Genomic DNA, 57,173 nt, shown 5'->3' on the forward strand with positions numbered 1-57,173 from the left:
TTTAATAATTTTATATTAAAAAAAGAAAATGCTTTATCGTCTAATTACATATTTAAAACTACAAGTAACTATATAGGTAAAATTTCAGGTTCAATTAATAAACGTGACGATATAGTAGATTTTAGTCTTAATATTGATAATAATGATTATGGTTTTAAGTTATCGCAAATTTACAAAGATTCTAAGCTTACTAGCGGTAGTGGTGAATATCAGATTAAAAATTTAGCATCGGTAATGTATAATATATTACCGGATTTACACCATCTTTTTAATAAATTTAATCAACATGAGGCAGTAAACGTTAAATTTAATATTTCAAATAATGAAGATGAAATAGAGCTAAAAGACATAGTAATAGCATCATCTTTTATTATTGGTCATGGATTTGTTAACATTGCTAAAAATGATAATATTACTACTAATGTAAAACTAGATTTTCCTAAAATAGATTTAAGTTCGTTAATTTCTCCAAATGCAGAGGTAACATTTAATACTTCTTCTTCAAATATTAGATTTATTTTTGCCAATAAATTACTTAAAACAGACTTGGTAATTAACGAAATAATTTTAAGTAATAATGAAAAACTAGAAAAAATAGTCTTTTCTTCTAACTTATCAAAGGGTACTTTAAAGATAAATGAATTTTCAGGTAATATTAAATCAGGTGGAGAATTTAAGCTTACAGGTAATGTAACACAGAATGCCGTTAGAAGTATGTTCGATGGACAGTTTTATTTAAAGCACAACGATATAAATTCGTTACTGAATATTTTAGGATTTAACGACGTTACTATTAAAGAAGCTATTCCTTTTAGCTTGTCATCGGATTTAAAACTCACTTTAATAGATTTATTTTTTAAAAATTTATTACTCAAAACAGATAATTTAAATTTATCAGGAAATTTTTCTAGTAAATTTATTGCTCAAACACCTCGGTTAGATGCTACGCTTAATATATCTTCGCTTGACTTAAGCAGTGGAACGTATCCAATAATTTCGCCGCTTATCGAATTTACAAAAAATTTAACTAAAGATATGAAAGCTCTAGATTATCCAAGTAAATTCATCCCTATTAGAACAATAGGATATTTAGCTAATTTAGATATTCTGATAGATAGCGTTAAGTATAACGATCATGTATTTGACAAAATGAATTTGCTTGCTAAAATCATACCAGCTAATATAAAAATTAGTAATTTAGATTTTAAAACTGCTAACAGCTATTTATCAACTAGCTGGAACTTAGATGCATCGAGTGTATTACCGTCTTTGACCGTAGAAATTAAGGACGGTAATCTTACTACTGATTTATTATCACCAGCAGGAATGCTTAATTTAAGAAATAAATTAATAAATGATTATAGTTTAGATAAAGCTACCTTACAAGTTTCCGGTACATTGTCGACATTATTACAAAATGATTTAATATTGAAAAATGTTAAATTTTATGTAGCAAATAATAATAATTTATTACAATTTAATAATATTGAAGCAGAATTATTAGGCGGTAACCTTCAAGGTAACGGCAATATTTTATTAGAACCTTATGCTATAAATTTCGTATATGCTTTAAATACAATAGATTTAAACAAAGTTTCAGCTCTTATGCCTAAAATATTTACTGCAAGTGGCGGAAAAATAAGTATAAGCGGTAGTTTAGAAACTAACGGTAACACTCTTCAAAGCCAGCTATATAACCTTACTACAAAATCACAATTTGCTATAAACAATATAGATGTTAATAATTTTGCAATTGATGCTTTTATAGAAAAAATTGATACAGCTGATTATAAGGTACAAAATTTAGATAAAGATATAAATAGTGCTATAACCACAGGACAAGAAAATATTAGAGGTATAAGCGGTGATATTGAACTACAAAAAGGTATTGTCCTTTTAAAGAAAGTAAAATTTACAACACAATATAGTAGCGGTGCAGCCTCTTTTGCAGTTAACATATATAATTTTGATATGGATGCATCTAGTATTTTATCATTTTACGTGCCGGCAAGGCTTGTTAAGTTAAATACCTCAAATACAAGTTCTGATAAAGATAGCTTGGCACATCTTAATATAAAAATGCAAGGGAGTATTTTTGCTCCTAAGAAAACTTTTGATAGTAGTGAGCTAAAAAAATTACTTATACCCCAAACAACTGAAGACACAATTACTACAGATAACCATTAAAAAATAAAAATAAATGACTAATACTAAAACTTTAGAAGCAAATATTAGCTTTGAAGAAGCTTTAAAAGAGCTTGAGGAAATTGTTAAAAAAATAGATAACGGACAAGAGAGTCTAGAGACGGCAGTTAATAGCTTTGAAAGAGGTATTTTACTTAAGAATCATTGTGAGAAAAAACTAAAAGAAGCTCGGTTAAAAATTGAAAAAATTACTAAACTTGCTGATTCTACAGTGGTCTTAGAAGAGATGGAAGTGTAGTGTGGACATAAAGCATACATTGTACTAATATCATAAGATGACAAAGAAATATAATTATAGCTTTTCGGCTGAAAAAAATTATAACTTAATAAGTGAGCGCAAGGTAAGTTTTGAAGAAATAATATCAGTTATAGAAAGTAATTGTTTATTGGATATAATAGAACATCCAAATCCTAATAAATATTCAGAGCAAAAAATTTATATAGTTAAATTTAATGAATACGCCTATTTAGTGCCTTTTATTATTGAAGTTGATGGAACAGTTTTTTTAAAGACTATTATTCCACGTCACAAAGCTACTCAGAAATATCTAAAAATAGGAAAAAGTAATGAGAAATAAAGAGAATATATCAAATATAATACTAGATGCTGAAGAAAACGCATTGCTGGAGTCTTTTGAAAATGATGAATGGCAAAGAATTAAAAATTTTGAACAAGAGAAACATATAGCACAAGTGGCAGCAGCTAATGATTTAAAAAAAGATACTCGAATAAATATTCGTATTTCTAGTAGTGATTTAATGAGAATAAAACAAAAAGCTGCTTATGAGGGATTACCTTATCAAATTCTATTACATAAATATTCAGCAGGACATGGTTAATAATACTATGTAATCATATAATTGACTTTATCTATACCGTGCCTAATATTGTTTTGATGGGTTTTTGTGCGGGATGTTTATATTTAACAAAATACATTATTCCTAATAATTTTCCAAAAGAAGAGCTTGGAAGTCTTGGCGGGTTTTTATCGGGTGTAGTCGGTAGTATGTATGCAGTATCAACCGGTTTTGTATTAATTTATTTACTCGGTAATTTTAATAAAGTACAAGAAGGGGTGGCAGCAGAATCTATAGTGTTGATGAGGCTTGCAGATAGTGTAGGTTGGCTTCCTCATGAAATGAGGCCTACAATTTATCTAGATATTAAAAATTATACCAAAGGTGTAATGCGGCGTGAATGGCAATTAATGAAAGACGGCAAGCCAATCGGTCATGAAGCTCTTAGTTTCCTCCAAGATATTAATAAGAGACTACAAGCTTATAAAACAAGCGAGCAAATGCAGCTATTGACTAAGCAGGACATCATTGAGGAGATAAAAGAGCTTTATACAGTAAGGTATAACAGGATTAAAATGTCCTATTTTCCTTAATTCAATATTGGATAGTTGTATGTATGAATGACTGCTATTAATTTAATTTTTGTCTGTATGCTTGGCACCAAGCTTTATTTACATAAGATTTCGGTTGGTTTAGTTTGTATCACTTCATCATCAATGCTTTTGTTATTATTTATATTAGACAAACCTTTTCAAGGTCCTTTTGCCGTAAATCAATATGACCTTATTAAGGCTGTACATTATATTGAGAGATTAAATTAGTGATATCTGTAACAACATAACGCCATAATTTATCCGTGCCTTTAGTAATACCTATACGAGCAGTAGTAGAGTAGGGTAGCTTTAAGCCGATATCGCCGACAAAAAATTCGTTGTTATTTATAAGATCGCATTTATTATGAGAAATGTTAATTCCTAAATATTTGCATAATTTACCCGGACCGTTGAGGTATAGATTTTCAGGCGAAATAACATGTACGCCTCTTATTAAGGTCGCAGCAGGGAAGCCTTTAGCTTCGGTTACGAAATTTAAACAATAATACATTCCGTAAATTAAATAGACATAGCTAAAGCCTGCAGGACCAAACATTATATCCGTTCTTTTTGTCCGCCCTCTTGCTGCATGGCAAGCAGGATCATTCTGCCCTATATAGCTTTCAGTTTCAGTAATGATAGCTGTTTTACCTTGGAAATAAAGAGCTTTACCGATTAACTCAGTGCTTACTACATTAGTATCTCTTGCAAAAAATTCACGAGGTAAAGGGATTAGTTTATTCATGTTTTTGAAAAAAAATATTTAAATTCTTATGCCATTTTGTAGGAGTGAAGTTAGTAATTTCATATTCAGCATAAATTTTTCAACAGAAGAAAGATCTAAGCCTAAGGTATATTTAAGGTTTACAATAAACATAATTTATATTTTTTTATTAAGTGGTTTAGAATTTTTTATAGAGATTGGAACGGTATCATATCCGCCGTCGCAAAACGGTTGACATTTGATGATTCTTTTAAAGGTAAGCCACAAGCCTTTTATGCTGCCGTGCATTGATATAGCTTCTTTGGCATATTCAGAACAAGTGGGGTGAAACCGGCAATTATTGCCAAGTAGTGGAGAAATGAAATATTGATAAAATCTAAGTAATAATAATAAGATTCTAGTCATTTTGAAGCTTGTCTATTATTTTCCCCATTTTTTCTTGAGTTAGATCTTCATAATAATCGTCATTAATTTGTACGACCGGAGCGTTAACGCATGCTCCCAAACATTCTATCTCGCTTAAAGTAAATTTTTGATCTTCAGTAGTTTCTTTGAGTTTTACACCTAATTTCTTTTCGCAAATTTTCATTATATCATCACTACCACGCAGCCAGCAAGGAGTAGTAGTACATACTTGGATATGATATTTACCAACTCGCTTTAAGTTAAACATAGTATAAAATGTTGCAACCTCATAAGCCCGTATATAAGGCATTGCTAACATATTTGCGACATATTCGATAGCAGGAACAGGTAGCCAGCCGCCGTTTTGACGTTGTGCTAGATCAAGCAGCGGAAGTATTGCACTTCTTTTTCCATGCGGTGGATATTTTTTTATAATCTCTTCTGCTAGATTTAAATTTTTCTTATCAAATGTAAAATTTGTAATTTTTGTATTCATATATTTTTAGTACGGTATAGTTTTATGTCATTTCTGTGCAAGCAGGAATCCGTAGAACTATTTAATTAAATCTTTCCATTCAGGATTAGTTTTTTCTATCAGTTCTATTTTCCAACTACGTTGCCATTTTTTCAAGTTTTTTCTCTTGTAAGCGCTTCTTGAATATCAGTAAATTCTTCTGTATAAACAAGCTTTATAATATTATATTTTGAGGTAAAACCTTTTATTATTTTTTGTTTATGTTCATAAGCACGACGTATTATATTATTAGTAATACCAATATATAAAGTACCATGCTTATTAGAGCATAATATATATACCCAATACATTTTTTGTTTTTTAGTTTTATTTTATGGATTCCTGTTTTCGCAGGAATGACAGAGCAACGTAAGTACAAGCCCACGGCATGACAAATATATTACCTATCTATCTCACCAAATACTATATCAAGCGTTGCAATAATAGTAATAACATCTGCCATTAAATGACCTTTAGACATAAAATCTAGTCCTTGCAAATGAGCAAAGCCGGGTGCTTTAATACGACATCTATAAGGTCTATTACCTCCTTGCGAGTATAAATATACACCAAATTCGCCTTTAGGGGCTTCTACGGCTTTATAGGTCTCGCCGGCTGGGACGTCATATCCTTCCGTATAGAGCTTAAAATGATGAATCATTGCTTCCATAGATTCTTTCATTTTGGCTCTTGTCGGTGGTGTTAATTTAGGATCATCGGTTTTAATTGCACCTTTCGGCATTTTTTCTATACATTGCTTGATTATCTTGATTGATTCGTACATTTCAAGCATACGAACGAAATATCTGTCGTAACAATCACCGTTTTTGCCGATTGGTACTTTAAAGTCCATTTCATCGTAAACGTCATAAGGGTTTGACTTGCGTAAATCCCAAGCTATACCCGAACCTCTAAGCATTGGTCCTGAAAACCCCCAGTCCATTGCCTCTTTTTGAGACGCAACGCCGATATCTACTAAACGTTGTTTCCATAATCTATTTTCATTTAGTAGACTTTCAATATCGTGAAGTTTAGGAGGAAACTGTTCTATAAACTTATCTATATCCTCAAGTAAACCTTCGGGTAAATCTGCTGCAACCCCGCCCGGTCTAAAGTAGTTTGAATGCATACGAGAGCCGGAAACATGCTCGTAAAATTCCATGATCTTTTCTCGCTCTTCAAAGAGCCATAATAAAGGAGTAGTAGCACCGATATCTAAAGCTTGGCTGCCAATATTCAAAGTATGGTTCAAAATTCTTGTTAGCTCTGAGAATAGTACCCTGATAAACTGAGCTCTTCGTGGGACTTCGCATTCTAATAACGACTCAACAGCTAAAGCAAATGCATGTTCCTGACACATCGGCGAAACATAATCAAGACGATCAAAATATGGTATAGCCTGCAAATATGTTTTATGCTCAATAAGCTTTTCCGTACCACGATGAAGTAACCCAATATGAGGGTCGGCATTATTTACTACTTCCCCGTCCATCTCAAGGATTAACCTTAAAACTCCGTGAGTTGCCGGATGCTGTGGACCAAGGTTTAGAGTTATAGTTTTGGTGTTGTTAGTCATAGTATTTTTCCTACTGTTACCTAGTTCGCTTGACCACGGGGTCCAGTCTTTTGTATTTTTTCTGGATCCCGCGATCAAGTCACAGGATGACATTCATTTTATTTCTGGATTCCTGCTTTCGCAGGAATGACATCGGTTGCCTTCTCATCACCTGGCAATACATAACTCGGGCTATGCCAGTGCGAGCTAAAATCAAACTCACGATATTCTATGTCTAAATCGACCGGTGCATAAGCTACTGTTTTTAGCTTCTCATCATATTTAACTTGTGTATAGCCTGTTAACGGGAAATCTTTACGTAATGGATGCCCCTCAAATTCGTAATCGGTTAGTATGCGTCTTTTATCGTCATTACCCTCGAAATTTACCCCGTACATATCATAAACTTCACGCTCATACCAACAAGCGGCACTAAATATATTCATTGCTGAAGGTATAGTTTCTTTTTCAGATATATATACTTTTATTATAAGACGCTTATTTAATTTTAAGCTTAATAAATTATATACTACTTCAAACCTTTTATAGTCAATTGATTTGGACTCGCCTACATTGTTGCTCGTCGTTCTCCTATTAGTTATAGGCTTTGCGCCTTGCTCCTTGTGGTCAAGCCCAACTGAATTGACTACGTTATTCTGAGGAAAATCAGCCCCAAATAAATCAGTAAGTAAAGTGAAGCGTAATTCTTCCGATTCTTTTAAAGCTTTTAAAAACGGCAATAAAAAATTCGGCTCGATTTTATAAGCTAGGTAATCTTTAACCGTGATCGGAGTGATTAAAATGCTAGATTTAGCTGCAAGTCTTTCAATGAGTTTGTCTAGCGTCATACTTAAAACCTGTAGTGCGTTTAATTTTTTTCTGTAACTGCATCAGCCCGTAAATTAATGCTTCGGCGGTAGGAGGGCAGCCAGGGACATATACGTCAACCGGTACGATTCTATCACAGCCACGCACTACCGAATAGGAAAAGTGGTAATAGCCGCCGCCATTGGCACAGCTACCCATTGAAAGCACCCATTTAGGTTCAGCCATCTGATCATATACTTTACGTAGAGCCGGTGCCATTTTGTTAGTAAGCGTTCCTGCAACTATCATAAGGTCGGACTGTCTTGGACTTGGTCTAAATAACATACCGAAGCGATCCATATCATATCTACTTGCTGCTGCCTGCATCATCTCAACAGCACAACAAGCAAGCCCAAAAGTCATAGGCCATAAGGAATTAGCTCTCGCCCAGCCTATAACGTTATCAACTTTAGTGAGTAAGAATCCTCTATTAGAAAGCTCATTACTTAATAATTCGTCTTCTTGATAAAAATTATTTTTCATATTACTACCAGTCTAAAGCTCCTTTCTTCCATTCATATATGAACCCGATAATAAGTACGAATAAGAAAAACATCATTGAGAAAAAGCCTATTTTACCTATCGTATTAAGACTAATAGCCCAAGGCACTAAAAATGCAATTTCAAGATCAAAGATAATAAATAAAATAGCAACTAAGTAAAAACATATGTCAAATTTTGATCTTGCATCGCTAAAAGGCTCAAAACCGCACTCATAAGGTTCTAGCTTATCTTGATTATATTTTTTTGTCGATAATAGGTTAGGTAGAATCATTATTAAACCGGAAACCAATACCGCAATACCGAAAAATATAGCAATCGGTAGATATTCTTGTAAAAGTGCTGAGTTTTGTAGCATATGTTTTTTATTATATTGTTCCGTCATTGCGAGAAGAATTGCACAGTAATGCGACGAAGCAATCTCAGGATATTTGATGAGATTGCCACGCAGCCTACGGCTGCTTGCAATGACGTAGATTTAATGACACTTAACTCTATATTTACCTCAAATAGCATCAATTATCAATGACAATATCAGGTTTAACTAGTAGCTTCATTAAAACTAGTACCCAAATACCGCTTGATATCCACCATATTTGCCAAATATTATATGAAATCATGCCGATAATATAGTAATTTATAAAACATGCATAGGCAATTGCCTTGAAATTTTTATTTTCGAGATTACTAATTTGTTTGAGATATTTATAAACTAAGCATAAAAATAATATTAAACCTATTATACCGAGTTCAAGAGTAATTTGTAATATATTATTATGAGGATGAAGCGGCAAAGGATGCCATTTTTCTCCGTTGTAATCGATCATTTCACTATCACCAGCTTCGATATATTTAGAAGAAGCTAAGCCATAGCCTAAAATCGGCTTTTCAATGATTTTGTTTGCGACGAAATGCCAAATAAATAAACGATGAGCAGCGGAAGGTTGTGTAGCTAAATATTTTTCAGATAAATCTTGTGGTTCTATTTGTTTAGCTATCACAGGAAATAGTAACGAGCCGGTAATTAAACTTATTGCGATTAATGTGAAAAATATCGGCTTCATAAATCTTGTTAAAATAAATATTACTCCTCCTATACTGAAACCTAAAAAACTTGCTAAACTATCGGAAATACTTAGTAAATAAAGTACTAATATATATAGCATTAAGGCATGTCGTTTGCCGTTAGAAAGTAAAATTATAATCGCTACCCAAGCGGTAATTGAAAGTAAAGCACAACCACGATCTAGCATATATAAGCCAAAACTAGTTTTGAATATTCTTGTTAAAAATCCATTAGAAGAATATTCGATGAAGAATAATAATATTGCTGTGAGAATTCCGAATATTAAGGCTTTTTTAAGCTGTAAGCGATTTTGAAAAGGAGCAGAATTACTAACTGCAAAGCCAAGAAATAATAGTATAAAAACTTGAGTAAAAGTAGCTAAGCTATTAATAAGATGAATTGCGAATAAACAAGATATAAAGCACCAAGCGGTGAATAACATTGTCATCCCGTGAGCTTGTAGTGGGATCCAGTCTTTTTTTATTTTTTGGATACCGTGGTCAAGCCACGGTATGACATTGTTACTGGATTGCCACGCTCCTTTCAGTCGCTCGCAATGACGATTAATACCTCGCAGGAATGATATAAGCAAAAAAATTGTAACAGTAGCTGCAGCGGATAAGCCCGCCAGCATCCCAAGGCTTGGAATTAAAAATATTAAACTTGAAATTAAATATTGCATCTAAAAACAATCTTTAGCAAAAATTTCGTAGATTGGGTGTTCAAACGTTGAAAGTGAAATGCTTGAAGAAATCATCCATCCTTGAAAGAGTAAATTAGGATCTTCGTCCATTTTATATTCCGTTATGGTCATCAACAAATAATTATCTTCATTATATGGATCAAGGTTTTTTATACATTTGTGCAATTTGATTTTTATATTACCGAAATATTTTTCTTCCCCGACTTTAAAATCTATCTCTTCAGAAGTAGCAGTAATGTTATTTAGAGCAATAATTTTGCCATTTGTATAATTCTTAAACTCAGAACTATCATTAATATTATCGTTTGGATTTAAAATAGGATGATTTTCATCAAGAGGGATAAATACGTCATTTTCAATATCTTCGGTTGTAGTAACCGACTCTAAATTTTCTGCGAATATAGGAAAATTAATGCATATAGTAATGATAAAAATAATTTTTAGTAATTTCATAGATAAATATATTATTTTTCAAAATTATATACTATCGGGGATTAATGGCAATGATAATTTATGATAAGGTTTTAAGGTCATTGCAAGTGATTTCAAGGAGCGTGGCAATCTTAGGAATCTTGCCGGAGATTGCTTAGTCAAAACTTACAATTTTTCCTCGCAATGACGATGTAGGTACAATATGCTCCACTCTAAAGAACTCTTAAATTCTATTTTACGACAGGATTTTCATAGTTTTATAATTAAGGTATTTAATACTATTAATCCTGGAGCGGAGTATTATCCAAGTAAGCATATAAGAATAATTACCGATTATTTAAATGCCGTGCAAAGCGGTGATATTAATCGTTTAATAATTAATATACCGCCAAGGAGCTTACTACAATCTATTTGTGTTAGCGTTGCTTAGCCTGCTTATTTATAGGGGTTCATCCTACCAAAAGGATTATGGTTGCCAGCTATTCTCAAATACTTAGTATTAAACACTCACTAGATTGTCAGTTCATTTTAAATTCTGATTGGTATAAAGAACTTTTCCCAAGTACTATCCTTAGTAAACCCCATAATCAAAAAAGTAAGTTTTTAACGACAGCTCATGGCTTTAGATTTGCAACATCGGTTGGGGGATCGGCAACAGGTGAGGGCGGTGATATCTTAATTATCGATGATCCTCATAACCCCACGCAAATTCATTCTTATAAAATACGTAAGAAAGTTATAGATTGGTTTGAGCAAACTTTTGTTAGCAGACTAAATAATCGTAATAAGGGAGCGATAGTTTTAGTTATGCAGCGTCTGCATACGGATAATTTATCCGGTTATCTACTTAATAATAGCAATTCATGGCATCATTTAAAAATTCCGGCGATTAGCATTCAAGATTACTCCTTTAAATTAATGAATAAAGAATATCAATATCTTAGTGGTAAAGTTATTAGACAGCTATAAGGTCATCGTTACTGAATATGGAAGATATTAGATTTTATGAAAATCTACCTTCAAGATTTGATTATTTTGTGCAAAGCTGGGATACGGCAATTAATTGTAATATATGGGGGATTCTTGAACAGAAATATTATCTAGTATCATTAGTACGGCAAAAATTAATTATCCTGAGCTTAAGAATTTGACGGAAAAATTAGCTAGAGAATATCAGTCAAAATTTATATTAATCGAAGATAAAGCAAGTGGTCAACAATTGATGCAAGATATAGGATTTTAGGTGGTAATATTAGAGTGATAGGGATTAAGCCAAGCTTTGATAAAGTTACAAGATTCGCCTCGGTAGTTCCTTTATTGCAATCAGATAGTGTTCTAATACCTAAACAATCAAGCATAATTTTAAAGGAATTACTGAATTTTCCCCATATTAAAAATGACGATATAGTAGATTCAGTTAGCCAGTTCTTGAATTGTATGAAGGATAAATCGTTTAAATATCCTGTAAGGATTAGGAGTTTAATATAAAAATAGTTGCTTTTTTGTATGGATGTTGGTAGTATTTATGTCATTCCCGCGAAAGCGGGAATCCAGTAAAAATACAATTATCCGTTTATGGATTCCTGCTTTCGCAGGAATGACATAGGATTGTGGTATGACACTGATTAGGCTGGGTAGCAAAGTGGTAATGCCGTGGACTGCAAATCCTCTATGCGTCGGTTCGATTCCGACCCTGGCCTCCATTATAGAAATTAAAACATCTTATGGAATTTATTGCGCAATTCCTAGAAATGCTTTTAGCCGAGAGAGCATTGTCAAAAAATTCTATACTTAGCTATAAGCGTGACTTATTCGATTTTCAAAATTATCTTGCTAAACAAAAATTATCCGAATTAAATATTACTACTGAGAATATTAGAGACTGGATTGAGTATCTAGCAAGTAATGATTTGCAAGCACGTTCAATCAACAGAAAAATCTCAACTATAAAAAGTTATTATGAATTTTTAATTAGCGAAAACCATACCGCGTTTAATCCGGTTCTTAACGTAGATTTGCCCAAATATCAAAATAAACTTCCCGAAATATTATCTATAGCTCAAATTAAATCGTTACTTGAACATTGCTCTCAAGATAATTCTCCTGAAGGTATCAGGCTTAATGCTATGATTCATTTGCTTTATGCTAGCGGTCTTAGAGTCTCGGAGCTTGTTAGTCTTAAGCTTGCTGATATTCTGACTAATAAAACGTCTAAAGGAGAAGTAAGAAAAATATTTTCGGTACTTGGTAAAGGTAATAAGGAAAGAGTCATAGTAATAAATGAACAGGCAGTTATCAGTATTGCTAAATATCTTGCAATTAGAGGTGTTTTTGTGAATAAAGCTAAACCAAGAAATCTAATTTATTTATTTCCCTCATCAGCTTTAGCGGGTTATATGACTAGGCAAAATTTTGCTATTCTGTTAAAATCTGCTGCCCTTTATGCAGGACTTAACCCTGAGTATATTTCTCCGCATATATTACGTCACAGTTTTGCAAGTCATTTGCTTGAGGGCGGAGCAGACTTAAGAGTAATTCAAGAGCTGCTTGGTCACGCTGATATATCTACTACCCAAATATATACTCATCTTCAAACTAATCATCTCAAAAAAGCATTGTTGCATCATCCTCTCAATAAAAATTAATTTATCTTAATCTTCTATCAAAGTACTTGTTAATATTTCTTAACTCAATATAATATTCCTTATTAAATGTAAGGAATAAATTATATGAAGCTAAAAGACATTATGAGCTCTTGTATTAGTAAACCTAGAGAAATTGAAAAAGAATATCCTGGATTAGCTCAAAAGCAAGAATCAGGATGCAATGTTTATGCCGGGTTAGGATGCAAAAATCAAGAAGTAAAATTTAGCAACTATCATGAGTTACTTAAAAAAATTCAACAAGGAGAAATAACTTTAGAAGTTCTAGAAAATTTAAGGAAATTAAAAATAGATGATAAAAAATCTTTTCTAGCATGTGCAGAAGAGGTGATATCTAACAATATGTTACATGAGCTTAATGTAACAATAATGAAACATGCTTTAGATTTAGTTGATTCTAAAGATGCAGCTTTTTTACTTCGTAGAACAAAAGAGGATAGTATATTTCGAGATCTAATATATTTAGAAGCAAAAGAAAACAGGTTTACTGTAGAAATTGATAAAAAAGGAACTTTGAAAATTAACTTTCCTAGTGGGATACTTGAGCTTTACAAGCTATTAATTGATAATTTCTATTTGAAAAAATTTGAGGAGGAGGCATTGCAGAAAAAATTATATCAAGAATTATTACCTGATTGCAACCTTCCTTTTGAAGAACTAATTGAAAAAAAGGAATTGCAGAAAAAATTATATCAAGAATTATTACCTGATTTCAACCTTCCTTTTGAAGAACTAAATTTTTTTGAAAATTTTATTGAATGCTTAAAAGGCTTTTATATTAAAAATAGTTTAGCACGAAGCATAATGAGTTTATTTGTAAGTAGAGATATTAAAGAACATGCTGTATGTGCAGAGTTACTTGAATTAGATACATTTAAAAAATTATTTGAGACAAAAATGTCATTATATGGCACTTCTGCTGATTCTAAATTATTAGTGGTTGATTATGTATTAAATGATGTAAAAGGTGTTTATATTAGCAATTTAACATGTTCAAATCTTTTAGATTTAGTAATGCATAGTCAATCGCATAATGACACAATAGAATCAATAGAAATTTTGGGTAATAGCTCAGAACCAGTATGACTTGCTAGATACTGTTTTAAAGTTTTGATTATAAATATAGTAAAAACATCTAGAAATTAATTTAATCTATCATTATTATTTAAATAATTATAAGTGAGATTAATACTAAATATGGCTACAAAAAATAAAAAAGAAACAGTAAATACTGAAACAAAAAATTTAGCAAATTTAGTTATCCAAGAAATAGGTAACAAAAATTTTGATTTTGTTGTTTTGCAAAAGATGCAGCAGGCTTTTAGTACTGCAAGTAAGCAAAAACAAAGAGAAGCTTTTATAAGTTTGTTAGATAAAAAACTTAATAAAGAGCAATTACATAAACTCAATCAAGTAATAATGGAAAATGCAAATGAATTAATGCCGGATAACGATCCTAATTTCGTTTGTCGTACTCCTAATAATAAAGTTTTTCAAGAAATATTATTATTGGAAGCCAAACGCTCAGGTATGAAAGCAAAATTTAATGATAAAGGAGAATTACAATCTCTTGATGTAAAAGATATAACACAGGGAATATTAGATCACTATCGTATTTTACAAGAAAAATTTTATCCCAAAAGAGATTCTAAAGATTTGATAGATAGTAGAATAGCTCAAAGTATTAATTTTTTATTATATGCTCCACTTTTTCGAGAATCAGATATATATACAAAATTAGGTTTAAAATCTGCTGAGATAGAGCGAGAAATACAAGATCCTAACGGTAAGTATGCTAAACAATTAGTAGATGCTAAAATAGGAACTAATATAAATTTTAATACCAAAGAAAATTTAGAAAATAAAGCACATGAAGGAAAAGAAACTAAGATATCTTCAATAATTGAAAAAGCAATAACAAAACTCAAGAAAGACAAAAAGGTAAATATTGAAGATAAGAGACAAGGAGAAATAAAAAGGCATTTATCTAAATCTTTAGAAGGAGCTTCTGATTATATATTAACATTCAAAAAAAATGATTTAGTAGATGTAATATATCAAGGATTAGATAAAGGACAAAATTGGTGGTCAAAGATTGTTAATTATATAGGTATAAAATCATATTCTATTTCTAAAGAAAATCTTGAGAAAATAGGCACTATAATAAATAGTGAAATGAAAAATTCTCATACTCCTTTAAAGATAGAAGTACAAGAACAGTTAAAACAAATCTCAAAAGAGTTAAATAGATTCAATAATCTGGCATTGCCGTTAGAGGCTAAAAAGGTTCAGGCAAAGTCTAAAAAACCGCCTGTTCCTCCAAAACCTGAACACCTCAAAAAAAGAAATCATGGATTGTGATGATTTTGTTGTGTGACTTGAAAAATACAGTTGTCATCCCGTGCTTTATTCACGGGATCTAGCTTAATATACTAATATTATTAGTATTTTTATTGTTTTTATGGACCCTGTGGTCAAGCCACGGGGTGACACAGATTTTATTGGTCTACACAAGCAAGGCTTTTGCGGGAATGACATTAATCCCTACAATAATTTATAATTTATTACTTCCCATAATATTATAACCGCAATCTACATAATGGATTTCACCGGTAACACCTTTAGATAATTCACTAAATAAATATACTGCTGCTCCTCCTACATCTTCTTGGGTAGTATTACGTTTTAACGGTGCGGTTGCAGCGTGAGATTTAAGCATAGTACTAAAATCACCTATTGCACTAGATGCTAAAGTTTTGATAGGTCCTGCCGAAATAGCATTTACCCTAATATTATTTTCTCCCATATCGTTTGCTAGATATTTTATACTAGCCTCAAGTGCAGCTTTGGCTACTCCCATAACGTTATAATTAGGTATAACTTTTTCAGCGCCGTAGTAAGTTAATGTCACAATGCTTCCGCCGTTATGCATTAAGGCTTCTGCGGACCTTGAGAGTTCTAAAAGAGAGTAACATGATATATGTAAAGAATTATGAAAATTTTCTAAGCTAGTATCAACATAACGTCCTTTTAATTCATTTTTATCGGCAAAAGCCATACCGTGAAGTAAGAAATCGAAGCTACCCCATTTCTCTTTTATATCATCAAATAAATTACTAATTGATTTTGGCTTCGTAACATCAAGTTCACTAACAAAATTACAACCTATTTCCTTAGCGAGTGGTTTAACTCGTTTTTCTAGTACTCCCGATTGATAAGTAAACCATAGCTCTGCTCCGTGTTTTTTAGCAAGCTGTGCAATCGTCCACGATATTGACATATTATTTGCAATACCTGTAATTAAGCCTTTTTTTCCTTGTAGTAATCCTGTAGTCATTTATTTACTCATTATATTAAAACTTGCTGAAATGATAGCATTATGTATTATTTTGTAAACAAATAATCGATAAAAATGTATAAACCTAAAATCGTATGTTTACTGCTAGGGATATTAAGCGGTTTAGTTTTTGCTCCGACTTTCTTTATACCGGCATTATTAACGTTATCTTACTTATGTTATATAGTTCAAAAATCCGAAAATTGGCAAGAAGCCACAAAATTTGGTTATTTATTCGGTTTTGGGCATTTTTTAAGTGGAATATATTGGATAAGTATCGGTGTTAGCGTTTATATTGCAGATTTTTGGTGGGCAATTCCTTTTGCGTTATTTGGACTACCTATAGTTTTAGCTTGCTTTATATCGGCAAGCTGCACGCTTAGTTTTTTTGCTAAAAATAATAAATATTACCAATTTATATTCTGTTTATGTTGGGTATTATTTGAGTGGGTACGTTCATGGATTTTTACCGGTCTTCCTTGGAATTTGATTGGTTATGCTTTTTCGTTTTCGGATATTTTAATACAGCCTTTAAGTATAATAGGGATATATGGCCTTAGTTTTATAGTTATATATATTTCTACATCAGCTTATCCTTTATTTAGCAAGCAATTTACTCAGTTAAAAATATTACTAGCTAGTTCAGTCCTAGTATTAACCATCATTGTCATTTATGGAGCAGTAAGGCTAAGTAATAACCATACAAATTTCACTGATATAAAAGTACGATTAGTGCAACCTTCAATACCTCAAACCGAAAAATGGAATGAAGAAGAATTTTGGCATAATTTAATGCTACATATTAATTTATCGGAAAATTTGGAACCTACCGATTTAATTATTTGGTCTGAGGCAGCATTAGTAGTACCTGATGATATACCGCAAGTTAAATCAAAATTATTAAAAATGCTAAATTCTACAAATGCTATTTTGATAACAGGAGGAATTGCGGATAATAAAAAACAAGGTGATGAGTTTGAACTTTACTCAGCTATGTATGCTCTTGATAAAAATAATCATAAATTATTTGAATACCATAAATCACATTTAGTACCTTTCGGTGAGTATATGCCCCTTAAAAAGATACTACCGTTTAAAAAATTAACTCATGGTTTAATTGATTATAAAGAAGGAAACGGAGGGCTTGTTTATCTTGAAAAATATAATCTTAAAATTAAACCTTTGATTTGTTATGAATCTATTTTTCCTGATTTTGTACGGACGAATAATGAAATAGCCGATGTAATAATTAATATTACAAATGATGCATGGTATGGTAAATCCAGCGGTCCATATCAGCATTTTCATATTAGTAGAAGTAGAGCCGTAGAGAACGGTTTACCTATGATTAGAGTAGCGAATAACGGTATTTCAGCTATAGTAGATCCTTTTGGCAGAACAATAAAAAAACTAAATCTAAATGAAATAAATGATACTCAAGGTTTAATTCCTAAAAAACTAATCTCTCCCACTATATTCTCGCAATTCGGTAATTTTACTATTTTATTACTCATCGTTTTTATACTTTTAATTAATTATTTATTAGCCTTGATTCTTGATAACCAAAGGGTTTTAGCATTATTATATTTAATTTTTAATAAAGTTGCTTGATTAAATATAAAGTAATATATACTGCATTAAAGTTGAATAGCCTTTATTAATAATTAATTTTTAATTAAAGCTTATTGTTAAAATGAATGATTCAATAAAACATCCAGACAAACTTGCAAGTGAACGTTTAAAAGAACGACGTCTTGCTGTAGGTATTAGCCAAAAGGAATTAGGGCAAGCTTTTTCGATATTAGTGTTCTCCAAGTTAAAAAATATGAAGAAGGTTTAAGTAATATACCTATAAGTAGGTTATGTGTTTTTGCAAAAGTTTTAAATACGCCTTTAAAATATTGCTTTAATAGTTCTGAAGAAGAAAAGTTAAAAGCTGACAATGAAAATACTCCTAATAATAAAATTGAATATCTATTCAAAGAAATAGCAAGTGATTTCTTAAATAATATTGCTGAAGCAGAAGGGCAATATGAACATGACGTCTCTTTTGATTATAAAGAATTATCAAGGACTATGGAAAGAGCACTTTTATCGTTAACTAGAGCATTTACTACAAATATTAGAAAAATAATCATTGAACGTGTCAGATCAGTATCGATACCTTGTGAATAATATTTAAATTTTCATTGACTTAGCATTACCAAAGTATTAATTTTTGTTAAGGTTTAGTAAATTCTGAACCGTCAACAATTATTAAATATATTGGAGGAAGGTTATGAGTAAAAGTAAGGCTATTGAAAATAACGGTATTAGTAATACCAATAGTCCAAATGGTAAATATATGGTCCCAAGACCGGAAGGAGTAAAACCTACCTGTGTAGTAATTACTTATTCTGTAAGCAAGGATATTAAGGCTGTTCGTGAAGTATTGGATGAGCGAGGTGCAAGTGTTCATTACATAATTGATAAGGATGGGACTCAAAAAGAATATCATAATGATTTAACAGATCAAGCTTTTTATGCAGGCAAGAGTAGTTGGAAAGGAGAAGTAGGTGTTAATAAGTTTGGTATTGGAGTCATGCTTATTAATGATGCAAAAAGTGATTTTCCTGAAGAGCAAATAGGGAAATTAAAAGAATTTCTTAAGGATGTAACAGAAAGATATCCAAATTTAGATTTAAAACATGATTTAGTCGGTCTTGGTGAAGTAACTGTAAACCGAGAAGGCAATGCTCATATAGCTCCTGGATCAAAATTTCCTTGGAAAGAATTAGCTGAAGCTGGTTTTGGTAGATATTTTGAGACTACGCAAGAGCAAAAGAGTAAATTATTATTAAGTCTTGATAGTACTGGAGAAAAAGTTAATACTTTACAGGAAAATTTAAAAGAATATGGTTATGGAGTAGAATCCACAAGTACATTTGATCAATTTACTCAGCAAGCAGTGAGAGTATTTAATGATCGTTATGGTACAGGTTTACCAAACGAAGAGCCACCTGTAAGTTGGACTGAAGCAGGTCAAGATGTTCTATCGCAATTACTAGGGCAAACGGTATTGGAACAAACAGAAAATGCATAGTTTAAGAAATGAATTCCTTTTTCATTTTGCAAGCCTTGCTGCATGGGTACTGAATCGTCATTAAGAGGATTAATGGCTTGTGTCGGTCATTCCTGTGTGGATCGATTCCACCCCTGTCATCCCGCGATTAAGTCGCGGGATCCAATTTAAAGTACTAAAAATTTAGTATTTTAAAGTTACTTTGGATGCCGTGGTCAAGCCACGGTATGATACCAAATACATTTTTCGATCCACGCAACAATGTTATGCGGGGATGACATCCAGTAGGTTGTTTGTAGCCGTGCAACAACTTTATGCAATAATAACGTTTCGTAAAAGCGGTCATGACATCGAAGTAGGCTAGCTCAAGTAATTCTTTTAGTACTATTTATTGGTTATTGACATAATCTAAAAATAGTGCTAAACATTAAAAATTAAGAGGCTATCTGTAAATAAGTTTTAATTGGTAATTAAAGAGCTTTTTTAGTGAAAATTGATAAGATTGTTGCAAGAATATTACTTTATATTGCAAACAAGTCTTACAATTTACAGTAAAAAATAATTTAATTAGCCTTAAAATTTATTTACAGATAGCCTCTAAGGTAGAGCTTTCTTGACTATTTAGCTTCTAGTCAAAGAAAGATAAGTTTTTTATCTTTACTTTATATTGCTACAGTTAAAAATATTTATGATATCTTTAAAGGTTAATAGTTTAATACAAAATTGGCGTTGGCGTAGATAATTTTTTGCGTTTATGTGTTTGCTATATGCAAATTTAAATTTTGATTATTAAATTATAACTTATAACAGGATATTAAAATGTTTATCTCTAATATTTTTCAAAAATTTTTTTCTTTTCTTTTTGTTTTATTCATCACAGCTGCAGTTTATGCGGGTCAAAAAAAAGTAGCAGTCATTGTTCCACTTGAACATGCCGCAATGACTGAGATTATATCAGGAATTAAAGAGTCGTTAAAAGATATAGATGCAGAAATTATAGTTAAAAATGCTCATGCTGATTCTAATATTTTACTTGCCATTATAAAGCAAATAACAGATCAGGATATTGATGTAATAATTCCAATAGGCACGACAGCCAGCCAAACTGTTATTTCTCATATAACAAATAAACCGATTGTTTGTGCTGCTGCTATGATTAATAGTAAAAATCTACCTTTAGTTACTGGTGTTAACGATGAGATAAAAATCGTTGACACCATTAGTAAATTACCTTTTTTACAGAATATCACTTTAATTTATAGCAGTAGCGAGAAAGTTATACCTGAAGTAGAAATGTTAAAATTATATGCTGGAAAAAACAATATTTCTCTGCACACGGTAATGATACAAAATTTCAATGATATGCCTGTGGCTGTAAAAAATGCTCCTGAAAATACGCAGAGTTTTATAATTTTGAAAGATCATTTAATAGTCAGTGGGATTAATATTTTAAAGCAAGAAGCATTTAAACGCCGTATTCCGATAATTGCTTCCGATGAAGGTTCGGTAATTAGCGGGGCAACTATTGCGGTAGGAGTACAAGAGAAGCAAATAGGCGTAGAAGCAGGTTTAATGGCAAAAAAAATCTTACAAGGAATAGAACCGAAAGATATTCCATTTGGGGATATGAAAGACTTAATTTTATTTATTAACCTTAAATCATTTGTTAAACAAGATATTCTTACTAAAGAAAATTTATCCGTACTTCCTTTCGTGCGTAAAGAACTTGAAGAGTAGTAACATGAACATTTTAGTTACTGCTCTTGAGCAATCCTTAATAATGCTGCCGCTTATTTTAGGGATGTATATAAGTTATCGGATTCTCAAAATTACCGATCTTACCGTAGACGGTACTTATGTACTTGGTGCGGCAGTGTTTGCCCGCAGCCTTTCATTTGGGTTATTTCCTGCATTAATATTTGCCGTAATAGCAGGCGGAATTATAGGCAGTATAGTTAGTGTTATGCAGAATAATAACCGCATTAACGGGCTTATAGCCGGAATACTTGCAAGTTTTATGCTTTATTCGGTTAACTTACAAATTATGCAGCGTCCTAATATATCGGTTCTTGGTATGCCGACTCTATTATCTATATTAGATCTCGAAAATTGGTTAATACCTTTAGTAATAATTAATTGTCTTATTATATGTTCAGTTATAATTTTATTAAAAGGTAAGCTCGGTTTATTTCTTCGTGCTTGTGGTTTTAATAAAGAGTTATTGATTAATTTAGGAAAACCTGCTGAGCTTTACCGTACTATCGGTTTTAGCATAAGTAATTGTTTGGCTGCTTTAACCGGTACTTTATCTGCACAAGTAAATGGTTTTGCCGATATTAATATGGGTTTCGGGGTGGCCCTAGTCGGTATTGGTGCAATTGTTATAGGGCATCATATTTTAATCCATGCTAATAATTTTAATGCGTTTAAAGAGATATTATCTTGTTTGATAGGTATATTATTTTACTTTATTGCTCTGGGTTTTTTACTCCGAATTGGAATCGATCCCATAAATCTTAAGCTTATTTTAGGTATAGTATTGTTTATTTCGTTGAGTTCTCTAAAAAGAGAGGCTTTATGAAACCTTATTTATATGCAGAAAATATACAGTTCAAAGTTAAAGAAAGAACCGAACCTATAATTGCTGAAACTACTTTAAATATTGCTAAAGAAGAGTTTGTTGTAATATTGGGTCATAACGGTAGCGGTAAGTCTACTTTAGCTAAAATACTTGCCGGCTATTTAAAACCTACTAGCGGGAAAGTGTGTCTAGATCAAGTCAGAATCGATAAAATACCTAAAGGACAAAAAGCTTCTACATTAGTTACATTAACACAAAAAGCTGAAGAGAGGCTATTTACCGAGCTAACCCTTGAAGAAAATATCATTTTGTGGGAAAGTAGATTCTCTAGTAATGAACGGTTAGCAAGTAGCGAGTTGTTAGAGCTTACAGGTGCGCCTAAACGCTTTTTGCCTTTACTTTCACAGCTATTAGGTAAATTTTCCGGTGGAGAAAAGCAGATTATACTGCTGGCACTTATCATAGCTCATCCACCTAAAATATTATTTCTAGACGAACATACGGCAAATTTAGATCCGAAAGCTGCTTTGGAAGTGATGAAAAAAACAGCAGAGCTTATAGAGAAACATAAGATCACTTCCGTTATGATCACGCATAATTTAGAATATGCCGTAAATTACGGCAAAAGGCTTATAGTCTTAGATAGTGGTAAGGTAGTACTAGACTACCTAAAACCACCGGGGTTTTCTTTAAAAGAACTTAAAGAGATTTTAAATTAGAATTGAATATCTGCACCTATCTGTCCGGCTAATTCAGTATCGAAAGAATATTCACATATATAATCTATTAACTCACTTTTTACATTCTCGTTAGTAGTCTGATAAAGAAGCACGAAATTAATAATATCATCCTTATTTTCCCTATTGTAAGGCGTGTCTTCACTTCAGCCGATAACTTTTCTTCTGTTGCAGTTGATGGAGCCGGTACTACTATAGGGGTTGCTACAGGAGTAACTAATGCTGGAGCTGCTACAGGATTATTATCATTAACATTATAATTTTAAACTTTTTCTATTAACTCTGTTCTTGTATCTTCATCAATACTAATCTCAATTAATGTATTAATAATGCCATCTTTATCTTCACCGTTTTTAAGACGTTGCATAACATCTTTTAATAATTTTTCGTGTGTATTTTGTGCAAACCCTTCTTCATCCGGTAAATCATAATTATAATCATTAACATCCATGTCTTTATAATTGTTAGCTGATTTTGCACCCAAGTATTTTGTATGGTGTAATTTTTAATTGCTCATTAATGTGAGAATTATATTTTTTAATGCATAAATTATCTTTTCTTTATCAACACCTATATCTTTACAAGTTCTGCTATACTGTGATCGAATGGATTATGCAATAGAACGCCTTATCGTCCTATATCAGCACCTTTAGATATTAACTTCTCAAGTAACCATTTATCTCTTGATGTTAGTGTGTGATTAAAAATTGACTCACCACACGCATTAATCTTAAGATTAACGTTATTATTTAAAAAGAAGTCCAGTAACGTTTTATTTTGACCTGATTCATGCTTTAGTAGCAAATAGAAAAAAGGTGTGCCGCCATAATTATCTACTATATCAATTTCACTGCCGGGTTGTAATAAAATTTGAGTTATTTCGTGTTGTTTAGAATAAGTTGCATAATGTATAGGTATACGTCCCTTTCTATCTTTGTATTAACATCCATATTTTTTTAAGTAAAAAGCTTCTTATTTCCTATTGTTGCCGCCTAATGTATAGGTGAGTATAGATATTTATGCTCAACTTCAAAACTTGTCCCTTTGTCTAATAAAATTTTAGCTATTTCTTTAGTGCTTGCATAAAATAATGCCGTATTTCCTTGTTCATCCTTAGTATTGACATCATGACCTTGCTCAATTAATTTTTGAACAATATTTGCATTTCCAGCTGAGGCTGCTATACTAAACAGTGTACGGTTGTCTTCAGCTTCAATTAAGGTGTCATATATTTCAGGGTTTGGTGCACGTACATTGTCCTCTGCTGCTATTTCTGTAGAAGTAGTGGTTGTTACTGGTGCCGGTGGCTGCTACCGGAGCTATTACTGGATTATTATCGTTAATATTATAATTAAAAAGTTTTTCTATTAATTTCTCTCTTGTAACATCATCTATATCTGAATAAAATTCAGGATTCATAATTAATCCGTTGATAATTTTATTTTTATTATCCTCATTTTTAATATTTTTCTTCATCTCAGCAAGCTTTTGTTCTGCTTTGAATGCAGGTAGTGCTGAGCGTGCATTAGCGGAATCAGTTAGTATTTCTTTAATTTCTGGTTTAGATGCATAATCTATAGTTTTGTTCCTTTAGCATCTAAAGCATTAACATCGGCACCTTGTGAAAGTAAAAGTCTAACATTATTTACATTCCCTATATGTTGCTGCATTATGTAAAACCGTACTACCGTCTGGAAGTCTGTAATTAGCATTATTTGTTGGTTGATTCATCATATAAATATTCCTTTATGTTTAAATATTATTTTGTCGTGCGAGCATTATACATAATATTTTGAATTTCTGCAATCTAATAGTTAATTTTTTAACTATTAGATTTTGGATAAAACCAAACGAGGAGTAAACAGATTAGAAGACCGATATTTAAGAGTAGATTATACTCTGTCATAGAAATACCAAAGATTTTGATGGCGGGTTTCATGCAGGACGTGATTGGCTGCGAGTAGAACATTTGTTTGATGTGTTGTATAGACAAGCCTTTCGGGATATGAAGCATTGATGAACAAAGAGCACTTGGTTGTACTATGCCTCTTTCTACGAAGCTATGATAGGTTGATAATATACAAGAGCTAAGGATAGTTAGGAGAATGAATATTAAAGTATACTTACTTAACTGTCGGATAATTAAAGCAGTTAAGCAAATTTTGATTAGGGTTAAATAGGGAAATCGTTCGTAAACGCATAAAGGACAGGGTGTATAATGGAATATATCTTCAGCAATATAAGCGGTAGAAAGTGCAATTATAGAAATTGCAATCAGTCCTAAATGTAGAACTTTATAGCTATCTTTTCTGATGTAATGTATAATAGTATTAAATGGCATGGTTTTTTTGTTCTTAATGTCATTGCGAGCGACTGCCAGGAGCGTGGCAAGCTCGGGAAGTTTGATGAGATTGCCACGTCGCTTCGCTCCTCGCAATGACGGCGTTTAATTTGATATTTTACAAATAAATAAATTTAGTATATTGTTACTGATTATTAATTAAAGTGCAAGAAAAATCAATGTCAGAAATTTGGGAAGATGCTATTAAGTCAAACGCGTGGCCTTTTGTTGAGGCTAAGAAGATATTAGATAGCTTAAACGGTCAAATTCCTGAGAAGGGGTATGTATTATTTGAAACGGGTTACGGTCCTTCAGGTTTACCTCATATCGGTACTTTTGGTGAAAATGCCCGTATGGTGATGGTACAGAAAGCATTTGAGCAATTATCCGATATTCCGACTAAACTAATTTGCTTTTCCGATGATATGGACGGGCTGCGTAAAGTACCTAGCAATATCCCAAATCCTGAAATGGTGGCACAGTATATGGATATGCCGCTTACTTCTATCCCTGATACATTCGGTGAATGTGAAAGTTATGGGCATTATATGAATTCAAAGCTTCGCTCATTCCTTGATAAATTCGGCTTTGAGTATGAATTTTATAGCAGTACTAACTGTTATAAAGCTGGTATGTTTGATAAGATGCTGATAATGGTGCTTGAGAAATATGACGAGATAATGGAGCTAATGCTACCGACTTTTAGAGAAGAGCGCAAGGCTACCTATTCACCTTTCATGCCTATATGTCCGAAAACAGGTAAGGTACTGCAAGTACCTATAGAGAAATGGGATGCTAAAGCAGGCACTGTAACATATAAAGACAAAGCCGGTAATTATATAGAAGTACCGGTAACGGGAGGGCATTGCAAATTACAGTGGAAGCCGGATTTTGGTATGCGTTGGGCTGCGCTTAAAGTCGATTATGAGATGTACGGCAAAGACCATTTGGCAAATGCTCGTCTTTATTCGGAAATTTGCCGAATCCTAGGAGGAAAGCCGCCGGTGCAGTTATGTTATGAGTTATTCTTAGATGAAAACGGTGAGAAAATATCAAAATCAAAAGGTAATAGTATTAGTATTGATGATTGGCTTAAATATGCTCCTGTTGAAAGTATGGCATTATTTATGTATCAAAATCCGACTAGAGCTAAGCGTTTGTTTTTTGATGTAATTCCTAAAAATGTTGATGAATATATTACTTTTAACCAGAAATATCATTTAGAAGAGGATAGGGCAAAGCGTTTTGCAAATCCCGTTCATCACATCCATCACGGAAATGTACCGAAAATTGAGACTTTTGGAATTACCTATTCGTTGCTTTTAAATCTTACTTCTGTGTGTAATCCTTCGGATAAATCGGTGCTTTGGGGATTTATTAGCAAATATGAGCCAAAAGCAACTCCAAATACTAACCCTTATCTTGACCATTTAGCAGAATTTGCTATAAGATATTATAATGACTTTATTAAAGCACATAAATTATATTTATCTCCTTCTGAAAAGCATAAGGTTATTTTGCAGGATATATTAGATATGTTATCTGATATAGCTGATCAAACCGAAGCTGAAGCAATTCAGAAAGCAATATATGATATAGGAATGAAAGCAGGATATGAAAATCTGCGTGATTACTTCAAAGATTTATATCAAATATTGCTTGGACAGAATGAAGGTCCAAGACTTGGGACTTTTATAAAGCTTTACGGGGTGCAGGAAATGAAAAAGCTGGTTGAAGGGCAGTTGTAGCCTATATATCATTCCCGCATGGGTATCTAAGCGTCATTGCGAACGAAGTGAGTGTGGCAATCTCAGGAAGTTGGACGAGATTGCCACGTTGCTTCGCTCCTCGCAATGACGTTAAAATAAAAACTATTAACAAATGAATGAAATTTTTTGTAGTACGTTACCTATTTTTTTAATTACGCTGCTTGGTAGTTTTATCAAAAATAAATGGTTAACTTCAGAAGAATTTTGGCGTGGTATTGAGAAATTATCGTATTTTGTACTATTTCCTGCCATGTTGTTTAGTTACGTATCTACTGCCGATTTAAGCATTGCATCCATAATTAAATTAGTAGTGGCGCTTATTATATCCACTATTCTTGTATCAATCGGTCTTATAATTTACCAAAAAAAATACAACATAGATAAAGTCCAATTTACTTCCATTTTTCAAGGATCGATTCGTTATAATAGTTACATTTTTTTTGGGGTAAGTAGCCCCTTGCTTGGTTCTAGCGGACTTTCAATCGTTGCCATTATTTCTTCTTATATGATTATTTTTACCAATATTTTATCGGTAATGATTTTCGCTTATTATATTCCTAATAAATCCGTTACTAATACTGTTAGCACTAGTTTTGTTTTAATGATAAAATTAATTGTGCGTAATCCGTTAATTATCGCAAGTTTAGTAGGATTCGTTTTTAATTACTCAAATCTTGAATTACATTTAGGGCTTAAGAAAACGTTAGATAGCCTTTCTAATGCCGCTTTAGCTATCGGTATGCTAAATGTTGGGGCAGGGCTTAATTTTACTATTAGACAAGAGCTTTTACATCATGTAATGCTTACAAGCTTTGTTAAATTAGTTGCATTTCCTCTAGTGAGTGTAGTAGTACTATGGTTAATGTCTATTGACGGATTAGATAGATCGGTAGGAATATTATATAGCTGCCTTCCATGTGCGAGTACGGCTTATGTTTTATCTCGTCAACTTGACGGTGATCCTGATTCTATGGCGTCGATTATAACATTTACTACTTTTTTCTCGGTAGTTACTATATCAATTATTATGTATATAATGGGGTGAATTTACCACTTCATTGCAAGCGACTGAAAGGACCGTGGCAATCTCAGGAATGTTGCCTGAGATTGCTTCGTCGATGCCTATTGCGTCTGCTCGCAATGACAAAAAACTAAAACAAACAAATAAAACAGGAATTTCTAAAATGGATGAAATGAATAAAATAAATTATGCTGAGGCCCTTGAATATCATGAAAAAGATAAGCCTGGTAAGATCGCTATTTCTGCAACAAAGTCTTTAGTTACTCAGCAAGATTTATCACTTGCTTATTCCCCAGGGGTTGCGGCTCCTTGCCTTGAAATTGCTAAAAATTTAGAGGATGTATATAAATATACTGCTCGCGGTAATTTAGTTGCCGTAATCTCTAACGGTACTGCCGTACTTGGGCTTGGTAATTTAGGAGCTGCAGCTTCAAAACCGGTGATGGAAGGTAAAGCGGTACTATTCAAAAAATTTGCTGATATTGATGCAATTGACTTGGAAGTGAATACGGAAGACCCTGAAGAATTTATTAATGCCGTGAAGTATCTCAGTTATAGTTTTGGGGGTATTAATCTTGAAGATATTAAAGCTCCGGAATGTTTTATTATAGAAGAAAAATTAAACTCTTTAATGGATATACCGGTCTTTCATGACGATCAGCATGGAACAGCGATTATTACCGCCGCAGGGCTAATAAATGCTGCGTATCTTACTAATCGCAAGCTTGAAGATTTAAAAATAGTAGTTAACGGAGCAGGTGCAGCAGCTATTGCTTGCATTGATTTATTAATTGCTCTTGGAGCTGATAAATCAAAGATTATTGTATGTGATACTAAAGGCATTGTTTACAAAGGACGCCTAGAAGGTATGAATAAATGGAAAGAGTTATATGCAAGTGATACCAAGTTTAGAACTTTAGCGGAAAGCTTAAATAACGCTGATGTATTTATAGGGTTATCGGTAAAAGGGGCAGTAACTAAAGATATGGTGAGTAGAATGGCAAGTAATCCGATTATTTTTGCTATGGCTAACCCTGATCCGGAAATTACTCCGGAAGATATAAAACTTGTACGCGATGATGCGATTATAGCAACAGGGCGATCTGATTATTATAATCAGATTAATAATGTTATGGGATTTCCTTATATTTTTAGAGGAGCATTAGATGTAAGAGCTAAGACTATTAATACGGAAATGAAAATAGCTGCAGCAAAAGCCATTGCAGATTTAGCCCGTAGACCTGTACCGGAAGAGGTGTATAAAGCTTATTCAGGGCGTAAGATGGTTTTTGGTAAGGAATATATCATTCCTGTACCGTTTGATCCTCGTTTAATTACCGTAGTAGCAGCGGCGGTTGCCGTTGCTGCAATAGAAAGCGGCGTTGCTAGGGTTAAAGATTTTAGTATAGGTAAATATAAGAAAGAATTAGGTAGCAGATTAAATCCTACTGCTCACTATATGAATTTCTTAGCTGAAAAAATTCATAATGCACCACTTAAACGGATTGTTTTTGCTGAAGGTGAAGCAGAAGAAGTAATTTCTGCCGCTCTTATGATGCGAGACAAGAAATACGGTCATCCGATTATAATTGGTCGTGTTGAACGAATTGAGGCTATGTTAAAAAAGATAGGCCAAGATATTAGCTTAGACGGAATTCAAATAATGAATGCGGCCTTAAGCGATAGTTTAGAGAAATATACTGATTATTTATATAAAAGACTTCAGAGAAAAGGTTATGTATACCGTGATTGTGCAAAGCTTGTTAAAACTGATAAGAATATTTTCGCTGCTTGTATGTTAGCATGCGGTGACGGTGATGCTCTTCTAACCGGTGTTACGCAAAGTTATATCGATAGTTTAGAAGATATCATGAAAGTCATTTCACCAAAAACTAATCGTAGAATCCTTGGCTATTCAATTATGATTGCTAAAGATAATAATATTATTATTGCCGATAATTGTATTACAGAATATCCAAACAGCTGGGAACTTGCACAAATAGCAACCCAAACTGCAGAAATTGCTAAAAATATGGGAATCACGCCTCGTGTTGCACTTCTTTCTTTTTCAACATTCGGTAATTCTTCTAAGGCAAAAACAGCTCGTATTCGTGAAGCAGTAAATATACTAGATAATTTTAGCAAGGACAAAGAAGAGCTGAGCGGCATGAAGGTAGATTTTGAATATGACGGAGAGATGTCGGTTAAAGTGGCTTTAGATTGTGATTTACGTAAATTATATAAATTTTGTAGATTATCAGGATCGGCAAATGTATTAATTATGCCTGGTTTAAATTCAGCTGCTATTTCTACTGAGTTGTTACAAGAATTTTCGTCAAACAGCTTTATAGGTCCTATAACAAATGGTTTTGAAAAACCCGTTCAAATACTTCAAGCTGCAGCAACAGCTAATGAAATACTAAAAATAGCAACTTTTGCTTGCGTTGAAGCTATAAAAGAGGTTTAATTACTATATCTTTAAAATCAATTAACTTGTGAGAGGTAAAGTGGTGTCGATTACAGAACTTCATAAAAATATACAAGAAATTACAAAAGATTTACGAAAACATGATCCTCAAATACCTGATACCAGTAAAAAACCGTTAGCTTCTAGAGAAAATTTTGACGATCTAATACATTCTGATTTAGGACAGCCTGTACGAAATAAACCGCTTTCTTTTGATGAAGAGTTAAAGAAAAAAGTTCAAAGCAGACAAGTACAGGATGCTTTCGGGCAGCAAACAAAGAGTACAGAAGAAAAAATAGATAATCATGCAAAACGTATAGAAGAATTAAAGCAAAAACAGAAAGAACTAGAAGAGAGGAAAAAGGGGCTTGAAGAAAAAAAAGCTAATTCTAATATTACTGGAGAAGAAAGATGGAAAATCGCTGCAGAATTAGAAGCTATTAATAATCAATTGAAGGCTATAGAAGAAGAACATAATACTATTAATAGTGCTTCCGATAGAGAACAAAAGTTTGATTATAAAAATAAACACTTAACTGCTACAAAAAGAGAGCCGATAGCTGCAGATTTATAGCAACAAGGAGCATTAGCAGCTATAAAATGTATGAAAGAAGAGAAGATAAAGCAGCAGCAAGCAGAAGCTGTTAATCAATCTTCAAAAAATACTCCAACTATGCCTAGCGGTACTATACCGATGCCGCCTCTAATGCCTGGAAGCGGTATTCCTATTCCCCCATCGCCTCCGCCACCACCTATATCGATTCCAAAAACTATAAAAAAAGAGGCAAAGGATGTTGGTAAACAAATGCCTCAAGGAGGAGATCAGCATAAAGAAGAACTAGCAAAGGCTATGAAAGCACGAAGAGCAAAAATAGAAAAGCAAAACTCAGGAAGAGGAAGGTAATTATTATAGTATCATAATGGCTCTTTTTTCAAATTTTATTATAAAATGAGCTGCTAGGCTCTATGAAGATTTCTAAGAAGATTTAATTTTGGTTATTTTTTGCTGCAAATTATAAGGTTTCTTTGAAATAGGAGTAGCTATTCTTTCAAAAATCTTATTAATTTTCGCTAAAAATACCTCAAAATAACAAATCAATTAGAAATCTTCGTAGAGCCTAGCGAATTAGAACGATTTTACAATTTAATTGCAGTTTAGCCCAAATTTTATCTGCAGTATATATAGGATAGCCTGTAATTAATCCTAGGCTAATGCAAGCTCTGTCACCAAGAGATAAGCCAAATTGTTCTGTTTCTTTCTTTAAGCGTCCAATTTCTATAGCTTGATCAAAATCTAAGGCTACAATTTTATTTATGGAAGCTGAGATCATTTCTTTACTTTGAATAAAAGATATGTTCAATTTTTTATCTAGTTCAGCTACTACTTCTGCTATATTTACTGTAGACATAATAGATAACGGTAATAATTCTTCGACCTTGTTACTACCACTTTCTAAGTTAAATAATGCAAGTAAAGCAGATGAATCTAAAATATATTTATTCATTATTAAATTCCTTTCTTCTTGATTCAATTAAAGAGTCAACTAATGATATATTATCTTTATTTCTAGATTTTACTAATGCTTGAAATTCTTTAATTTTATTTTTTAGAGGAATCAATGTTAATTCTTTATCAAGTATTAGCATTAACTGATCTCCTGAAGTAAGATGTAATTGATCACGAATTTTTGCAGGAATATTTATTCTGCCATTTTCAGATATAGTAACTTTATATTCTAAGTGCATATAAAACGGTTAAAAATGAATATATACCAAATATAAAATATTATAATTAAAACTACAATAGTAAAATAAATATAAAAGATTTCTATATTGAAATTATGCTGTAGTTGTTCCTATTTCAAAAAAATCTTATAATTTGTAGACACAAAGAGTTAAAATAGATTAAATTAATTTTCTTTCACACAGCCTAAATAGTTGGTATCATATGATGTTGCCACAAAAAGAAAAGATTATATGTCTAATTCAGCTTTTTTAGTTGCATTTTTTACAACGATTATCCGTTATTATGATTATGCTCTATTCGGTTTATCGGCTAGTATTCTTGCACAAAATTTCTTACCTAATATAGAGCAGGATAAACAACTACTTGGTTTTTTTGCTATTCTTAGTGCAGCCGTTATAGTACGACCTTTAGGGTCCTTAATTTTTGGATTTATCGGAGATAAATACGGGCGTACTAAATCTATCAAGATATCAATGTGCATGAGTAGCATTGCTACCGGATTAATTGCTATTACTCCTTCCTTTGAGATAATAGGTATTTTTGCTACGGTAATACTAACATTATGTCGAATGGTTTTTTTAGCAAGCCTTGCTGGAGAAGTTGACGGAATAAAGGTTTATGTAGCTGAAAAAACAGGAGATAATCAGAAAAATTTAAATATAGGAATAGTTTCATGCTGTAGCCAAATAGGTGCATTACTTGCGGCTATAGCTTATTATTACGCTAGTAATTCCGATATCCAATATTTATGGCGTTTTAATTTCTTTATTGGTGCAATATTTGGTTTATTTGCTATTTTGATGAGAAATTTTTTTAAAGAAAGTAGCGAGTTTTTAAGAACGTCATCAAAAAGTACCTTGCGGCAAATTATATGGAATAATAAACTATCCGTTATAATAGCATTACTAATAAACGGTGCTATTGGAGGAGTGTATCACTTTTTAGTAATTTTCTTAGGAGTTTTTTTAACAAAAATAGCTCTTATAAATCATCCTGAAATAAGATTTATGAATATAGCTCTTACTACTACCTATGGAATATCAGCTGTTTTTGCAGGGCTATGTGCCGATAAAATAAACCCTTTAAGACAGATTATATGGGCTTTATTTGTCAGCATTATTGTTGCATTAGGAATGCAAATAATGTTATACAAACAAATATTTAATATTCTCTGTCCCGTTATATTAATAGGACTTGCAGCATTTTATGCAGTACCGCTACAAATTATTGTTCAATCCTTATTTAAGACTAATGTTAAAATGAGGCTTTATAGTCTATCACATTCTTTTGGAGGTATTATTCTATCCTCAACTACTCCTTTCTTTAGTATGTTGTTATGGCAAAATTTTAAGTCACTATCTCTCACTTTAAGCTTTTTCATATTTTTGCTTATAATATTAATGAGTACAGTGTTGGTTTTACGTAGGATGTCATCCTCACAACAGTAAAGCCTTGTTGCATGGCGTGAAAAACCTACTCAATGTCATCCCCGCGAAAGCGGGGATCTAGAAAAATAACTTCAATATTGATATAGAATTTACATATTTGACAAAATAAACACATAAAAAACAAGTTTTTTATGTGTTTTACTGGAGTCCCGCCGCCGCGGAAATGACATAAACGCGCCATGCAACAAGACCCAAAAATAAGAATAACATCAATTGCCTTATTTCTTCTGTTTTTACTGCAACCTGTAGTTTTATGCTAGGACTACTTGAAGATTTGGAGCTTTGCTATGTTTGTGTCCCAATTTGCTTCGCTTCTTTTGCTAAGTTTTCAAATTTGTCTTTTAAGTTTTGTGTATTGCCTTTTAGCTTTAAATCGTGAGTTATTTAGTTAATATTCAATTTTCAGGAGTTGGATGATATATAGGCTCTTTAGATTGAGTATGTTTAGAATGTTCTATTGCAAATTTTGTACGAGGTCTTATTAGTTCATTCTCTTTTCCTATACCTTTCTGTTTTTCTTCCTCCCATTTATCCTATCCCGCCGGTGATGTCCAGTATCTTGTTGTTTTACTATCAAAGTCTTTTTCAAATTTGTTTATTAAATTTTTGGTACTATTCTCTTTAATTTCTTTACCTCGATTTTCAAACTCAAAATTTTTCTGAGGAGTTATATAGTCAGATTGAGTATTTTCATGTTGTTTTTCTACAGTCTGTTTCTTTTCTTCTGTCCAGTATTTTTTGATTTTGCTGTCAGAGTCTGCTTCAAATTTTGCTATTCTATCTTTTATACCGGTAACTGCTCCTGTAGATCTTTTAGGTTGATCTTGGGTTGATTGCTTAATATATTTCGGAGATGTATTTTTAGATAATTCATAAGTCAAAGATTCTAAATTAGATCAATTCTTTTGAATTTTTTCTATATTGGAATTTAAATATTCTATTTTGGGTTCTTTATATTCCATTATATTTTTTAATGTGGTATTAATTTCTACAAAAGATGCTTTAATCTCTTTATTAAATTTATCATCATTATTACTTATCTTACTACAATTAGTAGAAATTTTTTGAAGTTTATCTAATATATCATTAATTCTCTCATCTTGTTGAGAAGTCGATACCATACTTGCTAAAAATTCACTTCTTCCTAAATTTCTATTAACATTATTGCAATATAGAGGTATGGTAGAGGCTTTAGTATAAGCTTGTGGAAATTTATCGATCTCTTCTTTAAAGCTCTTTAAGAACTTTATTGTATCATCGAATATAGGATGAGTATTCCAGGAAAGAGCAGGAGGAGTCGGTATTGCTTCCTGCATTGGATTGCCTCAAATTGTTTCGGGGATGTATCTTTAGATAGCTTTGCATTTTGTAGCTCAGATATATAATCATCTACTGCTTCTTTTAATTTATCTGAAACGGCATTATTTTGGGCAGGAGGCAGTATTCCGGTGTCATCTCACTCTAAATCAGTATCAGTAGTTAGCATTCCAGTATCATCCTGCTCTAAAGCGATATTATCGCTTCTACGCTCCTCACGAGGATCAGTTAGCTTATAGTAATTTTTATTTAGTAAACGAGGAACACGTGCATTGTCGCTCTTTTCATATTCCTTAATTTCTTCAAATATACCTAGTGTCTTATAAATATTATCTATTTCTTCTTGAATAAGTCTTTCATTGCTTACTTCTTTTTGTTGGATAGATTTTTTTGTAGTTCTTTTGTTACCGTTAACTTATCTTTTGCTATATTTGAATTTGATAAAATTTTCGCTTGTACTAAATCAAGAGCTTCAATTAAATTAGTAGAGCTGCTTTTTCCAAATGTGGTAGATAATTCTTCTTGACTTGAGGCTATTCCTGAATCAATAGCAGAAGATCTAGAAACGGTATTAGATTGAGGATTAATATTTGCCTGTTGTACATAAGATTTGCCGGTATCTATTAATATTTTATCAGTGAATTGTGCTAGTTCATTGAATGAATTTTCTAGTTTTGCAAAAAGTTCTGTTGAGGAATGTACTATTGGTGATAACTTAGGTATAGAATCTTCAGGTATAGTTTCTAAAGAAGGAGAATATTTACCTGTTTCTTTTTGTAGTACCGATTCATTTTGCTTGATTAAATTTATTTGCTAATTCTTCAGATAATATATCAATCTTGTTATTACTTCTGGCATATAAGACTAGAGTCTCCTTTATATTTTGCGAGATATTATCTTAACAACATCTTATATTGTAAATCTAATCCGCTTGAATTATTAGTATTACGGAAGTAATTTTTATTTACTGATATACTTTTGCTGAGTATATTTTTAGAAGCTTCTATAAGTGCTTTTTCCCCTGTCTCTTCTTTATTTTTTAACTTCTCAAATAAATTTTGTAAACCATCTGAAAAATCTCAGGCATTATCAAGGTATAAAAATTCACTTCTTATAATCTCTTGCGCTTTTTGATTGGACACTTGTTGCACTTTTTGTTTCTCTTGCATTACTCCTAGAATGATATTTTTATCTAATGAATTAATCACATCATAAAAATTTTTCATTTCATATAATTTTGCTCTAGGCTCTTTTATTTTTTATAATCTCTCTCTTAATTCTTGAAATTTATCCCATGCATGTTGTTCAAGAAAAAATCCCTCTATTTTTGTATTTTTAGTGTTAGGGCTTGCTCCACTACTCAGGATTGTATTTCTAGTTGCCTGTAATCTAGATGGTTGATGAGCGTTGATATTATTAATCAAACCTAAAATTTCTTTTGATGTCTTATTAAATGCTGTATTATTAGTTGGATTTTTGATTGTTTCTTGAACTGCTTCCCTTAACTTGATTATTTCTTCTTTAAGGCTAAGTTCTACTTTTTGTTGACCGTGTGTTATAGCTTGTTCGTTTTTTTGTGAGGTAAGTACTTTTTTATCTTGCTTTATATTTAAGCTCTTTTCCCCTACTTTTTGAACAACTTCTTCCATCAATTGCAATAGATTAATATTGTCCTTTATTTCTAGTTCTTGCTCATTAGTGATCGGTAATGAATTACTTAGTCTTAATAATGCTGAAAAATCTGAAAGGGATATTAAGACATCAAGTTGAGCCTTTGTTTTTCTACCTTTTCCATCTTCCTTAAAGCCTTCAACTTTACCAATACTAATAGGTAGATTTTTTAAATAAATTTCTTTACTAGCACCCTGTATATTTTTATCATTTGTTACTTTGAAGTTAGCTTGTTGTTGAGAAACATACGGTCCCGGCTAGGGTCTATTTTGTTTATTAGAACTTCTATAAAATTAGTTGTACGTGTTATAGCTAGTTTATCTGTTTCTAAAATATTATTTAAATTAGTATTTTTTATTAAATAAAGATTTCTTATTAGCCGGTCTAATTCATTCTTATGTTTCATAATTTCCCGCTATTAATAAAAATAAACCAAAATGTAATACCATTTATGTTCAATTAACAATACTAATAATTAGTATTAATTCAATATTTTAAATCTTATTGCATTTGTGCTTCATTAATGTAATTTTATCATTTATTTTATCGTCTCAATGAGTTTTTTAACTCCCTCGACTGATTTATCAAATAGTGCTTTTTCCTCTGTGGTTAACTGCAGTTCTATTACTTTTAGAACACCTTCTTTACCGATCATAATAGGTACTCCGACATATAAATCATGTACGCCGTACTCACCTTGTAAATGAGCGGCACAAGTTAGAATCTGACGTTTATCTTTTAAATATGACTCAAGCATTTCTATTGCTGAGGCTGCGGGAGCATAATAAGCAGAACCTGTTTTAAGTAATGCAACAATCTCACCGCCGCCGTTTCTAGTACGATCGATTATTTTTTCAATATTTTCATTACTTGATAAGCCCATTTTGATCAAGTCAGGTATCGGCACGCCTGATATTGTAGAATATCTTGCAAGAGGTACCATAGCATCGCCGTGACCGCCGAGAACCATGCTATTAACATTGCTAACCGATACTTTAAACTCTTCAGCAAGAAAAAGATTAAATCTTGATGAGTCAAGTACTCCTGCCATACCGATTACTTTATTGTGAGGCAATCCGCTTTCTTTAAGCATGACATATACCATAACATCAAGTGGATTGGTAATTACTATTACAAAGGCATCAGGAGCGTATTTTTTAACATTTGCTGCAACCGTTTTCATAATACCGGTGTTAATACTAATTAAATCGTCTCTACTCATCCCTGGTTTTCTTGGTAAACCGGCAGTAATAATTATGGCATCAGATCCTTCAATATCTTTATAGTCGTTTGTGCCTTTTATTTTGATATCAGACCCGGCTATTGTACCGGCTTGCATGAGATCCAATGCTTTTCCTTGCGGTACTCCTTCAGTCACATCAAATAACACGATATCGCCGAGTGCTCTAAGGCTAATTAAGTGAGCAAGTGTACCACCTATGTTACCGCTACCTATTAATGAGATTTTTGGATTTTGTTTCATTACTTCCTCTACAAATATTAAATATGCCTATTACTATATTACAAATAGATTCAAGAAAAAAGAATTTTTAAATTATATTGTTAATTGGTTAATTCATAAAAATTAACCATTCACATTGACTGTATTAAAATAGATTAATATAATGTCGAGTCAAAAATACCATGAAACATGGAATTTTAATAAAATAACTAAAAAAATAATTATGCCTAAAATTTCTAAGTTAATAAATATTTTTAAATCTTGTATAGGAAAGGGGAGTAATGCAAAAGAATGTAAAACCGCTCCAGAAATGTTTCATGATTTACGCATTAGTATTAACAATAGTCTTAATAGTAAAACAGTAAAGACGTTAGTTTTGATACGATAGATAGACCAGAAAACAAAAGTACCCTACATTATGTAACTGACTTAGCAGACCTTAAAGAGTTACTGCAAAAAGGTATTGATCTTAATATACAAGATGAGAATGGTGATACTGCTTTAGAGGTTACAGGTAATTTTAAAAAAGCCAAAATGTTACTTGAATATGGTGCTACGGTGAATGACTATAAACAGATGACTGAAGTATTATATTACTGTGGTCGTAACTTAGTAGAAAACAAAACTATTCTTTCACTGTTAATGCATAACAATGCTAATACTAATTTTACAAAAGCAAATTTAGTAAGACAATGTAAAGAACCGTATGAAGAGGCAGAGCGGTTAATAAAACAAATTGAAAAAATAGAGAGCTTAATATATCAAAGTAAAGAAGTAGAGATGTTAAGAATATATGTTGACAGATTACAGAGCTTAAAAAATAAATATGAAAAAGCAAAGGATAGTAGCCAAGCGGTTTTAAAAATAATATTTAATTATATTAAAAATCAATAGAGTGATGAAAAGCTCAACTGGTTATTATTGTTAAAATCTAGGGTTAATCGAAAATTATTCGAAAGTAGCTCAAGAAAATGCAGTATATAAATGCTTGGATGAGGCTTTGGATTTGCTTGATCAAGGATTAATAGGAGAGGATAAAAATACAGTAGTTTGATTCATAGCATCAAGCAATTTTTGAAAAACACTGGTCATTTCTGTTCAGCATTGTATATATGGATCGTTTTATATCATTCCCGTGTAGGCGGAAATCTAGTAAAACCTATAAAAAATTTGTTTTTTTAGGTTTATTTTTTTAATAAATAACTTCTTATCGATATTTGAAGTTATTGTGCTAGAGCCCCGCTTTCGGGCCTTGTTGCGTGGATCAGTTTTCCCGATGTCATCCCCCGCGACTTGATCGCGGGATCCAGTTAAAAATACTAGAATTATTAATATTTTTTATTGTTTTTATGGAGCACGTGGTCAAGTCACGGGATGACACAGGGGATTTTACCGGTCTACGCAACAATATTGAGCTAGGAATGACATCGTACGCCTTTTCTGAGTCAGGCAACAACGCCTACGTAGCTCATGAAGATTATAGGTATCAACGCAAGCAAGCCTTCGCAGGAATGGATATCCTTATCAAGGTTGTATCATCTTATTATAATATTTCGATAAAATTTTCACGCCATATAGCCATAATAGACATACGATAATAAAACTAAACATCAATAAACCGGCTATGTCGTTATGTATGGCGTTCGGGAAAATACTAAAGGATATGAATTGAATAATAGCACCTATTGATTTACCGATTTTAGCACCCATAACATCAACTGCAGCTTTACCTTTGGTCTTCATTTCACTATCGAGCGGAATATATACCATTTCTTTAGTAGCATCAAAAAGTGAATATTTTACGGATTTAGAAAGTACATGCCAAAGTCCGCCGATAAAAACTATAACGACAAGCGGTGCACTATAGCCGAGAGTATTTACGATATTTCCTAGGTGATTTTCAAAAACCGTGAATGAAAAGAACATAACACCTGCTCCAAACATCATAATTGGTGTTATAATAGCTCCCCAAAACCAGCCGCATATTCTAATTAAACTACTGCCTAAAAACGCATTAACTAACGTGAGTATTCCCGTCCAAAAAAACACTTTACCGTGATAGGCTATAAAATCCTTTGTAGCGGGATAGAGTTGCTTTACTTTGGACATCCATAATCCTTCTATTAGGCTAATACTCATAGAATAAGACATTACAAGAAGACAAATAAAACCGAGATATCTAGAAGTTAATATTACTTTTGCACTGTCGACCAAGCTTAATTTTAATATATCCGTTCTTTGATTTTTAAATTTAATATTTTTGTCAGCTTCTACGACTGATTTATCAATAAGTTTATGAAGAGCTAGACAAATTAATCCGGATATTAAAATAACCGTAATAAATGATTTTAAAAGAATTTCATTTGTATCGTTTAGATGAGAAAATAAAGGTAATAAGAAATGCTCACTCTTAGCAAAATAAATAATTACGGTTCCTGAGATGAGTAAATTAGTTTGTCCGAATAAAGTAAAAAATGAGTAAAATCTTGGTGCTTCTTCGACTTTAGTAATTTTATTTGCAAGCTGCCAATATAAAAGAGTAAAGACTATAACCGGCCATAACTCTCCCATAATATAAAATAATACCAAACTCCACTGTCCCCAAATTATTAAAAACCATTTTAAGTGAGGAAGAACAGTGATATAGTGCTTAATTAATTCGGGATCGGGATGAAAAACCGCTCTGTACGGAAATAAAATAAAACCAAAAATTGCGAAGAAAAATAAAAAAGTACCGGTAATTATCCTAAAAACTTGCTCTGTTGTCATAATATTACAGAGTTTAGAATAAAAAATAACAAATAAAATTCCCATCGGCATTTCGCCCCAAAGTTTGATAAAACTCAATACTTCCGAGCTAATTAAGGTAACAACAAAACTATCTTTAATACTACGAACTAAGTTTTGATTAAGTAGAATAAAAAACATTAGTAAAGCCATCGGGATGAACTTGGTTAATTCATACGATCTAATCGGCCATACTATATGCCTAAATTTACTGTTTCTGGCTTTATTCCAAATTGTGAAATTAGAATCCACGCTATCCATTGATTTACTATGAGCTTATTTTTTAGTACCAGATAGTTTTTAAAAATGTTATGTTTTTGCAAGGCTTAGAGCTTTATAGGGCATTCCCGCATGTGCAGGAATGACCTCAAACGCTTTTTAGAAACTGTCCGGCTATATTATTTTTTATGCACCCTAGACTATAATAAAAACTATGTCAAGATTTTTAAAATAGTCTCATATATTGTTGTTAATTACATTTGTTATACTCAATTGCTGCTTTAATAAACTGAATAAATAATGGATGAGCTTCAAAAGGTTTAGATTTAAATTCCGGATGAAATTGTACTCCTACGAACCAACGCAGTAGCGGTAGTTCAATTATTTCTACAATCTCTTCATCTTTTGAAAAACCGCTAAATACTATTCCGTGTTTTTCAAAAATATTTTGAAATTCATTATTAAATTTATATCTATGACGATGTCTCTCATTTATTTCAAGGCTTTTATAAGCATTAGCTGCAATGGTATTTGCGACCAAACTACAAGGATAAGAGCCGAGCCTCATAGTCTTTTTTACATTTTCAATTGTTATTTTTGAGTCTTCACAGTTTTTATTTATTTTCTCAATAATTTTTGTACCGTCTACTTTAAATTCTTCCGTTACTGCATCTTTAATACCGATTAAATTCTGAGCTATTTCGATCGTCGCAAGTTGCATACCGAAACATATTCCAAAAAAAGGTATGTTATTAGTACGGGCATATTTTATTGCTATAATTTTTCCTTTAGTTGCCCGTTCTCCAAATCCACCTGGTACTAAAATCCCATCTATATCTAATAATTTTTTATTAATATTCTCTTCAGTTAGATTTTCAGCATTTATCCATACTAAATCAATTTTGTATTTGTAATAAATACCTGCATGATCAAGTGCCTCGATTACTGATTTATAAGCATCTTTTAATTTATGATATTTAGCTATTATAGCGATTCTTACTTTTGAATTAGAATCTTTTAGCCTATTAATTATATCATGCCATTTATCTAATTTAGATGGCATGATATTAATATTAAAAAATTTTAATACTTTATTATCAAGACCTGAATTATGATATGCAATCGGTACTAAATATATATTTTTTTGATCTATTGCCGGAACAACATACTCAGATTCTATATTACACAATAAAGATATTTTATCTATTTCGCCTTTTGAAATATTACGTTCTGCACGACACACTAGTATATTAGGTGAAATACCTATAGCGCGTAATGCTTTAACTGAGTGTTGGGTAGGTTTTATTTTTAATTCACGGGCGGTTTTAACATAAGGTAATAATGTTAAATGAATAAATAAACAATTTTCGCTTTTTAATTTGTTACCAATTTGCCTTATAGCTTCAAAAAACGGTAGACCTTCAATATCACCGACTGTACCGCCTATTTCACAAATAATAAAATCAAAACCCTTGGTGTTTGAAAGTATAAAATCTTTTATTATATTTGTAACATGCGGGATGACTTGAACAGTAACGCCGGCGTAATTTCCTAAACGTTCATCTTTAAGTAATTGTGAGTATATTGCACCTGTTGTGATGCTATCAAATTTGCATGCGGAAACTCCAGTAAAACGTTCATAATGTCCAAGATCTAGATCGGTTTCTGCTCCGTCATCGGTTACATATACTTCACCATGTTCGTGAGGATTCATAGTTCCCGGGTCAATGTTAAGATAAGGGTCTAGTTTTCGTACACTTACTCTAAAACCTTTCGCTTGCAATAGCATAGCAAGAGATGCTGCCGTTAGACCTTTACCGAGTGATGAAACAACGCCGCCGGTAACAAAAATGAAATGTACCATTATTATAAACCTAGTTTACTAATATTTTCGTAAAATTTTACTGCTTTTTTTAAGTCTTCTTCCGTATCTACGGAAATAGGAACATTCTCAACTAAACATGTACCTATAGTCATGCCGTTTTCAAGGACACGTAATTGTTCTAAACGTTCTGTTTTTTCTAAAAAAGTTGGCTTAAGAGATACAAATTTTTCTAAAGAGTTTTTGCGAAAACCATACATGCCTACATGATATAAAAATTCTTCTGCACCGTTTGGAATAAGACTACGCAAAAAATACAATGCTGTCCCCGCCGAGTCAACCGCTACGGTAACATTACTACTAGCTGTCACTGATTCCCTATCTACTTTTACTATCGGTGTAACAATATCGTATTTGCTGTTTTTTAAATATTCTATAATTTTCAAAATAGAGCTAGGTTCAATGAAAGGCATATCTCCCTGTACATTAACTATGTAATTAATGTTTTGATTATTTGGAATTAATTTAAAAGCTTCATAAGTACGATCAGTACCGGTTGGGATAGCACTATCCGTGAATATTACTTTTCCTCCGACTTTTGTAATAACGCTTGCTATCTCTTCCGAGTCGGTCGCAACATATGTATGCTCAAGGCCCGCTTGATTTACTTGTGTGAATACCCGCTCGATTAAAGTGATAGAGCCGATAAGCTGCAGCGGTTTTTGTTTAAGCCTAGTTGAATTTAGCCTTGAGGGGATAATTATAGCCACGTCCTGATGCCGCATAAACTTCTAAGTTTAAATTAAAAAATAATTGTTGACAGATTAGCCTTTTTCGGCGATAAAGTAAAACACAATTTTTGAATATATGCAATATATTTAAGAGCTCGTAGCTCAGTTGGTAGAGCATTTGACTTTTAATCAAAGGGTCCCGGGTTCAAATCCCGGCGAGCTCACCATACTTCTACACTGTGGGTTTGTAGCTCAGCTGGTTAGAGCACACGCCTGATAAGCGTGAGGTCGGAAGTTCAAGTCTTCTCAAACCCACCATTCAATCCGCTACAACAGTAAAATCTGTATTATCATAATTATAAATCAAGGTGATCATTTTATTAATATTGCTAAGTTAGGATGATATTGTCAAGCTAAGGTTTAGATTATGAAAAAATACACATTTACTGAAAAAGAACAAGAAATACTAGATTATTTTGAACAAGATGAGCTTTTAGAGTTGCCTAAAAAAGAACTAGAGAGCCAAAAAATATAGCTAAAATTGCCGCAGCTAATTTTTTTACAAAATCGGAAAGAATTAATATTAGATTGCCGTTATACGATTTAAATCATATAAAAAGAATTGCAGCACAAGAAAGAATGTCTTATCAAACTCTCAAACTCTTATTGCTAGTGTGTTTTACACAAATACGCGTCCGGATATTTAAAATTAGATAAACTTAGTTAATCAATACTTTTTTTATATAAATAACATTTTTTCTCAATGAGTCTTTTTAGAGGTAGAAAAAGGTTAGAGGGTAAATTATCAAGAGCAAACCACTACCAGCTTTCTACTTTATGAGCCTCAAGATTCTGTAATTCATGCTCATTTAAATAATGAGCTTTAAGGCAAATCAAGATGTAATACTTTTGTTCTTTTTCAAAAATATCGTTAGTCACCGCTATCAATTGTGGATTTTCAATGATCAGATTTGTTTCTTCTAAAACTGCACGGATAGCACATTCTTCAAATGTTTCTCCAAATTCTAAATGTCCACCGACAGGAGCATAACTAGACTCACCATGGGAACTAATATGTTTACCTAATAAAATTTCATTCCTATTATGCAAAGATTAAAATACCAATACCGATGCGTAGGTGGTTAGTCATATATAACTATTAACGCTGGATTGACTTTAATATCGTACGTTAGCTTCTAAAGCAAATAAAAAAATATTGCTTATTTAAATACCGTGAGCTATTTGTAGATTATATTTAATATTTACCTGTAGTTATGAATTCTACCAATCAATTACAAAATAATAGCTTAACTAATTCTTGGCTTAAGCTTGGTATTGTATCCTTGGGATTTGCGGGTTTATATTCAATTATTTTGGTGGTATTACGTACCCCGCAATTATCAAGCTTTTTCCCAAATCCGCATATTTTCAAATCTGCTTTAATTATTCATGTTAATTTATCGGTATTGATTTGGTTATTGTCCGTTACGGCTAGTGTTTGGGGGGGTGAAACGTCATTGCGAGGAGAGGCAAAGCCTCGCCGCGGCAATCTCATGAAACAATACAAAATTTCTGAGATTGCCACGCTCTCTACGTTCGCTTGCAATGACGTGTTTCGCCTTTACCCCAAACTTGCTTTTCTAGCTACTCTTCTAATCGCCATCTCCCCAATAGCCGGGCATAATCCGGTGATGAATAATTATATACCGATGCTTGAAAATATCGTATTTATTGGGGGGTTAAGCTTATTTGGTGTTACGTTGCTATTGTACGCTATAAATATTTTATATTTCTTCAATTGGACGCACTTAAATAGTCTAGTTAATTTTACCGTATTATCGACTATTATAATGTTTATTTTAAGCTTTGTTTGTTTTGGATGGTCTTATAATGGCTTGCAAAACATCATTCAAATTATTCCAATCGAGATAGAATTTTATTATGAATTACTTTTTTGGAGCGGAGGTCATTTACTGCAATTTATATATACTCAAATATTAATATTTATTTGGGTTAGTTTATTTAGAGAGTTAATAGCTAGAGAAGTGCAATGTCAAAAATTCTATCTTTTCTTACTTTATTTAAATTTTATTTTCGGAATTCTTACACTTTTCGGTCATATATTTTATGATATTATCGATGGAGCCTTCAAAGTATTCTATACAAATCATATGAAATATCTAGGCGGCATTGCTCCTGTTTTATGTTTAATGGGTATGGGGGTTGAGTTGGTGTGGGTATTTGTCATCCCGCGGCTTGACCGCGAGATCCAAACATATCAGAATAATGTTATAGATCTCGCGGTCAAGCCGCGGGATGACACGGTTACAATAAATGACAGAGTAATCAAAACCATCTTACTTTGCTCTATTACTTTATTCTTACTTGGTGGGCTTATAGCAATGAATATCACAGGTATAAATGTAGCAATTCCTGCTCATTATCACGGGTCTATAGTAGGGATTAGCATTGCTTGTATGGGTTGTAGTTATTTGGGTATTGGGAGGTATCAACGTCATTGTGAGCGACTAAAAAGAGCGTGGCAATCTCATGAGGTAATACAAAATCTCCCTAGATTACCGCGTCGGCACTTCGTGCTTCCTCGCAATGACAATATTATTAATTTTACATTTTACCTCCTAACATTCGGGCAGATTCTGCACATACTAGGTCTAGCATTCGCCGGTGGTTACGGTGTTATGCGGAAAGACCCAAATAGTGTAATGCCGATGTCAGCTAAGCTATTAATGGGAATGATGGGCGGAGGAGGGGTTATTGCTATAGTAGGCGGCTTGATGTTTGTATATATTTGTGTTAAAGTAATGTTTTTTAAAAGTATAAAACTAGCACATGAGTAAACCAACTAGAGAAGAAGCTAAAGAGGCAGTAAGAACGTTACTAAAATTCATTGGTGAAGATCCAAGCAGAGAAGGGTTACTTAAAACGCCTGATAGAGTCATTAATAGCTACGCAGAAATATTTTCCGGTTATGGAAAGGATGTAGCAGCAATATTAAATACCAAGTTTTATGAAACTTGTAATTTTCGAGATTTTATCTTACTGAATATAAAATTTACCTCTTTCTGTGAACATCATATATTACCTTTTAACGGTACAGTAGATATAGCTTATGTTCCTGATAATTGTATTGTCGGCATAAGTAAGCTAGCACGAATAGTAAATATTTTTGCTAGAAGACTACAAATCCAAGAAAAAATGACGGTACAGGTAGCAGAAAGCGTGCAGGAGAATTTAAAGCCGCTTGGCGTTGCCGTTAAGATTTCTGCCGTACATAGCTGTATGTCAATGCGTGGCGTAATGCAAGATAATAGCGTTATGAATACCATGCATTATACGGGTATATTTGCCGAACAGCAGAAATATCGTCATGAGTTTTTAAACCTTACTGCTAAAAGGTAATACGTTATTAATGTCATTTCTGCGGAAGCGGGAATCCAGTCATTTTGTCATACCGCGACTTGATCGCGGTATCCAGAAAAAAATTTAAAAAAACTGGATCCCGTGGTCAAGCCACGGGATAACCAAATAAATGATTATAAATATAGCAAGAAAGTAAATAAAATATGTTATTATCAAAATATTTTTTACCTGTGTTAAAGGAAGAGCCAAGTGAAGCTCAAGTAACTTCGCATAAATTAATGCTTAGAAGCGGAATGATTAGGCAGCAAGCAGCAGGGATTTATACTTGGCTTCCGCTTGGCTTAAAAGTATTGAAGAATATCGAGAATATAGTACGCTTAAATATGAATAAAGCGGGAGCTTTGGAAGTTCTAATGCCTTGCATTCAGCCGGCACATTTATGGATGGAATCGGGACGTTTTGATAATTACGGTAAAGAAATGCTGAAATTTCAAGATCGCCACGATAATACTTTACTATTCGGTCCTACTAACGAAGATATGATTACGGATATTTTTCGTCATAATATTAAGTCATATAAGGATTTGCCGAAAAATCTTTATCATATCCAATGGAAATTTCGTGATGAGATTAGACCTCGTTTTGGTGTTATGAGAGGACGAGAGTTTTTAATGAAAGATGCTTATTCTTTTGATATAAATGAAGAAAATGCCGTTAAAACCTATAATCAAATGTATAAGGCTTATATCAATGCTTTCAGGGATTTAGGCGTGTTTGCTATCCCTGTTATTGCCGATAACGGTCCGATCGGTGGCAATTTAAGCCATGAGTTTCATATAATCGCTGAAACTGGTGAAAGTACTATTTATTACGATAAAAAATTTAAGACATTAAAAGATAATCCTGATATCGATGTAGAGGAAATTAAAAGTTGGTACGCAGCAGCTGAAGAAAAATATGAAGTAAATAAATTACCTATATCTGAACAAGAAATAATCAGCAGTAAAGGAATAGAAGTCGGGCATATTTTTTATATAGGCTCAAAATATTCGGTTAATATGAATGCACTTATTAATGATGAGTATGGTAAACTAACGCCTATAGAAATGAGTTCTTACGGCATAGGCATTTCAAGGTTAGTTGCTGCTATCATAGAAGCAAATTGCGATGAGAAAGGTATCATATGGCCTTCTAGCGTTGCTCCTTTCAAAGTTTCTCTAATTAATTTAAATATTCATGATAGTAAATGCGTAGAGCTTGCGGAAATGGCTTATGAAGAGCTATCAGATAAAAATATAGAAGTGTTATATGACGATACCGAAGCACGTCCAGGCAGTAAATTTGCAACCCATGATCTTATAGGCTCACCTCATCAAATTATAATTGGTCCTAAAAAAGCCGCAAATAATATTGTTGAATTAAAAGATCGTAAAAGTGGTGTTATAGAAGATATTGAGGTAGGTAGTCTAATGAGTGTATTGTAAAATAAAGAGATATACGTCATTACGAGGAAATTGCATAGCAATTGATGAGGCAATCTCAGGAGTTTATTATTATTTCATGAGATTGCCATGCATTCTACGGCTGTTCGCAATGATGATTTTGGAGTCATGCAATAAGGCTAATACCCTATGAGAATGATATAGCAAAAATATTCTTCGTAGACAATGATAGTATCATATGATACTATCATATAATGAATAGTAAACCGTCTTTTCAAATAACTAATAAAATCTTGGAGTTATCACAAGATATTTCTTATGAGCTTGGTATTTTAGCCGGTAGCAAGCTTTACTCTCAACCTATAAAAAATAATCAAATTAAAACCATCCATTCTTCTTTAGCAATTGAAGGAAATAGTTTAAGCGTAGAGCAGATAACCGATATAATAAACGGCAAGCGTGTACTCGCACCTGAAAAAGATATTGTAGAAGTAAAAAATGCTATAAAACTATACAATAATCTGACTATATTTAATCCCTTCAAAATTGAATCATTATTAAAAGCACATGAGATATTAATGCAAGGATTAGTAGAAGATAACGGAAAGTGGCGTAAAGGTAATGCCGCTATATTTAAAGGCACAGAGATTATATATTTTGCCCCTACGGCACGCCGTGTATCTTTATTAATGCAGGATTTATTTGAGTTTATAGCACAAGATAAGCAAATTTCTGGAATAGTTAAAGCTTGTATATTTCATTATGAGTTTGAATTTATCCATCCTTTTTCAGACGGTAACGGACGAATCGGTAGATTATGGCAACAATTATTACTAATGCAAGCTAATAAAATTTTTGAGTATATTTCCGTTGAAAGTTTGATAAGGAATAATCAAAGTGAATATTATAGTGTTTTAAGTAAGTGTGATAAGCTTGGTGAATCGACCTTATTTATCGAGTTTATGCTTGATAAAATAGTTGCAGCATTAAGATTATATAGTAATAATATTACATATGAGGCAAATACGCCTTTATCTAGAATGGAATTTGCTAAGGTTAATTTAATAGATCAATGGTTTTCTAGAAAAGATTATATTACTGTACATAAAAATATTTCTACGGCAACGGCTAGTAGAGATTTGTTATATGGTTTAGAGCGTAAACTTTTAATAAGTACAGGGGATAAGAATCAAACTTATTATAAGTTTGTGTAGTTTTTAATGTCATTCCCGCTTTTGTGTATGAGTGTTAACTTAAGAGAAGCAAAAACCTCTGATGCCATTCCCACGAAAGCCGGAATCCAGTACTTTAAAGCTTTTTAAAAGCTTGATTTATCTTGCTTTACCCCTAGATTTCTGCTTTCGTAGAAATAACATCATATCACTGATTCAAAAAGAGATCAACATGAAAAATTTTATAAAATATTTGTTTTTTACCGGTCTATATATAGTAGTGACGATAATAGTTGCTTATATGGTTTTGGCTCAAACTATTCCTAATGATGGGCAGTGTCATATGATGGATAGACCGTTTGTTATTCATTACATCTTAGCAGCAATTATTACCGCTTTACCGACACTAATTTTAATATATAGTAAAAAGAAAAAGTAAATATATGATCGGTAAATTAAGTGGTAAAGTTGATTCCCAAGGCGATGATTACGTTATAATTGACGTAAACGGGGTAGGGTACTTAGTCTATGCTTCAGGTAAAACTTTAGGTAAACTTGCTGAAGGGGAGTTTTATAAACTATTTATCGAAACCCATGTTAGAGAGGAACATATTCATCTTTACGGTTTTTTGACTCTAGAAGAGAAGATTTTTTTTAATTTACTACAATCAGTAAACGGTATAGGTACAAGAATGGCTTTATTTATCTTATCAAGCCTTACGCCTTCAGATATTCAAATTGCTGTAAATAATGAAGATAAAAATATATTTAAAGCAATATCCGGAGTAGGGGCTAAACTTGCTGAACGTATAGTGCTAGAGCTGAAAGGTAAAGTAGCGAAAATATCAAGCGGTTCAGCTATTATTAAAGAGAGCTTAAATATTAAGAATATCACACCCGTTGCAAGTAATGAAGTAATAAAAGCTCTAGTAAATCTAGGATTTTCTAGATTTGAAGCTCAAAACGCTGTTCAAGGCATCATTACCCAAAATCCCGAAATCTCTATTGATGAATTAATCAAAACAGCCCTGAAAAATCGAAATTCTAATTTTTAGTTGATAAATTAGCAGTTATTTTATATTAATTTTAATTACTAAAATGAATAGGTAAAATATATGTCCAAGTTAATAGAATATTTAGGAAAAATACAGGCTGAAGAAATATTAAAAGAGCTATAGAAAGACTCTGCTACTTATTTGCAGCTGCTGGATACTCTAAAATTCCTGAAGATGCTTTAAAATGGGTTATTGAATGCTTTACAAGGAGACGCTACTATAAAGTGCTTAAGCACTGATAGTTTTGCGTGGAGTTTAAAATCAATAAAGTTATTTGCTGAATTTTTTAAAGATCCGCTATGCCGAATTACCGACATTAGTTTTATAAATGCTTTGAATAATGTTAATAAGATAGATGTTCTTTTAGATACCTTAAGAGTAAACGAAACAAAAATAAGCGATTTAGATATAAGTGGGATATTTTGTGATAATAATGTTCCTGCCTGATCCTCATTTATTAAAAATACTAAACTTGCTGGATTGAATTTTTCATTAAGTACAGAAGTAAGCGAGGAATCAAAGAAAGCCTTATCGGATGCTATAAAAGAGAATAAAAGCTTAATTGGATGTAAATTTTAGGTTATAAGATAGGAATGAAATCTCAAGATAGACAAGAATTGGACGCACAAATTACAGAAATAACTGATGAAAATAACCTTACGCTAAAAGATGTAGCAGAAGTTTTGAAAAATTATTATGAAAATCGTAATATAATATTATTAAATAAGATATTTGGCCATTATTTCAAGTTATATAAAGGATTAAATCAAAATTACCTTAAAGAAGAATTACAAAACTTAGGCGTCACTGATACAGAAAAATTTTTTGAAACCGTAGATAAACTTAGAGAAGGGGTAACTAGTTTCTATGAAGAGGGCTAATATAAAAGTCTAAAATAATTTATAGCATAAAACTATTTTTTGGCTATTATTAGTCATTATATTCGATTTAAAATAATGACTAATATATTATCACCTGAAAAAAGTGAAAATGATCAAGAATTGCCAATAAGGCCGTCATATTTGCAAGAATTTGTCGGTCAACAGCAGATTAAAGAAAATCTTTCGGTATTTATTAAGGCTGCAAAATCTCGAAATGAGCATCTTGATCATACTTTATTTTACGGTCCGCCCGGGCTTGGTAAAACTACGCTTGCTAAAATTATCTCTAACGAAATCGGCGGTAATTTTAAATCCACCTCCGGTCCTGCTATACTTAAGGTAGCTGATCTTGCTGCTATTCTTACCAATCTTGAAAAGAACGATGTATTATTTATTGATGAAATCCACCGCTTAAATACTGCGGTTGAAGAAGTTTTATATCCTGCCATGGAAGATTTTGAGCTTGATATAATTATCGGTGAAGGATCTGCCGCAAGGTCAGTGAAAATAACCTTGCCGAAATTTACCTTAATCGGTGCTACCACACGCCTCGGGCTGCTTAGTAATCCTTTGCGTGATAGGTTCGGTATCCCTATGCGGCTAAATTTTTATAATACCGAGGAATTGAAGAAAGTTCTAAATAGAGCAAGTAAACTACTTGATATTGATTTGACCGATTCGGGTTCTGAAGAAATAGCTAAAAGAAGTAGAGGAACGCCAAGAATTGCATTAAGATTGCTTCGTCGTATAAGAGATTTTGCAGCAGTTGACGGTAAATCAAGAGTAGATAAGGAAATCTCTGATTTTGGGTTAAATCGTTTGGAAGTTGATCGCATAGGACTTGATAGCAATGATTATCGTTATCTAAAATTCATAGCGGATAATTATAACGGCGGTCCTGTTGGAATTGAAACGATTGCAGCTGCCTTATCTGAACAACGTGATGCACTTGAAGAAACCATAGAGCCTTATCTTATACAGATAGGTTTACTACAAAGAACTCCTAGAGGTAGGGTAATCACGATTGCCGCTTTTGAGCATTTGCAAATGCCTGTACCGAATCAATCACATCATCAATTTAATATTTTTAACGAGAATGAATAACAATAATTTAAATGATAACTACACAGCCGCAGATGTTATAAAAAGGCTGATAAAAGATCATGTTAAACCTTACGCAAATAAAATATATTTTTCGATATTTTGTATGGTTGTTGCAGCACTTTGTACGGCAGTGATCGTACATGCGGCTAGACCTATTATTGATAAGGTTTTTTTAACGCATGATAAGAAAATGCTTATAATCATGCCTATAGTGCTTACTGTAACTTTTGTTATAAAAGGCATTTCAGAGTATTATCAGAATTATCTAATAAAATTTGTTGGGCAGAGGGTACTAAACGATTTACAGATACAAATGTATGAGCATTTGTTATTTGCTGATATTTCTTTTATTCAAAACCAATCTTCAGGACGTTTAATATCTCGTTTTACTAATGATATTTCTTTGATGCGTGGAGCTGTTTCTAACTTACTTGTCGGATGTGCCAAACATTTTCTAACTGTAGTATGTTTAATAGCAACAATGTTTCATTTAGAACCGCTATTATCTTGCATAGTTTTTCTTGTTTTCCCTTTAGCTGTTTATCCGGTGCAAAGGATGGGTAGAAAGATAAGAAGAATATTTGCACAGTCACAAGAAGAGCTTGGGCATTATACCTCTCGGCTTGATGAAACATTTCAGTCAATTAAGATTATTAAATCTTTTGTAGGCGAACAAATAGAAAGTAATAGAGCATCGTTGATTATTAATAATATTTTAGAGTTCTACAAAAAAACATCTAAGCTAGATGCGATGGTTTCACCGATTATGGAGGGTTTAAGCGGTCTTGCAGTTGGAGGGATGGTATGGTATGGAGGTAATCTAGTCCTAGAGGGGAAAAGTACGCCAGGGGCTCTTTTTGCTTTTTTGGCTTCTTTTGCAGCGGCTTATAGACCGTTTAAAAGTTTGGTATCGTTAAATATTAATTTGCAAGAAGGAATAGCAGCAGCTAAGAGGGTATTTAGTATTTTGGATACCGAGCCTATTATTAAAGATCATGAAGATGCTAAAGACGTAGATTTATATAATCCACAAATTACTTTTGAAAAACTAGCTTTAAGGTTTGAGAGTAAAATAGCTATAAAATATATAGATTTAAGGCTAGAGCCTCATAAAATTATTGCGTTTGTCGGGCGTTCAGGTAGTGCTAAGACTTCGCTTAGTAATTTATTAGTGCGTTTTTATGATCCAAATGAAGGAAGAATTTTAATTAATAATCATGATATTAAAGATATTAAGCTTACTTCACTTAGAGGTCAGATTTCCTTAGTTACTCAAGATACTCATTTATTTGATACAAGCGTTGCAGAAAATATAGCATACGGTCAGGAAAACGCTACAAGAGAAGAAATAATTAGAGCAGCAAAATATGCCGATGCTCATGAGTTTATTATGCATCTGCCGAATGGTTACGACACGCAGATAGGGGGGCAGGGGACGACTCTTTCAGGCGGTCAGCGTCAGCGTTTATCTATTGCTAGAGCTTTCTTAAAAGATGCCCCTATTTTAATTTGGGATGAAGCAACAAGCAGCTTAGACCAAGCTTCCGAACAGAAAATTCTAGAATCGTTAAAGAAATTACGCCAAGGAAAAACCACTTTAATTATTACGCATCGTTTAAGCAGTATTACCGATCTTGATAATATTATCGTCATGAAAAACGGTGAGATTTGTGAACAAGGAACTCATACACAATTGCTTAAGAATAAAGATGAATATTATAGGTTGTATAATAAGGAGTTAAGAGAAAATGGTTGATTTATAAAGTAAATAGCTTATATTTATTAATTATTATTGCAACACTAATATTTTCGTCATTGCGAGGAAAAATTGAAAATTTTGACGAAGCAATCCAGTAAAAAATGCATAGCATTTTTTTATTATTTTCCTAGATTGTCACGTTGGGACTATGCCCCTCCTCGCAATGACGATTTAATGAAATATCACAATGCGCATTACCAAGATTTTTAAAGACTATCGATTATTTGAAATATTTATTTTAGGAATAGTTAGCGGTATGCCGCTGGTTATAATTTTTTCTACTCTTGCGGTATGGTTAAAAGAATCCGGTATAGATATCGCCGTTATTACTACTTTTGCGGTTGCAAGGTTATCATATTCGTTAAAAGTATTTTGGTCGCCTCTAGTCGACAATTTTAAAATACCTTTTTTAAGTAGGTGGGGACATCGCAAAAGCTGGCTTATATTATGTAGCTCTTTAATGGCTTTAGTACTAATTGCTATGAGCAAGGAAAATCCTGAAGTTTCTTTAACTTCTTTCTATTTTTTGACTATATTATTAGGCTTTTTATCTAGCACGTTTGATATTGCCGTTGATGCGTTGCGTATAGATAAGTTTGATCAAGAAACACAAAGCATAGCTAGTGCAACCGCTGTATTCGGTTATCGAATCGGTATGCTTATTACAGGGGCAGGTGCTTTGTACCTTGCAGAAATAACTGGAAATAATTGGCAACTAACTTTCTGTGTTATAGCTATAATATTTGTCGTTGCAACGATATTTATAATAACCGTAAACGAAAAAGAATTAGCAAGAGAAAAAATTCATATTATTTCTATTACTTCATGGATTTCTACAGTAATTAATCCTTTCAAGGATTTTTTCAAAAGAGAATTTGCTGCAACTATTTTACTTGCGGTAATATTTTTTAAATTAGGCGATGCTATGCTTGGAGCGGTTGCCTCACCTTTTTATATAGAGCTTGGTTATACAAAAGGCGAAATAGCAATAATAGCTAAACTTTATGGATTGATTGCAACCTTAGTCGGCGGTTTTGTCGGTGGTATTGTAATGTATAGGGTGGGGAATTTTAAAGGTTTGATTATTACCGGTATTGCCCAAAGCTTAACGCATTTTGCATTTATTTGGCTTAATCATCAGCCTCCTTCTTTTGAAGCTTTATTAATTGCTATTACTATAGAGAATTTTGCTGCCGCTATGGGTGCTACTGCTTTAGTTGGATATATAGGTAATTTATGTAATAAAAAATATTCCGCAACACAATATGCTTTACTTAGTAGTGCTAGTAGTTTATGTAACAATACTGTCACTATTTATGCTGGAAAACTCGTAAATATGATGGGCTGGGACGGTTTTTTCCTCTTTACTATAATTTTAGCCTTGCCTGCTTTGTTTATCTTAATGTATCTTAATAAAAAGGTTAATGTGTAGTAAGTATTATTTTCATCGTCATTGCAGAGCGACCGTAGGAAGCATGACAATCTAGGAAAATAATAAAAAAATGCTATGCATTTTTTACTGGATTGCTTCGTCAAAATTTTCAATTTTTCCTCGCAATGACGAAAAATCACACTTGGTTTAATTTGAATAATATTTTATTTATTTAAAATGTTTAGGAAATTTTTATTACCTTATATTTGTGTCGTAACATTTTTCTTTGCGCCTATAAGCGAAGCAAAAAAAGCTGTAAAAAATACCCCTAAACCTCCTGTTCAAACTAGTTTAGTAATGGATGCAAAAAGCGGTAAAGTGTTGCAGGCCCATAATGCACAAATTCGGATTTACCCCGCTTCTTTAACTAAGCTAATGACTCTATACTTAATGTTTGAAGCAATTGAAGCCGGTAAGTTACCTTTAGATAAAAAATTACTTGTATCAGCAAAAGCTTCAAAAATGCCACCGTGTAAGCTGGGTTTAAAAGCAGGGGAAACTATAACCGTTCGAGAGGCAATTAATGGATTAATTATAAAATCTGCTAATGATGCTGCTGTAACGGTTGCTGAGGGCATGAAAGGTTCAGAGAAAGCTTTTGCTCATTTAATGAATGTTAAAGCTAAACAGCTCGGTATGAAGAAGACCTATTTTAAAAATGCTTCAGGTTGGCATGACCCATTGCAGCAAACTACCGCAAGAGATATGGCTAAACTTGCTATGGCTTTGAAGAGAGATTATCCTAAATTTTATCCGTTATTTGCTAAAACCAGCTTTGTATTTCGTGGAAACGTAGTAAACGGACATAATAGGGTTACTAAAAATTATCAAGGTGCAGAAGGGATGAAAACAGGTTTTCATACACCGGCAGGTTATAATTTAGTAACTACTGCTTCTAGGAACGGTAAATCATTGATTGCCGTTGTTACAGGCGGTAAAAGTGCCGCATCTCGTGATCAAAAGATGATGGGGCTATTAGATCAGCATTTTAATATTAAGCCTATAGTCCCTAAACCTTCAATCAAGCTTGCCTCTAATAATAAATCTACTACAAAAGCTAAATCAAAAATAATAAAGAAAAAGAATATACGTAGTTGATATGTATCGTCATTGTGAGACCACAAAGTGGTCGTGGCAATCGCATGAGGTAATACAAAAACTGCTGAGATTGTTTCGTCGAAACTTAAGTTGCTCCTCGCAATGACGTTAAAAGAGCCACGCAACAACGCCTACGATTATTGACGCTTTAATATTCACACATCTTTTAAGGAGTTACTGCCAATTTATACTTTAAATTTATAAGTTTTATATGACAATTAACGCTACATTTATTGTTGTTTGTAACTTTATTAGATGAAGATTTTTTAGAGTTTTTAGCTAAAGTTTTACTTTGTGGTTTTTTT

The 57,173-nt window shown here is 32.5% G+C and carries 62 protein-coding genes, 3 tRNA genes and 4 pseudogenes (1 of these 69 running past the window's edge); 40 read left to right on the forward strand and 29 right to left on the reverse strand.

Annotated features, from left to right (window positions below):
• The 5 genes and pseudogenes from TENJIKU01_RS00405 to TENJIKU01_RS00425 form a co-directional block, all read left to right on the forward strand.
• Positions 1-2,187, forward strand: a 2,187-nt coding sequence (locus TENJIKU01_RS00405) for an AsmA-like C-terminal region-containing protein (RefSeq protein ID WP_064428782.1), incomplete at its 5' end; no start/stop codon positions are given.
• 13 nt (positions 2,188-2,200) lie between these two features.
• Positions 2,201-2,443: an exodeoxyribonuclease VII small subunit gene (locus TENJIKU01_RS00410; RefSeq protein WP_004996011.1), complete on the forward strand. Its 243-nt coding sequence runs from the start codon at positions 2,201-2,203 to the stop codon at positions 2,441-2,443.
• Positions 2,444-2,480: 37 nt separating this feature from the next.
• Positions 2,481-2,783, forward strand: a complete 303-nt coding sequence (locus TENJIKU01_RS00415; protein WP_064428783.1) for a hypothetical protein — start codon at positions 2,481-2,483, stop codon at positions 2,781-2,783.
• Positions 2,773-3,045 carry a hypothetical protein gene (locus TENJIKU01_RS00420; RefSeq protein WP_064428784.1) on the forward strand — a complete coding sequence of 91 codons (273 nt, stop codon included), beginning with the start codon at positions 2,773-2,775 and terminating at the stop codon, positions 3,043-3,045. Before TENJIKU01_RS00415 ends, TENJIKU01_RS00420 begins: the two co-directional genes overlap by 11 nt.
• 56 nt (positions 3,046-3,101) lie before the next feature.
• Positions 3,102-3,824 (forward strand): annotated as a pseudogene (locus TENJIKU01_RS00425) (hypothetical protein).
• Here TENJIKU01_RS00425 and TENJIKU01_RS00430 read toward each other — a convergent pair.
• The 10 genes and pseudogenes from TENJIKU01_RS00430 to TENJIKU01_RS00475 form a co-directional block, all read right to left on the reverse strand.
• Positions 3,790-4,341 (reverse strand): DNA-3-methyladenine glycosylase, encoded by a 552-nt coding sequence (locus TENJIKU01_RS00430; protein WP_014273397.1) that lies wholly within the window; start codon positions 4,339-4,341, stop codon positions 3,790-3,792. The pseudogene TENJIKU01_RS00425 and the gene TENJIKU01_RS00430 overlap by 35 nt on opposite strands.
• A 135-nt stretch (positions 4,342-4,476) precedes the next feature.
• Positions 4,477-4,725 carry a membrane protein insertion efficiency factor YidD gene (gene yidD, locus TENJIKU01_RS00435; RefSeq protein WP_014392116.1) on the reverse strand — a complete coding sequence of 83 codons (249 nt, stop codon included), beginning with the start codon at positions 4,723-4,725 and terminating at the stop codon, positions 4,477-4,479.
• Positions 4,718-5,221, reverse strand: a complete 504-nt coding sequence (gene nuoE, locus TENJIKU01_RS00440; protein ID WP_016926163.1) for an NADH-quinone oxidoreductase subunit NuoE — start codon at positions 5,219-5,221, stop codon at positions 4,718-4,720. The genes yidD and nuoE overlap by 8 nt, the downstream gene beginning before the upstream one ends.
• Positions 5,222-5,278: 57 nt before the next feature.
• A pseudogene (locus tag TENJIKU01_RS00445) lies at positions 5,279-5,550 on the reverse strand (GIY-YIG nuclease family protein).
• A gap of 89 nt (positions 5,551-5,639) precedes the next feature.
• A complete protein-coding gene (nuoD, locus tag TENJIKU01_RS00450) occupies positions 5,640-6,815 on the reverse strand; it encodes an NADH dehydrogenase (quinone) subunit D (RefSeq protein WP_014273401.1) in 1,176 nt (391 codons plus the stop codon).
• A 98-nt stretch (positions 6,816-6,913) separates the two neighbouring features.
• The gene (locus tag TENJIKU01_RS00455; protein ID WP_064428785.1) at positions 6,914-7,642 is read right to left on the reverse strand and encodes an NADH-quinone oxidoreductase subunit C; all 729 of its coding nucleotides are present in this window, start codon (positions 7,640-7,642) and stop codon (positions 6,914-6,916) included.
• Positions 7,620-8,144: a NuoB/complex I 20 kDa subunit family protein gene (locus TENJIKU01_RS00460; protein ID WP_064428786.1), complete on the reverse strand. Its 525-nt coding sequence runs from the start codon at positions 8,142-8,144 to the stop codon at positions 7,620-7,622. The genes TENJIKU01_RS00455 and TENJIKU01_RS00460 overlap by 23 nt, the downstream gene beginning before the upstream one ends.
• 4 nt (positions 8,145-8,148) lie before the next feature.
• Positions 8,149-8,520 carry an NADH-quinone oxidoreductase subunit A gene (locus TENJIKU01_RS00465; RefSeq protein WP_064428924.1) on the reverse strand — a complete coding sequence of 124 codons (372 nt, stop codon included), beginning with the start codon at positions 8,518-8,520 and terminating at the stop codon, positions 8,149-8,151.
• Between the two features lie 157 nt (positions 8,521-8,677).
• The gene (locus tag TENJIKU01_RS10040) at positions 8,678-9,910 is read right to left on the reverse strand and encodes an O-antigen ligase family protein (protein WP_064428787.1); all 1,233 of its coding nucleotides are present in this window, start codon (positions 9,908-9,910) and stop codon (positions 8,678-8,680) included.
• Positions 9,911-10,384 (reverse strand): DUF2155 domain-containing protein, encoded by a 474-nt coding sequence (locus TENJIKU01_RS00475; protein ID WP_064428788.1) that lies wholly within the window; start codon positions 10,382-10,384, stop codon positions 9,911-9,913.
• A gap of 181 nt (positions 10,385-10,565) precedes the next feature.
• Between TENJIKU01_RS00475 and TENJIKU01_RS09265 the strand changes: the two genes are divergently transcribed.
• The 7 genes from TENJIKU01_RS09265 (at position 10,566) to TENJIKU01_RS00500 (ending at position 15,387) form a co-directional block, all read left to right on the forward strand.
• Complete coding sequence (locus TENJIKU01_RS09265) at positions 10,566-10,793, forward strand: hypothetical protein (protein ID WP_227779768.1); 228 nt, start codon at positions 10,566-10,568, stop codon at positions 10,791-10,793.
• Between the two features lie 38 nt (positions 10,794-10,831).
• Positions 10,832-11,332, forward strand: a complete 501-nt coding sequence (locus TENJIKU01_RS09270) for a hypothetical protein (protein ID WP_227779770.1) — start codon at positions 10,832-10,834, stop codon at positions 11,330-11,332.
• A 17-nt stretch (positions 11,333-11,349) separates the two neighbouring features.
• Positions 11,350-11,514: a hypothetical protein gene (locus TENJIKU01_RS09275; protein WP_227779772.1), complete on the forward strand. Its 165-nt coding sequence runs from the start codon at positions 11,350-11,352 to the stop codon at positions 11,512-11,514.
• Between the two features lie 477 nt (positions 11,515-11,991).
• Positions 11,992-12,066: transfer RNA gene (locus tag TENJIKU01_RS00485), tRNA-Cys, on the forward strand.
• A gap of 21 nt (positions 12,067-12,087) precedes the next feature.
• Entirely contained in the window at positions 12,088-13,008 is a 921-nt protein-coding gene (locus tag TENJIKU01_RS00490; RefSeq protein ID WP_064428789.1) for a site-specific tyrosine recombinase XerD, read from the forward strand.
• An 84-nt stretch (positions 13,009-13,092) separates the two neighbouring features.
• Complete coding sequence (locus tag TENJIKU01_RS00495; RefSeq protein ID WP_064428790.1) at positions 13,093-14,112, forward strand: DUF5410 family protein; 1,020 nt, start codon at positions 13,093-13,095, stop codon at positions 14,110-14,112.
• A gap of 111 nt (positions 14,113-14,223) precedes the next feature.
• Entirely contained in the window at positions 14,224-15,387 is a 1,164-nt protein-coding gene (locus tag TENJIKU01_RS00500; protein WP_064428791.1) for a DUF5410 domain-containing protein, read from the forward strand.
• Positions 15,388-15,580: 193 nt separating this feature from the next.
• Here the strand turns inward: TENJIKU01_RS00500 and fabI are convergent, their stop codons facing one another.
• The gene (gene fabI, locus TENJIKU01_RS00505) at positions 15,581-16,363 is read right to left on the reverse strand and encodes an enoyl-ACP reductase FabI (protein ID WP_064428792.1); all 783 of its coding nucleotides are present in this window, start codon (positions 16,361-16,363) and stop codon (positions 15,581-15,583) included.
• 75 nt (positions 16,364-16,438) lie between these two features.
• Between fabI and lnt the strand changes: the two genes are divergently transcribed.
• The 6 genes from lnt (at position 16,439) to TENJIKU01_RS00535 (ending at position 22,724) form a co-directional block, all read left to right on the forward strand.
• Positions 16,439-17,974, forward strand: coding sequence for an apolipoprotein N-acyltransferase (gene lnt, locus TENJIKU01_RS00510; RefSeq protein ID WP_064428793.1), 1,536 nt, complete (start codon positions 16,439-16,441; stop codon positions 17,972-17,974).
• An 82-nt stretch (positions 17,975-18,056) separates the two neighbouring features.
• Positions 18,057-18,203 (forward strand): hypothetical protein, encoded by a 147-nt coding sequence (locus tag TENJIKU01_RS08735; RefSeq protein WP_172794997.1) that lies wholly within the window; start codon positions 18,057-18,059, stop codon positions 18,201-18,203.
• 438 nt (positions 18,204-18,641) lie between these two features.
• Positions 18,642-19,445, forward strand: a complete 804-nt coding sequence (locus TENJIKU01_RS00520; RefSeq protein ID WP_064428795.1) for an N-acetylmuramoyl-L-alanine amidase — start codon at positions 18,642-18,644, stop codon at positions 19,443-19,445.
• Positions 19,446-20,243: 798 nt separating this feature from the next.
• A complete protein-coding gene (locus TENJIKU01_RS00525) occupies positions 20,244-21,161 on the forward strand; it encodes an ABC transporter substrate binding protein (RefSeq protein WP_064428796.1) in 918 nt (305 codons plus the stop codon).
• A 4-nt stretch (positions 21,162-21,165) separates the two neighbouring features.
• Complete coding sequence (locus TENJIKU01_RS00530; protein ID WP_064428797.1) at positions 21,166-22,005, forward strand: ABC transporter permease; 840 nt, start codon at positions 21,166-21,168, stop codon at positions 22,003-22,005.
• Positions 22,002-22,724: an ATP-binding cassette domain-containing protein gene (locus tag TENJIKU01_RS00535; protein ID WP_064428798.1), complete on the forward strand. Its 723-nt coding sequence runs from the start codon at positions 22,002-22,004 to the stop codon at positions 22,722-22,724. Before TENJIKU01_RS00530 ends, TENJIKU01_RS00535 begins: the two co-directional genes overlap by 4 nt.
• Before the next feature lie 79 nt (positions 22,725-22,803).
• On the opposite strand, the pseudogene TENJIKU01_RS00540 reads toward TENJIKU01_RS00535, so the two are convergent.
• The 6 genes and pseudogenes from TENJIKU01_RS00540 to TENJIKU01_RS06895 form a co-directional block, all read right to left on the reverse strand.
• Positions 22,804-23,226: pseudogene (locus tag TENJIKU01_RS00540) on the reverse strand (hypothetical protein).
• 143 nt (positions 23,227-23,369) lie between these two features.
• A complete protein-coding gene (locus tag TENJIKU01_RS09285; protein WP_227779776.1) occupies positions 23,370-23,546 on the reverse strand; it encodes a hypothetical protein in 177 nt (58 codons plus the stop codon).
• A gap of 69 nt (positions 23,547-23,615) precedes the next feature.
• A pseudogene (locus TENJIKU01_RS10425) lies at positions 23,616-23,660 on the reverse strand (ankyrin repeat domain-containing protein); the annotation flags it as partial.
• A 74-nt stretch (positions 23,661-23,734) separates the two neighbouring features.
• Positions 23,735-24,013, reverse strand: a complete 279-nt coding sequence (locus TENJIKU01_RS09290; RefSeq protein WP_227779814.1) for an ankyrin repeat domain-containing protein — start codon at positions 24,011-24,013, stop codon at positions 23,735-23,737.
• Entirely contained in the window at positions 23,976-24,218 is a 243-nt protein-coding gene (locus TENJIKU01_RS09295) for a hypothetical protein (RefSeq protein ID WP_227779777.1), read from the reverse strand. The genes TENJIKU01_RS09290 and TENJIKU01_RS09295 overlap by 38 nt, the downstream gene beginning before the upstream one ends.
• A gap of 346 nt (positions 24,219-24,564) precedes the next feature.
• A complete protein-coding gene (locus tag TENJIKU01_RS06895) occupies positions 24,565-25,083 on the reverse strand; it encodes a disulfide bond formation protein B (RefSeq protein ID WP_082894434.1) in 519 nt (172 codons plus the stop codon).
• 179 nt (positions 25,084-25,262) lie between these two features.
• Between TENJIKU01_RS06895 and TENJIKU01_RS00550 the strand changes: the two genes are divergently transcribed.
• The 5 genes from TENJIKU01_RS00550 to TENJIKU01_RS00570 all read left to right on the forward strand — a co-directional run bounded on the left by TENJIKU01_RS00550 (position 25,263) and on the right by TENJIKU01_RS00570 (position 31,244).
• Positions 25,263-26,831 (forward strand): lysine--tRNA ligase, encoded by a 1,569-nt coding sequence (locus tag TENJIKU01_RS00550; RefSeq protein WP_064428799.1) that lies wholly within the window; start codon positions 25,263-25,265, stop codon positions 26,829-26,831.
• A gap of 133 nt (positions 26,832-26,964) precedes the next feature.
• Positions 26,965-27,897: an AEC family transporter gene (locus TENJIKU01_RS00555; RefSeq protein WP_064428800.1), complete on the forward strand. Its 933-nt coding sequence runs from the start codon at positions 26,965-26,967 to the stop codon at positions 27,895-27,897.
• A gap of 139 nt (positions 27,898-28,036) precedes the next feature.
• Positions 28,037-30,340, forward strand: coding sequence for an NADP-dependent malic enzyme (locus TENJIKU01_RS00560; protein ID WP_064428925.1), 2,304 nt, complete (start codon positions 28,037-28,039; stop codon positions 30,338-30,340).
• A 43-nt stretch (positions 30,341-30,383) separates the two neighbouring features.
• Positions 30,384-30,914 carry a hypothetical protein gene (locus TENJIKU01_RS00565; protein WP_227779779.1) on the forward strand — a complete coding sequence of 177 codons (531 nt, stop codon included), beginning with the start codon at positions 30,384-30,386 and terminating at the stop codon, positions 30,912-30,914.
• 30 nt (positions 30,915-30,944) lie between these two features.
• Complete coding sequence (locus TENJIKU01_RS00570; RefSeq protein ID WP_064428802.1) at positions 30,945-31,244, forward strand: hypothetical protein; 300 nt, start codon at positions 30,945-30,947, stop codon at positions 31,242-31,244.
• A 214-nt stretch (positions 31,245-31,458) separates the two neighbouring features.
• On the opposite strand, the gene TENJIKU01_RS00575 is transcribed toward TENJIKU01_RS00570, so the two are convergent.
• The gene (locus TENJIKU01_RS00575; RefSeq protein WP_064428803.1) at positions 31,459-31,845 is read right to left on the reverse strand and encodes a type II toxin-antitoxin system VapC family toxin; all 387 of its coding nucleotides are present in this window, start codon (positions 31,843-31,845) and stop codon (positions 31,459-31,461) included.
• Positions 31,838-32,086 carry an AbrB/MazE/SpoVT family DNA-binding domain-containing protein gene (locus TENJIKU01_RS00580; RefSeq protein ID WP_064428804.1) on the reverse strand — a complete coding sequence of 83 codons (249 nt, stop codon included), beginning with the start codon at positions 32,084-32,086 and terminating at the stop codon, positions 31,838-31,840. The genes TENJIKU01_RS00575 and TENJIKU01_RS00580 overlap by 8 nt, the downstream gene beginning before the upstream one ends.
• A 231-nt stretch (positions 32,087-32,317) precedes the next feature.
• Between TENJIKU01_RS00580 and TENJIKU01_RS00585 the strand changes: the two genes are divergently transcribed.
• Positions 32,318-33,535, forward strand: a complete 1,218-nt coding sequence (locus TENJIKU01_RS00585) for an MFS transporter (protein WP_064428805.1) — start codon at positions 32,318-32,320, stop codon at positions 33,533-33,535.
• Between the two features lie 533 nt (positions 33,536-34,068).
• On the opposite strand, the gene TENJIKU01_RS00590 is transcribed toward TENJIKU01_RS00585, so the two are convergent.
• Together TENJIKU01_RS00590 and TENJIKU01_RS10430 are read right to left on the reverse strand one after the other, a co-directional pair.
• A complete protein-coding gene (locus TENJIKU01_RS00590) occupies positions 34,069-34,416 on the reverse strand; it encodes a hypothetical protein (RefSeq protein ID WP_064428806.1) in 348 nt (115 codons plus the stop codon).
• A 15-nt stretch (positions 34,417-34,431) separates the two neighbouring features.
• Positions 34,432-34,656, reverse strand: coding sequence for a hypothetical protein (locus TENJIKU01_RS10430; protein WP_064428926.1), 225 nt, complete (start codon positions 34,654-34,656; stop codon positions 34,432-34,434).
• A gap of 806 nt (positions 34,657-35,462) precedes the next feature.
• Here TENJIKU01_RS10430 and TENJIKU01_RS08740 point away from each other — a divergent pair.
• Positions 35,463-35,669 (forward strand): hypothetical protein, encoded by a 207-nt coding sequence (locus TENJIKU01_RS08740; protein WP_172794999.1) that lies wholly within the window; start codon positions 35,463-35,465, stop codon positions 35,667-35,669.
• Positions 35,670-35,931: 262 nt separating this feature from the next.
• Here the strand turns inward: TENJIKU01_RS08740 and TENJIKU01_RS09305 are convergent, their stop codons facing one another.
• The 3 genes from TENJIKU01_RS09305 to mdh form a co-directional block, all read right to left on the reverse strand.
• Complete coding sequence (locus TENJIKU01_RS09305) at positions 35,932-36,078, reverse strand: hypothetical protein (RefSeq protein WP_227779784.1); 147 nt, start codon at positions 36,076-36,078, stop codon at positions 35,932-35,934.
• A 33-nt stretch (positions 36,079-36,111) separates the two neighbouring features.
• Positions 36,112-36,501 (reverse strand): hypothetical protein, encoded by a 390-nt coding sequence (locus tag TENJIKU01_RS09310; RefSeq protein ID WP_227779786.1) that lies wholly within the window; start codon positions 36,499-36,501, stop codon positions 36,112-36,114.
• Between the two features lie 560 nt (positions 36,502-37,061).
• Entirely contained in the window at positions 37,062-38,006 is a 945-nt protein-coding gene (gene mdh / locus TENJIKU01_RS00625) for a malate dehydrogenase (RefSeq protein WP_064428807.1), read from the reverse strand.
• Positions 38,007-38,519: 513 nt separating this feature from the next.
• On the opposite strand from mdh, the gene TENJIKU01_RS00635 reads away from it, so the two are divergent.
• Complete coding sequence (locus TENJIKU01_RS00635; protein ID WP_227779788.1) at positions 38,520-38,879, forward strand: hypothetical protein; 360 nt, start codon at positions 38,520-38,522, stop codon at positions 38,877-38,879.
• Positions 38,880-39,509: 630 nt separating this feature from the next.
• On the opposite strand, the gene tlc2 is transcribed toward TENJIKU01_RS00635, so the two are convergent.
• From tlc2 to TENJIKU01_RS00650, 3 genes are all read right to left on the reverse strand, one after another.
• Positions 39,510-41,033 (reverse strand): nucleotide exchange transporter Tlc2, encoded by a 1,524-nt coding sequence (gene tlc2, locus TENJIKU01_RS00640; protein ID WP_064428808.1) that lies wholly within the window; start codon positions 41,031-41,033, stop codon positions 39,510-39,512.
• Positions 41,034-41,241: 208 nt separating this feature from the next.
• Positions 41,242-42,855 carry a CTP synthase gene (locus TENJIKU01_RS00645; protein ID WP_064428809.1) on the reverse strand — a complete coding sequence of 538 codons (1,614 nt, stop codon included), beginning with the start codon at positions 42,853-42,855 and terminating at the stop codon, positions 41,242-41,244.
• Positions 42,856-42,857: 2 nt separating this feature from the next.
• Positions 42,858-43,598, reverse strand: a complete 741-nt coding sequence (locus tag TENJIKU01_RS00650) for a 3-deoxy-manno-octulosonate cytidylyltransferase (RefSeq protein ID WP_064428810.1) — start codon at positions 43,596-43,598, stop codon at positions 42,858-42,860.
• A 97-nt stretch (positions 43,599-43,695) separates the two neighbouring features.
• On the opposite strand from TENJIKU01_RS00650, the gene TENJIKU01_RS00655 reads away from it, so the two are divergent.
• Positions 43,696-43,771: transfer RNA gene (locus TENJIKU01_RS00655), tRNA-Lys, on the forward strand.
• A gap of 14 nt (positions 43,772-43,785) precedes the next feature.
• Positions 43,786-43,862: transfer RNA gene (locus TENJIKU01_RS00660), tRNA-Ile, on the forward strand.
• A gap of 501 nt (positions 43,863-44,363) precedes the next feature.
• On the opposite strand, the gene TENJIKU01_RS00670 is transcribed toward TENJIKU01_RS00660, so the two are convergent.
• Positions 44,364-44,654, reverse strand: coding sequence for a nucleotide triphosphate diphosphatase NUDT15 (locus TENJIKU01_RS00670; RefSeq protein WP_064428811.1), 291 nt, complete (start codon positions 44,652-44,654; stop codon positions 44,364-44,366).
• 164 nt (positions 44,655-44,818) lie between these two features.
• Between TENJIKU01_RS00670 and TENJIKU01_RS00675 the strand changes: the two genes are divergently transcribed.
• The 12 genes from TENJIKU01_RS00675 to TENJIKU01_RS00730 all read left to right on the forward strand — a co-directional run bounded on the left by TENJIKU01_RS00675 (position 44,819) and on the right by TENJIKU01_RS00730 (position 56,868).
• On the forward strand, positions 44,819-46,402 hold the full coding sequence (locus TENJIKU01_RS00675; RefSeq protein ID WP_064428812.1) for a cbb3-type cytochrome c oxidase subunit I: 1,584 nt from the start codon (positions 44,819-44,821) through the stop codon (positions 46,400-46,402).
• Complete coding sequence (folE, locus tag TENJIKU01_RS00680) at positions 46,395-46,964, forward strand: GTP cyclohydrolase I FolE (protein WP_064428813.1); 570 nt, start codon at positions 46,395-46,397, stop codon at positions 46,962-46,964. Before TENJIKU01_RS00675 ends, folE begins: the two co-directional genes overlap by 8 nt.
• Positions 46,965-47,128: 164 nt before the next feature.
• Positions 47,129-48,409 (forward strand): proline--tRNA ligase, encoded by a 1,281-nt coding sequence (gene proS, locus TENJIKU01_RS00685; protein WP_064428814.1) that lies wholly within the window; start codon positions 47,129-47,131, stop codon positions 48,407-48,409.
• A 212-nt stretch (positions 48,410-48,621) separates the two neighbouring features.
• Positions 48,622-49,581, forward strand: a complete 960-nt coding sequence (locus tag TENJIKU01_RS00690; RefSeq protein WP_064428815.1) for a Fic family protein — start codon at positions 48,622-48,624, stop codon at positions 49,579-49,581.
• A 190-nt stretch (positions 49,582-49,771) separates the two neighbouring features.
• Entirely contained in the window at positions 49,772-49,978 is a 207-nt protein-coding gene (locus TENJIKU01_RS00695; protein ID WP_004995893.1) for a hypothetical protein, read from the forward strand.
• 4 nt (positions 49,979-49,982) lie between these two features.
• Positions 49,983-50,594 (forward strand): Holliday junction branch migration protein RuvA, encoded by a 612-nt coding sequence (gene ruvA / locus TENJIKU01_RS00700; RefSeq protein ID WP_016916707.1) that lies wholly within the window; start codon positions 49,983-49,985, stop codon positions 50,592-50,594.
• A gap of 192 nt (positions 50,595-50,786) precedes the next feature.
• Positions 50,787-51,041 (forward strand): hypothetical protein, encoded by a 255-nt coding sequence (locus TENJIKU01_RS08745; protein ID WP_064428816.1) that lies wholly within the window; start codon positions 50,787-50,789, stop codon positions 51,039-51,041.
• Between the two features lie 146 nt (positions 51,042-51,187).
• Complete coding sequence (locus tag TENJIKU01_RS00710) at positions 51,188-51,475, forward strand: hypothetical protein (protein WP_064428817.1); 288 nt, start codon at positions 51,188-51,190, stop codon at positions 51,473-51,475.
• Between the two features lie 75 nt (positions 51,476-51,550).
• A complete protein-coding gene (gene ruvB, locus TENJIKU01_RS00715; RefSeq protein ID WP_064428818.1) occupies positions 51,551-52,579 on the forward strand; it encodes a Holliday junction branch migration DNA helicase RuvB in 1,029 nt (342 codons plus the stop codon).
• Entirely contained in the window at positions 52,572-54,335 is a 1,764-nt protein-coding gene (locus tag TENJIKU01_RS00720; RefSeq protein WP_064428819.1) for an ABC transporter ATP-binding protein, read from the forward strand. The genes ruvB and TENJIKU01_RS00720 overlap by 8 nt, the downstream gene beginning before the upstream one ends.
• A gap of 190 nt (positions 54,336-54,525) precedes the next feature.
• Complete coding sequence (locus tag TENJIKU01_RS00725; protein ID WP_064428820.1) at positions 54,526-55,770, forward strand: AmpG family muropeptide MFS transporter; 1,245 nt, start codon at positions 54,526-54,528, stop codon at positions 55,768-55,770.
• 177 nt (positions 55,771-55,947) lie between these two features.
• Positions 55,948-56,868, forward strand: a complete 921-nt coding sequence (locus TENJIKU01_RS00730) for a D-alanyl-D-alanine carboxypeptidase family protein (RefSeq protein ID WP_064428821.1) — start codon at positions 55,948-55,950, stop codon at positions 56,866-56,868.
• Positions 56,869-57,034: 166 nt separating this feature from the next.
• On the opposite strand, the gene TENJIKU01_RS00735 is transcribed toward TENJIKU01_RS00730, so the two are convergent.
• Positions 57,035-57,173, reverse strand: the 3' end of a protein-coding gene (locus tag TENJIKU01_RS00735) for a septal ring lytic transglycosylase RlpA family protein (RefSeq protein WP_064428822.1). Its footprint extends 824 nt past the window's final position; 139 of the gene's 963 nt are visible here — the last part of the coding sequence; its start codon lies off the right edge, out of view — the gene reads right to left on this strand; the stop codon is at positions 57,035-57,037.

Origin of the sequence: Rickettsia sp. Tenjiku01 (genome assembly GCF_001653015.1) — a bacterium.
GTDB classification, from domain to species: Bacteria; Pseudomonadota; Alphaproteobacteria; order Rickettsiales; family Rickettsiaceae; genus Rickettsia; species Rickettsia rickettsii.

Excerpts from the sequence above, each read along its gene's own strand:
- ruvA (WP_016916707.1), top strand. The coding sequence starts at position 49,983 with ATGATCGGTAAATTAAGTGGTAAAGTTGATTCCCAAGGCGATGATTAC.
- TENJIKU01_RS00570 (WP_064428802.1), top strand. The coding sequence starts at position 30,945 with ATGAAAGAAGAGAAGATAAAGCAGCAGCAAGCAGAAGCTGTTAATCAA.
- TENJIKU01_RS00465 (WP_064428924.1), bottom strand. The coding sequence starts at position 8,520 with ATGCTACAAAACTCAGCACTTTTACAAGAATATCTACCGATTGCTATA.
- ruvB (WP_064428818.1), top strand. The coding sequence starts at position 51,551 with ATGACTAATATATTATCACCTGAAAAAAGTGAAAATGATCAAGAATTG.
- folE (WP_064428813.1), top strand. The coding sequence starts at position 46,395 with ATGAGTAAACCAACTAGAGAAGAAGCTAAAGAGGCAGTAAGAACGTTA.
- TENJIKU01_RS00455 (WP_064428785.1), bottom strand. The coding sequence starts at position 7,642 with ATGACGCTAGACAAACTCATTGAAAGACTTGCAGCTAAATCTAGCATT.
- proS (WP_064428814.1), top strand. The coding sequence starts at position 47,129 with ATGTTATTATCAAAATATTTTTTACCTGTGTTAAAGGAAGAGCCAAGT.
- TENJIKU01_RS00525 (WP_064428796.1), top strand. The coding sequence starts at position 20,244 with ATGTTTATCTCTAATATTTTTCAAAAATTTTTTTCTTTTCTTTTTGTT.
- TENJIKU01_RS09295 (WP_227779777.1), bottom strand. The coding sequence starts at position 24,218 with ATGAAGAAAAATATTAAAAATGAGGATAATAAAAATAAAATTATCAAC.
- TENJIKU01_RS06895 (WP_082894434.1), bottom strand. The coding sequence starts at position 25,083 with ATGCCATTTAATACTATTATACATTACATCAGAAAAGATAGCTATAAA.
- TENJIKU01_RS00675 (WP_064428812.1), top strand. The coding sequence starts at position 44,819 with ATGAATTCTACCAATCAATTACAAAATAATAGCTTAACTAATTCTTGG.
- TENJIKU01_RS08735 (WP_172794997.1), top strand. The coding sequence starts at position 18,057 with ATGAATGATTCAATAAAACATCCAGACAAACTTGCAAGTGAACGTTTA.
- TENJIKU01_RS00500 (WP_064428791.1), top strand. The coding sequence starts at position 14,224 with ATGGCTACAAAAAATAAAAAAGAAACAGTAAATACTGAAACAAAAAAT.
- TENJIKU01_RS00495 (WP_064428790.1), top strand. The coding sequence starts at position 13,093 with ATGAAGCTAAAAGACATTATGAGCTCTTGTATTAGTAAACCTAGAGAA.
- TENJIKU01_RS00690 (WP_064428815.1), top strand. The coding sequence starts at position 48,622 with ATGAATAGTAAACCGTCTTTTCAAATAACTAATAAAATCTTGGAGTTA.
- TENJIKU01_RS09305 (WP_227779784.1), bottom strand. The coding sequence starts at position 36,078 with ATGAAAAATTTTTATGATGTGATTAATTCATTAGATAAAAATATCATT.
- TENJIKU01_RS00460 (WP_064428786.1), bottom strand. The coding sequence starts at position 8,144 with ATGAAAAATAATTTTTATCAAGAAGACGAATTATTAAGTAATGAGCTT.
- TENJIKU01_RS09275 (WP_227779772.1), top strand. The coding sequence starts at position 11,350 with ATGGAAGATATTAGATTTTATGAAAATCTACCTTCAAGATTTGATTAT.
- TENJIKU01_RS00555 (WP_064428800.1), top strand. The coding sequence starts at position 26,965 with ATGAATGAAATTTTTTGTAGTACGTTACCTATTTTTTTAATTACGCTG.
- TENJIKU01_RS10430 (WP_064428926.1), bottom strand. The coding sequence starts at position 34,656 with ATGGTATCGACTTCTCAACAAGATGAGAGAATTAATGATATATTAGAT.
- nuoE (WP_016926163.1), bottom strand. The coding sequence starts at position 5,221 with ATGAATACAAAAATTACAAATTTTACATTTGATAAGAAAAATTTAAAT.
- TENJIKU01_RS00585 (WP_064428805.1), top strand. The coding sequence starts at position 32,318 with ATGTCTAATTCAGCTTTTTTAGTTGCATTTTTTACAACGATTATCCGT.
- TENJIKU01_RS00710 (WP_064428817.1), top strand. The coding sequence starts at position 51,188 with ATGAAATCTCAAGATAGACAAGAATTGGACGCACAAATTACAGAAATA.
- TENJIKU01_RS00430 (WP_014273397.1), bottom strand. The coding sequence starts at position 4,341 with ATGAATAAACTAATCCCTTTACCTCGTGAATTTTTTGCAAGAGATACT.
- TENJIKU01_RS00695 (WP_004995893.1), top strand. The coding sequence starts at position 49,772 with ATGAAAAATTTTATAAAATATTTGTTTTTTACCGGTCTATATATAGTA.
- tlc2 (WP_064428808.1), bottom strand. The coding sequence starts at position 41,033 with ATGGATAGCGTGGATTCTAATTTCACAATTTGGAATAAAGCCAGAAAC.
- TENJIKU01_RS00420 (WP_064428784.1), top strand. The coding sequence starts at position 2,773 with ATGAGAAATAAAGAGAATATATCAAATATAATACTAGATGCTGAAGAA.
- lnt (WP_064428793.1), top strand. The coding sequence starts at position 16,439 with ATGTATAAACCTAAAATCGTATGTTTACTGCTAGGGATATTAAGCGGT.
- TENJIKU01_RS00635 (WP_227779788.1), top strand. The coding sequence starts at position 38,520 with ATGTTACTTGAATATGGTGCTACGGTGAATGACTATAAACAGATGACT.
- TENJIKU01_RS00530 (WP_064428797.1), top strand. The coding sequence starts at position 21,166 with ATGAACATTTTAGTTACTGCTCTTGAGCAATCCTTAATAATGCTGCCG.
- TENJIKU01_RS00560 (WP_064428925.1), top strand. The coding sequence starts at position 28,037 with ATGGATGAAATGAATAAAATAAATTATGCTGAGGCCCTTGAATATCAT.
- TENJIKU01_RS00490 (WP_064428789.1), top strand. The coding sequence starts at position 12,088 with ATGGAATTTATTGCGCAATTCCTAGAAATGCTTTTAGCCGAGAGAGCA.
- TENJIKU01_RS00720 (WP_064428819.1), top strand. The coding sequence starts at position 52,572 with ATGAATAACAATAATTTAAATGATAACTACACAGCCGCAGATGTTATA.
- TENJIKU01_RS10040 (WP_064428787.1), bottom strand. The coding sequence starts at position 9,910 with ATGCAATATTTAATTTCAAGTTTAATATTTTTAATTCCAAGCCTTGGG.
- TENJIKU01_RS00730 (WP_064428821.1), top strand. The coding sequence starts at position 55,948 with ATGTTTAGGAAATTTTTATTACCTTATATTTGTGTCGTAACATTTTTC.
- TENJIKU01_RS09310 (WP_227779786.1), bottom strand. The coding sequence starts at position 36,501 with ATGGAAGAAGTTGTTCAAAAAGTAGGGGAAAAGAGCTTAAATATAAAG.
- TENJIKU01_RS00575 (WP_064428803.1), bottom strand. The coding sequence starts at position 31,845 with ATGAATAAATATATTTTAGATTCATCTGCTTTACTTGCATTATTTAAC.
- yidD (WP_014392116.1), bottom strand. The coding sequence starts at position 4,725 with ATGACTAGAATCTTATTATTATTACTTAGATTTTATCAATATTTCATT.
- TENJIKU01_RS09270 (WP_227779770.1), top strand. The coding sequence starts at position 10,832 with ATGGTTGCCAGCTATTCTCAAATACTTAGTATTAAACACTCACTAGAT.
- TENJIKU01_RS00580 (WP_064428804.1), bottom strand. The coding sequence starts at position 32,086 with ATGCACTTAGAATATAAAGTTACTATATCTGAAAATGGCAGAATAAAT.
- TENJIKU01_RS09265 (WP_227779768.1), top strand. The coding sequence starts at position 10,566 with ATGCTCCACTCTAAAGAACTCTTAAATTCTATTTTACGACAGGATTTT.
- TENJIKU01_RS00520 (WP_064428795.1), top strand. The coding sequence starts at position 18,642 with ATGAGTAAAAGTAAGGCTATTGAAAATAACGGTATTAGTAATACCAAT.
- TENJIKU01_RS00725 (WP_064428820.1), top strand. The coding sequence starts at position 54,526 with ATGCGCATTACCAAGATTTTTAAAGACTATCGATTATTTGAAATATTT.
- TENJIKU01_RS00415 (WP_064428783.1), top strand. The coding sequence starts at position 2,481 with ATGACAAAGAAATATAATTATAGCTTTTCGGCTGAAAAAAATTATAAC.
- mdh (WP_064428807.1), bottom strand. The coding sequence starts at position 38,006 with ATGAAACAAAATCCAAAAATCTCATTAATAGGTAGCGGTAACATAGGT.
- nuoD (WP_014273401.1), bottom strand. The coding sequence starts at position 6,815 with ATGACTAACAACACCAAAACTATAACTCTAAACCTTGGTCCACAGCAT.
- TENJIKU01_RS00475 (WP_064428788.1), bottom strand. The coding sequence starts at position 10,384 with ATGAAATTACTAAAAATTATTTTTATCATTACTATATGCATTAATTTT.
- TENJIKU01_RS00650 (WP_064428810.1), bottom strand. The coding sequence starts at position 43,598 with ATGCGGCATCAGGACGTGGCTATAATTATCCCCTCAAGGCTAAATTCA.
- TENJIKU01_RS00645 (WP_064428809.1), bottom strand. The coding sequence starts at position 42,855 with ATGGTACATTTCATTTTTGTTACCGGCGGCGTTGTTTCATCACTCGGT.
- fabI (WP_064428792.1), bottom strand. The coding sequence starts at position 16,363 with ATGACTACAGGATTACTACAAGGAAAAAAAGGCTTAATTACAGGTATT.
- TENJIKU01_RS00410 (WP_004996011.1), top strand. The coding sequence starts at position 2,201 with ATGACTAATACTAAAACTTTAGAAGCAAATATTAGCTTTGAAGAAGCT.
- TENJIKU01_RS00535 (WP_064428798.1), top strand. The coding sequence starts at position 22,002 with ATGAAACCTTATTTATATGCAGAAAATATACAGTTCAAAGTTAAAGAA.
- TENJIKU01_RS00550 (WP_064428799.1), top strand. The coding sequence starts at position 25,263 with ATGTCAGAAATTTGGGAAGATGCTATTAAGTCAAACGCGTGGCCTTTT.